This window comes from Longibacter salinarum (genome assembly GCF_002554795.1).
Lineage (GTDB): Bacteria > Bacteroidota > Rhodothermia > Rhodothermales > Salinibacteraceae > Longibacter > Longibacter salinarum.
On the sequence record NZ_PDEQ01000003.1, the window covers coordinates 230,686 to 288,356 of the forward strand.

At 59.9% G+C, this 57,671-nt stretch carries 46 protein-coding genes (2 of these 46 only partly in view); 20 read left to right on the forward strand and 26 right to left on the reverse strand.

Annotated features, from left to right (window positions below):
* Window positions 1–28 carry the final stretch of a hypothetical protein gene (locus tag CRI94_RS07290; RefSeq protein ID WP_098075021.1) on the forward strand. It extends 281 nt beyond the left edge of the window, so only the last 28 of its 309 coding nucleotides appear in the window; its start codon lies off the left edge, out of view; its stop codon occupies window positions 26–28.
* 295 nt (window positions 29–323) lie between these two features.
* Entirely contained in the window at window positions 324–776 is a 453-nt protein-coding gene (locus CRI94_RS07295) for a hypothetical protein (protein ID WP_098075022.1), read from the forward strand.
* A gap of 152 nt (window positions 777–928) precedes the next feature.
* On the opposite strand, the gene CRI94_RS07300 is transcribed toward CRI94_RS07295, so the two are convergent.
* The 3 genes from CRI94_RS07300 to CRI94_RS07310 all read right to left on the reverse strand — a co-directional run bounded on the left by CRI94_RS07300 (window position 929) and on the right by CRI94_RS07310 (window position 3,038).
* Window positions 929–1,588, reverse strand: coding sequence for a hypothetical protein (locus tag CRI94_RS07300; RefSeq protein WP_098075023.1), 660 nt, complete (start codon window positions 1,586–1,588; stop codon window positions 929–931).
* Between the two features lie 42 nt (window positions 1,589–1,630).
* Entirely contained in the window at window positions 1,631–2,137 is a 507-nt protein-coding gene (locus CRI94_RS07305; protein ID WP_098075024.1) for a YIP1 family protein, read from the reverse strand.
* Window positions 2,138–2,321: 184 nt separating this feature from the next.
* The gene (locus CRI94_RS07310) at window positions 2,322–3,038 is read right to left on the reverse strand and encodes a site-specific integrase (RefSeq protein WP_098075025.1); all 717 of its coding nucleotides are present in this window, start codon (window positions 3,036–3,038) and stop codon (window positions 2,322–2,324) included.
* 277 nt (window positions 3,039–3,315) lie between these two features.
* Between CRI94_RS07310 and CRI94_RS07315 the strand changes: the two genes are divergently transcribed.
* Window positions 3,316–4,956, forward strand: a complete 1,641-nt coding sequence (locus CRI94_RS07315; protein WP_098075026.1) for a cation:proton antiporter family protein — start codon at window positions 3,316–3,318, stop codon at window positions 4,954–4,956.
* Between the two features lie 39 nt (window positions 4,957–4,995).
* On the opposite strand, the gene CRI94_RS07320 is transcribed toward CRI94_RS07315, so the two are convergent.
* Both CRI94_RS07320 and rnhA read right to left on the reverse strand, forming a co-directional pair.
* Entirely contained in the window at window positions 4,996–5,322 is a 327-nt protein-coding gene (locus CRI94_RS07320; protein WP_245846108.1) for a hypothetical protein, read from the reverse strand.
* Window positions 5,323–5,404: 82 nt separating this feature from the next.
* Window positions 5,405–5,842, reverse strand: coding sequence for a ribonuclease HI (gene rnhA / locus CRI94_RS07325; RefSeq protein ID WP_098075028.1), 438 nt, complete (start codon window positions 5,840–5,842; stop codon window positions 5,405–5,407).
* A gap of 193 nt (window positions 5,843–6,035) precedes the next feature.
* Here rnhA and obgE point away from each other — a divergent pair, with 193 nt between their 5' ends.
* From obgE to CRI94_RS07345, 3 genes are all read left to right on the forward strand, one after another.
* A complete protein-coding gene (gene obgE, locus CRI94_RS07330) occupies window positions 6,036–7,061 on the forward strand; it encodes a GTPase ObgE (protein WP_098075245.1) in 1,026 nt (341 codons plus the stop codon).
* 544 nt (window positions 7,062–7,605) lie between these two features.
* Complete coding sequence (gene dprA, locus CRI94_RS07340) at window positions 7,606–8,790, forward strand: DNA-processing protein DprA (RefSeq protein WP_245846109.1); 1,185 nt, start codon at window positions 7,606–7,608, stop codon at window positions 8,788–8,790.
* 101 nt (window positions 8,791–8,891) lie between these two features.
* Window positions 8,892–9,830 carry a DUF4249 family protein gene (locus CRI94_RS07345; RefSeq protein WP_098075030.1) on the forward strand — a complete coding sequence of 313 codons (939 nt, stop codon included), beginning with the start codon at window positions 8,892–8,894 and terminating at the stop codon, window positions 9,828–9,830.
* A 24-nt stretch (window positions 9,831–9,854) separates the two neighbouring features.
* Here CRI94_RS07345 and CRI94_RS07350 read toward each other — a convergent pair whose 3' ends face one another.
* Window positions 9,855–10,835 (reverse strand): MBL fold metallo-hydrolase, encoded by a 981-nt coding sequence (locus CRI94_RS07350; RefSeq protein WP_098075031.1) that lies wholly within the window; start codon window positions 10,833–10,835, stop codon window positions 9,855–9,857.
* Between the two features lie 129 nt (window positions 10,836–10,964).
* Here CRI94_RS07350 and CRI94_RS07355 point away from each other — a divergent pair, with 129 nt between their 5' ends.
* Window positions 10,965–12,359 carry an MBL fold metallo-hydrolase gene (locus CRI94_RS07355; RefSeq protein WP_098075032.1) on the forward strand — a complete coding sequence of 465 codons (1,395 nt, stop codon included), beginning with the start codon at window positions 10,965–10,967 and terminating at the stop codon, window positions 12,357–12,359.
* Window positions 12,360–12,516: 157 nt separating this feature from the next.
* Here CRI94_RS07355 and CRI94_RS07360 read toward each other — a convergent pair whose 3' ends face one another.
* Window positions 12,517–13,731, reverse strand: coding sequence for a trans-sulfuration enzyme family protein (locus tag CRI94_RS07360; RefSeq protein ID WP_098075247.1), 1,215 nt, complete (start codon window positions 13,729–13,731; stop codon window positions 12,517–12,519).
* Window positions 13,732–13,896: 165 nt separating this feature from the next.
* Here CRI94_RS07360 and CRI94_RS07365 point away from each other — a divergent pair, with 165 nt between their 5' ends.
* From CRI94_RS07365 to CRI94_RS07380, 4 genes are all read left to right on the forward strand, one after another.
* The gene (locus CRI94_RS07365; RefSeq protein WP_098075033.1) at window positions 13,897–14,373 is read left to right on the forward strand and encodes an Lrp/AsnC family transcriptional regulator; all 477 of its coding nucleotides are present in this window, start codon (window positions 13,897–13,899) and stop codon (window positions 14,371–14,373) included.
* A 96-nt stretch (window positions 14,374–14,469) separates the two neighbouring features.
* Window positions 14,470–17,382: an FAD-binding and (Fe-S)-binding domain-containing protein gene (locus CRI94_RS07370; RefSeq protein WP_098075034.1), complete on the forward strand. Its 2,913-nt coding sequence runs from the start codon at window positions 14,470–14,472 to the stop codon at window positions 17,380–17,382.
* A gap of 56 nt (window positions 17,383–17,438) precedes the next feature.
* Complete coding sequence (locus CRI94_RS07375; RefSeq protein ID WP_098075035.1) at window positions 17,439–18,137, forward strand: haloacid dehalogenase type II; 699 nt, start codon at window positions 17,439–17,441, stop codon at window positions 18,135–18,137.
* A gap of 536 nt (window positions 18,138–18,673) precedes the next feature.
* The gene (locus tag CRI94_RS07380; RefSeq protein ID WP_098075036.1) at window positions 18,674–22,009 is read left to right on the forward strand and encodes a UvrD-helicase domain-containing protein; all 3,336 of its coding nucleotides are present in this window, start codon (window positions 18,674–18,676) and stop codon (window positions 22,007–22,009) included.
* A 123-nt stretch (window positions 22,010–22,132) separates the two neighbouring features.
* On the opposite strand, the gene CRI94_RS07385 is transcribed toward CRI94_RS07380, so the two are convergent.
* The 3 genes from CRI94_RS07385 to CRI94_RS07395 all read right to left on the reverse strand — a co-directional run bounded on the left by CRI94_RS07385 (window position 22,133) and on the right by CRI94_RS07395 (window position 26,714).
* Complete coding sequence (locus tag CRI94_RS07385) at window positions 22,133–24,166, reverse strand: M1 family metallopeptidase (protein ID WP_098075037.1); 2,034 nt, start codon at window positions 24,164–24,166, stop codon at window positions 22,133–22,135.
* 89 nt (window positions 24,167–24,255) lie between these two features.
* Complete coding sequence (locus CRI94_RS07390) at window positions 24,256–24,816, reverse strand: DUF4019 domain-containing protein (protein WP_143815330.1); 561 nt, start codon at window positions 24,814–24,816, stop codon at window positions 24,256–24,258.
* A gap of 212 nt (window positions 24,817–25,028) precedes the next feature.
* Window positions 25,029–26,714, reverse strand: coding sequence for a S41 family peptidase (locus CRI94_RS07395; protein ID WP_098075039.1), 1,686 nt, complete (start codon window positions 26,712–26,714; stop codon window positions 25,029–25,031).
* Between the two features lie 742 nt (window positions 26,715–27,456).
* Here CRI94_RS07395 and CRI94_RS07405 point away from each other — a divergent pair.
* Window positions 27,457–28,095 (forward strand): hypothetical protein, encoded by a 639-nt coding sequence (locus CRI94_RS07405; RefSeq protein ID WP_098075041.1) that lies wholly within the window; start codon window positions 27,457–27,459, stop codon window positions 28,093–28,095.
* A gap of 112 nt (window positions 28,096–28,207) precedes the next feature.
* Window positions 28,208–29,410: a phosphopentomutase gene (locus CRI94_RS07410; protein ID WP_179862197.1), complete on the forward strand. Its 1,203-nt coding sequence runs from the start codon at window positions 28,208–28,210 to the stop codon at window positions 29,408–29,410.
* Window positions 29,411–29,432: 22 nt separating this feature from the next.
* Here CRI94_RS07410 and CRI94_RS07415 read toward each other — a convergent pair whose 3' ends face one another.
* From CRI94_RS07415 to folP, 3 genes are all read right to left on the reverse strand, one after another.
* Window positions 29,433–30,110, reverse strand: coding sequence for a protein-L-isoaspartate(D-aspartate) O-methyltransferase (locus CRI94_RS07415; protein ID WP_098075042.1), 678 nt, complete (start codon window positions 30,108–30,110; stop codon window positions 29,433–29,435).
* Window positions 30,111–30,246: 136 nt separating this feature from the next.
* Complete coding sequence (gene cdaA / locus CRI94_RS07420; RefSeq protein ID WP_098075043.1) at window positions 30,247–31,053, reverse strand: diadenylate cyclase CdaA; 807 nt, start codon at window positions 31,051–31,053, stop codon at window positions 30,247–30,249.
* Window positions 31,054–31,236: 183 nt separating this feature from the next.
* Window positions 31,237–32,133: a dihydropteroate synthase gene (folP, locus tag CRI94_RS07425; RefSeq protein WP_098075044.1), complete on the reverse strand. Its 897-nt coding sequence runs from the start codon at window positions 32,131–32,133 to the stop codon at window positions 31,237–31,239.
* Between the two features lie 477 nt (window positions 32,134–32,610).
* Here folP and CRI94_RS07435 point away from each other — a divergent pair, with 477 nt between their 5' ends.
* Window positions 32,611–34,152, forward strand: coding sequence for a GH3 auxin-responsive promoter family protein (locus CRI94_RS07435; RefSeq protein WP_098075046.1), 1,542 nt, complete (start codon window positions 32,611–32,613; stop codon window positions 34,150–34,152).
* A gap of 92 nt (window positions 34,153–34,244) precedes the next feature.
* Here CRI94_RS07435 and CRI94_RS17485 read toward each other — a convergent pair whose 3' ends face one another.
* Window positions 34,245–34,505, reverse strand: coding sequence for a hypothetical protein (locus CRI94_RS17485; RefSeq protein WP_143815331.1), 261 nt, complete (start codon window positions 34,503–34,505; stop codon window positions 34,245–34,247).
* Between the two features lie 72 nt (window positions 34,506–34,577).
* Here CRI94_RS17485 and CRI94_RS07440 point away from each other — a divergent pair, with 72 nt between their 5' ends.
* Window positions 34,578–35,417: a sigma-70 family RNA polymerase sigma factor gene (locus CRI94_RS07440; RefSeq protein ID WP_098075047.1), complete on the forward strand. Its 840-nt coding sequence runs from the start codon at window positions 34,578–34,580 to the stop codon at window positions 35,415–35,417.
* A 204-nt stretch (window positions 35,418–35,621) separates the two neighbouring features.
* Here the strand turns inward: CRI94_RS07440 and CRI94_RS07445 are convergent, their stop codons facing one another.
* The gene (locus CRI94_RS07445) at window positions 35,622–36,383 is read right to left on the reverse strand and encodes a tetratricopeptide repeat protein (RefSeq protein ID WP_098075048.1); all 762 of its coding nucleotides are present in this window, start codon (window positions 36,381–36,383) and stop codon (window positions 35,622–35,624) included.
* Between the two features lie 168 nt (window positions 36,384–36,551).
* On the opposite strand from CRI94_RS07445, the gene CRI94_RS07450 reads away from it, so the two are divergent.
* The gene (locus tag CRI94_RS07450) at window positions 36,552–37,358 is read left to right on the forward strand and encodes a beta-barrel domain-containing protein (RefSeq protein ID WP_179862198.1); all 807 of its coding nucleotides are present in this window, start codon (window positions 36,552–36,554) and stop codon (window positions 37,356–37,358) included.
* Window positions 37,359–37,385: 27 nt separating this feature from the next.
* Here CRI94_RS07450 and CRI94_RS07455 read toward each other — a convergent pair whose 3' ends face one another.
* Window positions 37,386–38,831: a hybrid sensor histidine kinase/response regulator gene (locus CRI94_RS07455; protein ID WP_245846110.1), complete on the reverse strand. Its 1,446-nt coding sequence runs from the start codon at window positions 38,829–38,831 to the stop codon at window positions 37,386–37,388.
* A 370-nt stretch (window positions 38,832–39,201) separates the two neighbouring features.
* Here CRI94_RS07455 and CRI94_RS07460 point away from each other — a divergent pair, with 370 nt between their 5' ends.
* From CRI94_RS07460 to CRI94_RS07470, 3 genes are all read left to right on the forward strand, one after another.
* A complete protein-coding gene (locus CRI94_RS07460; protein WP_098075051.1) occupies window positions 39,202–40,605 on the forward strand; it encodes a cystathionine beta-synthase in 1,404 nt (467 codons plus the stop codon).
* 165 nt (window positions 40,606–40,770) lie between these two features.
* A complete protein-coding gene (locus tag CRI94_RS07465) occupies window positions 40,771–41,091 on the forward strand; it encodes a DUF3467 domain-containing protein (protein ID WP_098075052.1) in 321 nt (106 codons plus the stop codon).
* An 85-nt stretch (window positions 41,092–41,176) separates the two neighbouring features.
* Window positions 41,177–41,566 (forward strand): hypothetical protein, encoded by a 390-nt coding sequence (locus CRI94_RS07470; protein WP_143815332.1) that lies wholly within the window; start codon window positions 41,177–41,179, stop codon window positions 41,564–41,566.
* Window positions 41,567–41,727: 161 nt separating this feature from the next.
* On the opposite strand, the gene CRI94_RS07475 is transcribed toward CRI94_RS07470, so the two are convergent.
* Window positions 41,728–42,885, reverse strand: a complete 1,158-nt coding sequence (locus tag CRI94_RS07475; protein WP_245846111.1) for an LptF/LptG family permease — start codon at window positions 42,883–42,885, stop codon at window positions 41,728–41,730.
* Between the two features lie 213 nt (window positions 42,886–43,098).
* Here CRI94_RS07475 and sucC point away from each other — a divergent pair, with 213 nt between their 5' ends.
* A complete protein-coding gene (gene sucC, locus CRI94_RS07480) occupies window positions 43,099–44,274 on the forward strand; it encodes an ADP-forming succinate--CoA ligase subunit beta (protein ID WP_098075054.1) in 1,176 nt (391 codons plus the stop codon).
* Between the two features lie 161 nt (window positions 44,275–44,435).
* Here the strand turns inward: sucC and CRI94_RS07485 are convergent, their stop codons facing one another.
* The 9 genes from CRI94_RS07485 to chrA all read right to left on the reverse strand — a co-directional run.
* Window positions 44,436–47,504, reverse strand: a complete 3,069-nt coding sequence (locus tag CRI94_RS07485) for a putative LPS assembly protein LptD (protein WP_098075055.1) — start codon at window positions 47,502–47,504, stop codon at window positions 44,436–44,438.
* 231 nt (window positions 47,505–47,735) lie between these two features.
* A complete protein-coding gene (locus CRI94_RS07490) occupies window positions 47,736–48,710 on the reverse strand; it encodes an ROK family protein (RefSeq protein ID WP_098075056.1) in 975 nt (324 codons plus the stop codon).
* Between the two features lie 58 nt (window positions 48,711–48,768).
* Window positions 48,769–49,068, reverse strand: coding sequence for an FtsB family cell division protein (locus CRI94_RS07495; protein ID WP_098075057.1), 300 nt, complete (start codon window positions 49,066–49,068; stop codon window positions 48,769–48,771).
* Between the two features lie 68 nt (window positions 49,069–49,136).
* Complete coding sequence (gene eno / locus CRI94_RS07500; RefSeq protein WP_098075058.1) at window positions 49,137–50,426, reverse strand: phosphopyruvate hydratase; 1,290 nt, start codon at window positions 50,424–50,426, stop codon at window positions 49,137–49,139.
* 330 nt (window positions 50,427–50,756) lie between these two features.
* Window positions 50,757–52,133: a tetratricopeptide repeat protein gene (locus tag CRI94_RS07505; RefSeq protein ID WP_245846112.1), complete on the reverse strand. Its 1,377-nt coding sequence runs from the start codon at window positions 52,131–52,133 to the stop codon at window positions 50,757–50,759.
* 86 nt (window positions 52,134–52,219) lie between these two features.
* Window positions 52,220–53,500 carry a hypothetical protein gene (locus CRI94_RS07510; RefSeq protein ID WP_143815333.1) on the reverse strand — a complete coding sequence of 427 codons (1,281 nt, stop codon included), beginning with the start codon at window positions 53,498–53,500 and terminating at the stop codon, window positions 52,220–52,222.
* A 161-nt stretch (window positions 53,501–53,661) separates the two neighbouring features.
* On the reverse strand, window positions 53,662–54,975 hold the full coding sequence (locus tag CRI94_RS07515) for a DUF4270 family protein (protein WP_143815334.1): 1,314 nt from the start codon (window positions 54,973–54,975) through the stop codon (window positions 53,662–53,664).
* Window positions 54,976–55,426: 451 nt separating this feature from the next.
* Window positions 55,427–56,194, reverse strand: a complete 768-nt coding sequence (locus CRI94_RS07520; RefSeq protein ID WP_098075061.1) for a glycogen/starch synthase — start codon at window positions 56,192–56,194, stop codon at window positions 55,427–55,429.
* Window positions 56,195–56,613: 419 nt separating this feature from the next.
* Window positions 56,614–57,671, reverse strand: partial view of a chromate efflux transporter gene (chrA, locus tag CRI94_RS07525; RefSeq protein ID WP_098075062.1) — the 3' portion only. Its footprint extends 172 nt past the window's final position; the window shows 1,058 of its 1,230 coding nt (coding positions 173–1,230); its start codon lies beyond the right edge, outside the window — the gene reads right to left on this strand; its stop codon occupies window positions 56,614–56,616.

Here is a 57,671-nt window from a genome sequence, read left to right on the forward strand (position 1 = left end):
GTTTCGTACCGTCTACGGTCGAGAGTGAAGGGAAACAACGGGTAATAATTTACATTAGGGGTACATCGCTACGCATTAAGTAGCGATCAAAATATATAGTGTCTGTGTGTTAGTCGCGAAAAGGTAAATGTCAATGGTTCTGCTGTGTCGGGTGAAACAGCAGCGATGTATCAATTCGCGAATGGCTGCAACAAAGCGGTGTGGGGTTTTCTCCCACGCCGTTTTGTTTTGCCGGTGTCCACCGGCTTGGCGGATTGTGGCCCACGGTTTGCGATAATAATTTATCCCGTCCACACCTACCCATTCGTCGACTGTTGATTGTTATGGCTTCGACCGACCCGGCACTTGAAGCAGCCATGTCCCTAGCGGCTCGCCGTCATGACATCCCGGAGCCGCTGTCCGAGATTTACATTGCATGGAATCTCTGCTTCCGCGCATACTGCGATCGCTATGATCGGCCGTGGCCGAACCATCGCGTGGTCCCCGATTTCGTCACGTACTTGCGCGACAAAACGACCGTGACGCGAGACGAACTGGTTCACGCGGTTGACGCCGTCATCTTTGGTCTGGAGGAAACGACGGGGCTTGCGGGTCCTCTAAAGACCGCGCTTCGCGCTCGCGTCCTCTCAGACGTACCGTCCCCGAAGGCGCACAAGGAGGACGAAGGAGAAGACGAACAGGCGTTTCCGCAACAGGGTGCCGCGCTGACACGCGTCATGGTTGCGATGGATCAGGAGGCATTTAGCGGAGGATTCAGCTCGCGCTTCCGCAACTAGTTTGCACTCTACGGCCCCGAGAGGCCTGGGCTCTGCGGATGGACGGGCCGCACGGATCCTTCGCTCTCGCACATACGGCAGGTTTCTCCAAACCTGCACCCATTTCTACGACGGCTGCTCCGTTTTTTACGCTGGAAAGGAGCAGCCTTTTTCTATAGTCGACCCGGCGTGAATGAGAAGACCCAGACCCACGGGTTTTCGTCCCACGTCGGTCCGCCTCGACGCTGAAAATGGTCCCACCGCGAGCGAAAAGCTGCCTGTGGTGGATCGAGTGCGTCGTGTCTAGCCGTAAGAGCTCCTGCCGCCGGTCGCAGCGGTAAGCCTTCATCCGTAACGTCGAACGCGCTCAAGTCCTGCAGCTGCTCGGCTCGAACGTCGTCGATTCGTACGGATAGCCGCGCCGCCCATCGCGGCATAAAGATCGGTGATACCCATTCGCCAGATCTCTGCGGGAGATCCAGCGCGTCGGCCTCGTAGCGGAGGGACGTGCATCGTTTTTCCGTGCGGGTATCGCGCGCGGTACGGTCCCAGCTCACCTCATCGCCACCGACGCGAAACGTTGCCGCCCAGGACTCGCGCACCCACAGGACATCGTCACGAGCGTGAGGACAGTTGATGTCGACCAGGTCCGATTCCCCCTCACAGCGAGCCGTGACGGACAGAGACGAGCCGGACCGATCAATGCGGAGAACCCGTTCCGGCGTCGGAGAGATCACACGTCTCGTCTGAACCTTGTCTCCGTCCAGAATAAGCCGCACCATGTCCGGAGAAAATATGATCGGTCGGACCGGTGCGGCGTCGAATCGGTGCATGGCGTCAAAGGGGCCGAAAGCGCTTCGGATGGAGGACAGAGCCTACATGCCGAGCATGCGTCCCGTGCCGAGAATGAGCGTCACAGAAACGATCAAAACAAAGTATATCAGAGCGCCGGCACCGATTGTGAGCGCCGTTTTGCCATTGTCAAGGTCCAGTCCCTGTCGGACGGCGATGAAGCCGGCGGCCAGTGACCAGAAGAAGCCAATGAAAGCACCAATACAGGGAATGATTGCAAGGACTTGCGGAGCGAAGGCGAACCCAATCACGCGAAGCATCTCCCCGACATCCGCCGTACCCTCGAAGACCCTCGTTCCGATGGCGTATGTGATGACCGACCACAGGATCCAGCCGAGGAAGGCAATGAAGACCGATGCGATTGCGTAGCCGAGGCCGCTTCCGCTCAAGGTGCTTCCCGCGCCAGATAGCAGCGCCGTGATAGCAACCACGATGACGGCCTGTTGCATGGCACCCGGGTCGTGCTCCACGTCCTCAAAAATAGCGGGATCCAGCTTAAATACGCCGAGGATACGTTCCTGAAAAGTCATGGCAGCGTGCAGGTCAATGAAGAGAGATCCGAAAAACGTTCGGTCTTGTCTCGATTTGCTCCCACGGTTGGGGAAACCGAGCCGTCAATGATATGACGTCATAGGGCGCAGCAATGGTACAGGGATGATCTGTGTAGAAAAGCGGATGTGCTGATCTTCGCGTCGGCAGCCGGCCCGTGACGCATCACGTGAGGAATAGCGTCTGCATGACCCGAGTCGCCGCCTGTTTGTCGTCGTCCGAGCTTGGTGAGGAGGAGACGTACTTGTCGTAAGCGGCGGGAAAGAGGGGAGAGCCGAAGCCGTTCTCCGACGAACGCAATGAGCGGGCCTGGTGATTGACCTCCGCACGGAGATGATCGGGAAGCGGAATGACGCGAGTCGAGCCCTTGGGTCCCACGCGGAGCAGGGCCCGTTCGACATCGACATCTCCGGCTGTGAGCCGCACGGCCTCGGAGAGGCTTAGGTCCGTGTGGAATAGAAGGCGTGTCAGAAGCCGTCCGCCAGATGCCGTGTCCTGGGAGAGATCCTGTCCGTTCGTTTTCGGCCGCGTGGAGCCGGCGTGGTTGTCTTCCTCCTCGTGCGCTACCATCTGATCCGCGACGGACGGATCGATGCGGCCATTGAACACGTCAAAGAGGGCAAACATTATGGCGTCGAGGGCCCGATCTTTTTCTTCGCTCGTCACCTCCGGATGATTTCGGAGGAACGACAAAAAGCCGGGAAGGTGGGGCGCATCGGCAGGGACATCCTTGTGTCGGCAAAACTGAACGTAGCACAGCGTCCAGATGCCAAACGCCTGCGCCTGTTCCGCCTCGAACTGGTGATCGAGCGCCGCCGTGAACAGGACGTACAGCAGATTCTGTGCTGTCTCGTCGGGGTTCAGGGCTTCGTCGAAATACATTGCGGGGCGCTTGATCGAAGTGACTGTTTGGCCCTCTTACCGTGACGAGGGAGTGAAGATTCCGGCACGTGTCGGAGTCGTTGCATGATGGAAGCGGTTCGAGTCGATCTGCACGTAGAACTCTCGAACCCGACACCCGGCACCGGTGGTTTTATCTCGTGGTTTATCGGCCACACATACCGGAATGATCTAATGCCACGGCTGACATTTACAAACGATTTGCTCGTGGAAATCGGAGAATCATCCCGGTTTTTCTTTCTGCCCAAACTTCGTCACCATGCCCGATCTCTTGTTCGAAATTGGCTGGATCATTGTTGCGTTCGCAGCGGGTCTAGGCGCACGCGTACTCCGGCTTCCGCCCCTCGTCGGATATCTGGCAGCCGGAATGGTTCTCGCGACATTCGGCGTGGAAGGAAGCACGGTCGTCGAGCAGATCGGTAATCTGGGTGTTGCCCTTGTGCTGTTTATCATTGGCCTCGATCTGCGACTGCGCAACCTGGTCGAGATGGAGGTGCTCGGCGTGGGAGGGCTCCACATCGTGCTATGGACGGTGGTCGTCACAGGAATTGGGATGGCGCTCGGGCTTCCGCTCCTCGGGGCCATCGCTGTAGCGGCCGGACTGTCTGCGTCGAGCCTCGTCCTGGCTGCGAAGTCGCTCGAAGCACAGCACGACCTGCGGAGCTACCATGGGCGGGTGGCGATCGGCATCATTCTGGTCCAAACGGTCGTCGCGACGGGCGCCATTGCAGCGATGGGAGAGCCGCCGAGCCTGTGGGCGCTCGCGGTCATTCCAGTCATCGCACTACGTCCGCTGCTGGCACGTCTGCTGGACGCGCTCGGCCGTGGGGAAATGTTGCTTCTCTTCGGTCTGGCACTCGCGGCTGCAGGAAGCCTGCTGTTCGACGCCGTCGGGTTGAGCGCAGAGCTCGGTGCGCTGACGGCGGGGGCCTTGCTTGCCGGTCATGATCGTACGGACGACCTGTCGGATGCCGTCGGGACGCTGAAAGACGCATTTCTCCCGGCCTTTTTCCTTTCCGTCGGTCTCATCGGGTTGCCCGATGCGTCCGGGCTTGGCGTCGTGGCTGGACTCCTCGGCCTGCTGGCTGTCAAGGGCGCACTGTACGTCGGGCTATTCTCGGCTTTCCGACTTCGCGCACGGACGAGCTTTTTGGCGGCCATGCCTCTGACCACATATAGCGGACTGTCCCTGATCGTCGCATCGGCGGCGGTCGCGGAGAACTTGCTCCCGGAGTCGATGCTCACGGCGCTCGCGCTCGCAACGGCCGGATCGTACCTGGTCAACGCGCCGCTTGCGCGTCAGGCACCCGACCTCTGGACCAAAGTATCGGACTGGCTGCAGCCTCTCCAGCGCAGTGGTCGCCCGCGCGATGCACGCCCCGAAACGCTCGGGCGCGCACGGTTTGTCGTCGTCGGCATGGGTCGCGTGGGAACCGCCGCATACGACTACCTCGCCGCGCGAATGCAATGCCCGGCGGGCGTGGATGAGGATCCAGGCAAACTCGCGCGGCATCGCAGCAACGGTCGGCGCGTGCTGTACGGAGACGCCCGCGACGCGACGCTCTGGGCTGACCTGGGACTGGAGACGGTCGAGGCAGTTGTTCTCGCGCTTCCCGATCGGGATGCAACCCTGGCTGCGGTCAGCGCCCTGCGAGAAGCCGGCTTCGAGGGCCCGGTCAGTGCGCTTACGACGGACCCCGAGGGACGCCAGGATCTGATTGATGCGGGAGCCAGCGCCGTGTATCTCTCCGGCGAGCAGGTCGGTCAGGCGCTCGCCCGCCACGGCCTTCGCCGCCGCCAGCGGACCGTCCCCGCCGCCGTCACGCTCGATGTCGGTGCCGAGCAGCGACCGTCTGCACCGCTCCGCCCGTCACGCGGGACGGAGCCGCTGGAAGCGTAGCCCGAAAGTAAACTACGGGGACAGAGACGCGCAGAACGTCTAGTTAAAACTGATGCCATCCAGCGGGTCGGCTTCCATCTTTCGAAGGGCTTCCTCCGCAAACCACGCATCCTCAACCTCCTTCGTCTTGTCGGGGAGGTTCGGGTGAGGCTTCTCGTAGCCCGACATATCTTTGAGCCACACCAGCGTCTTGACGCGCGTCTTCCCGTCGGGCGTTTCGAACTCAACATCCTTCTCCCGTGCCGCGCACGTGCCCTCGGCCTCGCCCATCACATGACCGTACGTGGGATGGCGCAGGAGAACGCGAACGCGCTCGCCGTGCGAGAATCGAGAGTCGGCAAAGTCTTCGTCGCTGTAGGTTGTCACAGGGAGGACAGGATTAAACGTCTGAAGTGCTGAACAGGAGGATAGCCGCAGGAAGGCCGAATACGTTGCGTACCGTGCGACGTTACTTGTATTGATTCATCGCGTCCACGGCGAGGGCGTCGGCCAGGTTGTTGAGTTCATTGTCGGCGTGCCCTTTCACCCAGATCCACTCCACGTCGTGGCGGGCGTTCTGTGCGTCGAGCTTGCGCCAGAGCTCTTTGTTTTTCACCGGCTTCTTGGACGACGTCTTCCAACCGTTCTTCTTCCAGTTTTTGATCCAGCCGTCGTTGAACGCGCGGGAGACGTACGCGCTGTCTGTGTACAGCTTCACGTCCGTCGGTTCTTCAAGCGAGGCAAGACCCTGAATGGCTGCCATCAGCTCCATGCGGTTGTTGGTGGTTTGCGGTTCACCGCCCGTAAGCTGGTTGACGTCTTCACCGTCGATAACGATCGCTGCCCAACCGCCAGGGCCGGGGTTACCGCTGCAGGAGCCGTCCGTATAGATCTCCACGTTGTTCATTCGGTCTGAGAAAAAATAACAAGCAGGACCCGATAACGTAGCGGACATCACGACATTCCGCTAGCGTTCCGTCGTAAACCGCAGTGAAAACCTTCGCGTTTCTGGAAACGTCGTTCGTCCCGTTGCGTGAATGCTCGTCACCGCGTTGATCGTCGGCGGTCCAGGTTATTCATCTCATCACTCCGCGTGCACCATGAAATTTGTAGATAAGGTAGACATCAAAGTCCGAAGCGGCGACGGTGGCCGCGGGCTGGTGTCGTGGCGCCGTGAGAAGTACGAGCCGCGTGGAGGTCCCGCCGGCGGGAATGGAGGACACGGCGGGACCGTATACTGCGAGGCCGACGAGAACCTGTACACGCTGCTCGATTTCCGTTACAACAAGCACCACGAAGCCGGAGACGGGGAGCCGGGCGGGAAATTTAATAAAACGGGTGCGGATGGAGACGACGTGGTTATTCGCGTACCGCCCGGGACCGTGATCAAAGATTCGCAGACTGGCGAGGTGCTCGGCGAGGTTGTCGCGGATGGCGAGCGCGTCACGATCGCAGAAGGTGGACGTGGCGGAAAGGGCAACACGTTCTTCAAGTCGTCTACGAATCAGGCACCGCGGCACGCTCAGCCAGGCGAGAAAGGCGAGTACCGGGAGATCACGCTGGAGCTGAAATTGCTCGCGGACGTGGGACTTGTCGGATTTCCCAATGCGGGGAAAAGCACGCTCGTGTCGTCGCTTTCGGCGGCCAAGCCCGAGGTCGCGGATTACCCCTTTACGACGCTGAATCCTCAGCTGGGGATGGTCTACATCAGCGACTTTGAGTCGTTTGTGATGGCCGATCTGCCGGGAATCATCGAGGAGGCGCACACGGGTAAAGGGCTCGGCCTGCGGTTCCTTCGTCACATCGAGCGAACGTCTGTGCTGCTCTTTGTCATTCCGGTGTTGTCAGATGACCCTGCCGGCGACTATGAGAAACTCCGGCACGAACTCGAGGAGTATCACGCGCCCCTTCTCGACAAGCCGCACCTCGTGGCGCTGTCGAAAGTCGATACGCTGGCGCCCGACGAGCAGGAGCTCCTGCCGGAAATTATGGGCGAGGAGTTCCCGGATGATGTCGAGTTTATGCCGATTAGTGCGGTTTCGGGTACGGGCCTGAAGGAACTGAAGCATCGCCTGTATGACCTCGTCACCGCGGTCAAGAAGAAGCAGGAAGATGTCGGCGTGTGAGAACGCTAACCTCAACAACCCGGAAGGCGGCAAATGAGCGGCCGAAAAAGAGGGTTGACCTGAGCAAACTCCGGCACGAAGACCGATTTCGAACCGACGGGCACGTACGTCAGTCATTTTCGCGCTCTTGCTGAGCGGGTGGAAAAGAGCCGGGACCGCCTGCTTCGGTGGCGACGCGACAACTTGAGCGAGACGATCTACTTTTTTCTCGCCGCTCCCATGCTTGATGCGAGCCTCCTCGACGGAGAGAAAGAGGGCGATGTCGTCACGGTTCACCGCCTCACGGATACCGGTCGCGCACTTCTCCCACGAGCGACAGTCCGATCAGCGAGGACGTGTTCTCTCAGATTCGATTAGCAGCGATCGACATGTCAAACTGACCTCCGATCTCAGGTATGATCTGTTTATTATATTGTATCATAAGTTGATGTTTATTGTCTAAAATGATAACATGTTGTCATCGTGGTTGAAGATGATGACATGGTGGAGGATGCAGACATCAGAAAACGGGGAGCCAAGACAGAGCGAAAGGTGCGGTCATACATTGAGTGTCGATCCGGACTCCGGAGCAGCGCGCTCCGCGTCGGCTCCAAAGGCAGTCGGTCGGTGTGAGGAGGCTTCGCTCGGCTCGCCGCAGCAGCGACGGGCTCTCGTCGCACTATCTCTCGTTCCGGGACTGGGCACCGGTCGCATTCGGGCACTTCTTGCGTACCTGACGTCCCCAGTAGATGTATGGAAAGCCTCCCGATCCCGATTGGAGTCCGTGCCGGGCGTCGGACCGAAGGTGGCAGAGGCTGTGCTCACGTTTGACGGTCACGACATTGTTGATCGTCAGATGCGTCGAGCGAAGGAGATGGGCGCGACGCTTCTTACGCCGTGGGATGATGCCTTTCCGGAGCGCCTGCGGCAGATCTATGACCCGCCGGCGTTTTTGTGGATGCGGGGGCAGTTGACGCCGGCCGACGCTCGGTGCATCGCTGTAGTTGGGACACGGAGATGCACCGACTACGGGCGGCAACAGGCCTGCCGGTTCGGTGCGGAGCTAACGAAGCATGGCTTGACGGTAGTCAGTGGCCTTGCGTACGGAGTAGACGCAGCGGCACATCGTGGCGCGCTCGATGCCGGTGGGCGAACGGTGGCGGTGCTCGGCTCCGGACTCGGTTACGTGTACCCCGCGTCGAATCGACCGCTCGCGGAGGCGATGACGGAGCACGGGGCCGTCCTTTCGGAGTACCCAATTGATGCAGAGCCAGACCCGCGGTATTTTCCAGAGCGCAACCGGATCGTGAGTGGACTGACGCTCGGCACGCTCGTTGTCGAGTCGCACGCCGAGGGAGGTGCGCTCATCACGGCCCGGATGGCTCTGGAGCAGAACCGTGAGGTCTTTGCCGTCCCGGGAGAGGTCACGACCTCTGCGAGTCGCGGCACAAACGCTCTGATTCGTCGGGGAGAGGCGAAACTTGTTTCGTGCGTTGACGACATTCTGGATGAGCTATGCCTTCCCGCTATGGATCACGAGACGCGTGAGGCGGCGGCTGAAAGCGTGGCGGACACCCTTACCGGCGACGCTCGCGCCCTGTACGAAGCACTGGGAGATTCTCCGACGCATCTCGACGACCTCTGTCAAGAAGTTTGTTGCACCCCTTCCGATGCGTTGGTTGCCCTGTTGCAGCTGGAGTTCGACGGGCATGTTCGGCAGCTAGCGGGGAAGCAGTTTCGTCGGACGTAACGCAAGCGTCGGAGTGTTGGCTTCCGTCGGGTGGACGTCACCTTGTAGATACGTAGGGATCCCGCTGTGGGGCGCATCGTTATTTTCTATCAACACCGACCGTGCCCGAACGCCCTTTCCTGTCCGTGGGCCGCCTCTTCCGTGCTATTCTTATTCTAGCTCTTCTTCTCGTCTATGTCTCGTGCGATGCAACGGGGCCCAAGCCGTTTGAGTCGGAGGTTGTTGTCGAGTCCTATCAGATTGCAGGAGAGCCGGCGGCACCCGTTCGGTTGACCCAGTCCATCCCCATCGATTCGACGTACGACATCAACGACGTCGCCGTGCGTGGGGCGGATGTCCGGATCGAGAAGCTGGGCGAGGGGGGAGAGGTGGAGGGGACGATTCCCTACACATCCGATCCCGATAGCGCGGGCTTTTATCGGCCGTCTACTGCGATCGATGGATCGATTCCGACGATTGAGCCGCTCGGAACGTATCGGCTTCGTGTCGTAACCGAGGCAGGCGCGCAGATTCGGGCAGAGACGACGGTGCCGGATACCTTTTCCATCGTGTCCGCGAGTCGAGATACCGCCACGTATCGAGCCGACGAAGAAATCGCATTTCGAATCACATCGAGTCGGACGCCCGGGCGCGACCAGGCCTTCTATATCTTTAGCACGGAGTCGCTTGACCCGAGGAAGGAGAACCTCGTTCCGCTTGTAGCAGATTTTCTCGAGCAGAGCGAAAACTCGGTTCTCTCCGACTTTGTGATCACGTCGTCTCCGGTTCTGAACGAAGCGGGGTACACACAGAACGCAGACGGTACCTTGACGCTGCGGCTCCCGTGGGTCGTGGTTACTTTTTACGGTCCCAACCGCACGCGTATCAATGTACTGGACGAAAACATGTATGACTTCATCCGCTCACAGACCGCCCAGCAGGGAGGAGGGGGCTTCACGCCAGGATCGATTCCCAATGTCCTGGAAGTCGTAGAGGGAGGTGCAGGAATTTTTGGAAGCATGGCCAGCGTCCGCCGGGAGATGTACGTCGCCCGGCCCTGAGACGCGGAGGATCCGAGTGCCTGCCTACGGTCGGGCGGTTGTCGACTCCCCGGGACGGAGCAGGCGAAGTTGGTTGGTGAGGCCGAACCGCTCTGCCCAGTGAATGGCTTCCGGCGCGGCCGCCTGAACGGTTTCGCTTGCAAGATCGAATGTACCCCAGTGGATGGGTACGACATCCGGTCGACCCAGGTCGATCACGGCCTGCATCGCTTCCTCCGGATTGACGTGAACCGGCTTCATGATACGTCGCGGTTTATAGGCTCCGATCGGAAGGATCGCTATGTCGGGCGAGCCAAGGGCGTCGGCAATGGTCGAGAAATGATCGCTATATCCCGTGTCGCCGCCAAAGTAAACAGAGCCATCGTCCATCTCCAGCATCCAGCTTGCCCAGAGCGTGCTGTTGCGATCCGTTAGAGATCGACCCGAGAAGTGGAGAGCCGGTAGGGCGTGCAGTCGTAATCCCGAACCGATGTCCATGTCATCGTACTCCCACCAGTCGAACGCGAGCACGGAATCCACACCCCAGTTTCTGAGCCGGTCCGCACAGCCTAAGGGAGCAGCGAACGTAGGAGCATGGCGGGCGGCAAGAAGCCGCTCGATCGACGGGCGATGCAGGTGGTCGTAGTGGTCGTGCGACAACACGACGAGGTCGACCGGGGGAAGGTCATCGATCTGGAGCGGGAGACGAGCGAGCCGTTCGGGGCCCGCGAAGGGAACGGGACTCGCACGCTGACCGAAGTGGGGATCCGTGAGCACGGTCAGGCCCGGCACCTGGATGAGCGTCGTCGCATGGCCGATCCAGGTTATGCGAATGGAGGGTGGGGGAGCGGATAGGTCGGTCGGGAGCACCGTATGGGGCGGTACATTCTGCTTATGCGAGAAGACGCGCCCGCTCAACCAGCGTGCTACCTCGAGCGGCGATGCTGGCTGGGCCGGTGCGTCTGGATTGCAAAAGCCGTCACGAGTATGGTGGCGCCGCGACGCGCGATCGTGCTTCTTAGGCATGTAGGATCGTCAAGGGAAAGGAAGAACCGTCGGCTGGACAACAACGAAGGGGAACCGTATGTTCTACATCGGCTGATGCCCCCCGCTCATCCACGTTCTCTAGTCCTCTCGTTTCGATCACCGTCACTTATGGAGTTTATCGCCCTTGGCGAAACCGATGACGTGGCAGCAAGCTGCCACTTTCTTAATATTGAAGGTACCGGCATCGTGCTTGATGCGGGTGTTGATCCTCGGACGGACGGGCCGGCGTCCCTGCCTCGGTTCGACATCATCCACGGTCACCGGGAACGCTATGTCGATCATGCGATCGTAACGCATGCACACCATGACCACATCGGAAGTCTTCCTGTTTTGATTCGGGAATTTCCGCACCTGCTCGTCCACATGACGGACGCGACGAAGCGACTCATCGAGTTTCTTCTTCCGGCGTCGGCACGGCTTCAGGAGCGCAAACTGTACGACGGTGAGACGGAACACGAACCGCTCTTCACGGAGGAGGAGCTGAGTTTCCAGAGCCACATCTATCTGACACATGCACTGGGGGCCGACTTTGACGTAACCGGTACGTTAGGCAATTCAAAAATCAAGGCTCGGTTCTATACGGCCGGCCATATCCTGGGCTCGGTCGGCGTGGAGCTCCGCTTCGTCGAAGACGGCAAGGATCGGCGGGTCTTCTACACCAGCGACACCAACATGCGCCCGCAGTCGATTATTCCGGGAGCAGAGTATCCGGACTCGACAGACGTTCTCATTCTTGAGTCAACGTTGGCCAACGATGAAGAGGCGGAGCAGACGAATCGCGACAAAGAGACCCAGCGGTTCCGCAAGACGGTGAAGGAGGTTATGGCCCGGGGCGGGACCGCTCTGATCCCGGTGTTTGTGATGGGACGGGCTCAAGAAACGCTCGCTCTCATCGACGAGATGAAAGAGGACGGTGTGATCGACGAGGACATACCGGTGTACACGGCCGGCTCCATGCGCGCCGTTGCAGATCTGTACGACAAGACGCGACAAACGACGCCGCGTCTCGATTCGGAGTTCAAAGTCTTCGGTGTCGATCAGCGCCGCATGCCGAGAAGCGAGGACGCCAAGGACGACGCGCTGGATGGTCCCTGCATCGTCGTGGCAAGTAGCGGGATGATGTTTGAGCCGACGCTCTCAAATCGAATCGGTCGCCGTATCGTGGAAAATGAGCGCGACGCCATCCTTCTGGTTGGATACTCGAAGGAGGATACCGCGTCTGCTCGGCTCCAGGAGGCTGCCAAGAACGGCAAGGGAACAGAGGTTGTCCTGCACGAAGCGACCGGACCTCAGCCCGTCAACTGCACCGTCGATCGGTTTCGGTTCAGCGGGCACAGCAACCGGCGCGATCTGCTTCGCGTCGTTGACAGCATGGAGCCCGAGAGTGTCGTTCTGGTTCACGGCGAGCCGGACGCCCGCCAATGGATGCACGATCAGATTAAGGCGTCGCACCCGGAGATCGATGTCTACCTGCCGGCCGGTGGCGAAGTGCTCAATCTATAAAGTTCAGGGTTCAGGGTTCAGTGTTCAAGGTTCAGTGTTCAGGGTTCGGCGGGCTGCCAAATATCCTGAAGGAAAGCCTCCTGAGATATTAACCAAAACGGCGTCGTACTGGCTCTACTGGCGACGACCTGAGGATAGGATGAATAGAGGACGTTTGTCAGCCATCGAGGGCCTGCGAGAGGTCCTGCCAGAGATCGTCTGCGTTCTCAAGGCCGACCGAGAGACGGAGCAGTCCGGGCGTGATGCCATGATCGGACTTCGCGGCCTCGTCGACGACACCATGCGTCATGGACGCCGGATGCTGGATGAGTGTGTCGACGGAGCCAAGGCTCACGGCTGCCGTCATCAGCTCGACGGACTCCACGACGTTCCGCGCTTTTTCTCTCGTCCCGACGTCGAAAGCAATCATGGTTCCGGGGCCCGACATCTGGCGAGCACGAAGATCTGCTTGTTCGCTTCGTCCCGGCATGTGGACCCGCTGAACGGCGGTGTGTTCTTCGCAGCGTTCCGCGAGATCGGTCGCCGTCGATTGCGCCTGAAGAACGCGTCCGGGGAGCGAGGGAAGACTTCGGTGCAGGAGATACGCAGCCATCGGGTGGAGGAGCCCACCCGTTACGACGCGCACATGGCGAAGTCGGTCGGCCCATTCAGCGTCATTCGTGGATACCACACCCGCTACGACATCCCCGTGTCCTCCCAGAAACTTTGTGGCGCTATGCATTGAACATGTCGCACCGTGGTCGAGCGGTCGCTGGAGAACCGGTGGGGCGAACGTTGAGTCGACGCAGACGGGTACTTCGCCTGCCTGCTCTTTGATGGCCGCTATATCGACGAGTTCGAGCGTGGGGTTCGCCGGCGTCTCAATCCAGACGAGTGCGGTCTCCGGTCCGACATGCTGCGCGACGTCGTCTGCATCCACCCATTTCACGTCTAGTCCGAGCATCGGGCTCGAGAGAAGATGGTCCCCTGTCCCGTAGATGGGGCGCACCGCAAGGACATGCGGGTGGGCATCCGGATTCTCGCTGACAATCGCAAGCCGAGCGGCCATCAACGTCGCGGTCATGGCGGCCATGCCCGACCCGTACGCCACGCAGTCGGAGGCGTGTTCGAGGTCGGCAACGGCCGACTCCGCATTGGCTACCGTCGGATTGTAAAGCCGAGCATAGACCGGCTCATCGGATACACGAGCCCCGTGGGCAAACTCGGTTACGCTGTTGGCCGCCGAATCCATGCCTGAGATGGGATAGGTCGACGAGAGGTCGATCGGGGGCGCATGCAGACCGCGAGCACGGATGTCGGCGCGACCGGCGTGGACGGCCGTCGTTCGGGGACCCGTAGTGGACGCGTCGTCCTCTGATTCGGCGGCGGGCATGACGGGAGAAGCAAATCGATCGATCATCATCTCGGTGGCTTGAATGAGAGACAGCGCGATCCGAGCGCTCTTGAACCGTGTGCACTGGATTCGGCATGTGATTGTATCGTATCATTCAGTGCGGTACCAATCAATCGTGTCGAACTAAATTCGGTACTCGGACTCATGGCTCGCCTCGACCGAACCGACTTCGAAATTATCCGCGAGATGCAAAAGAATGCTCGCATTCAAAATAAGGCGCTCGCCCGCAGAGTCGGGATTGCCGAGTCAACCTGTCTGGAGCGCGTGCGAAAGCTCCGGGACGACGGCATCCTGACGGGGTTCTACGCGGACGTCGATGCGGCGTCGGTGGGCGTTCATCTGCAGGCCTTGATTGCGCTGCAGTTGAGTAAGCATTCGCGGGAAACGGTCGAGCGTGTGCGTGAGCACGTTGCGCGGCGTCCCGAAGTCGTCGCCATCTACCATCTCGGCGGACGAACGGACTTTCTTCTGCATGTCGCTGTCCGCGATGCCGACCATTTGCGCGACCTCATCCTGAGTGCTTTCACGTCGCACGACGAAGTGGCCCAGGTCGAGACCTCGCTCATCTTCGACCACTCGCGGGCCGATGCCTGGCCGATCTACCCGCCGGAGGCGCGCTGATGCCGCTGCGAGTGTGGATCAACGAGCCGGGATCCGAGTGCCACCACACCCGTCCGCATTTGCCCAGCGGAGTTCTGTTGGATGACGTTTTAGCGTATGCCCACTGCTACCCCGACTGCGTCCCGCCGCCGCACGAACGCCCTCTCCGATCTAATCGATGTGCTTGCGTCGCAGATCGACGGCTCCATCCGATCGGACGACATGACGCGTGCCCTGTACGCGACAGACGCGAGCATGTACGCCATTCGACCGTTGGCCGTCCTCATCCCGAAGACGGTGAGAGACGTGCGACGAGCACTGCGGGTGGCCCACGAATACGGGGTCCCCATTCTTCCCCGTGGCGGAGGCTCGTCCCTCGCTGGACAGGGGGTGAACGAGGCGATCGTAATCGACTTCTCGAAGCATGTTGATGCAATTCTCGAAATCGATCCAGAGGCGAAAACGGCACGCGTACAGCCGGGCGTCACCCTTTCCGCATTGAACCAGGCGGCCGCGCAGTATGGGCTGATGGTCGGCCCGGATCCGGCTAGTGGCAACCGCGCGACGCTGGGCGGCATGCTGGCGAACAACTCGACAGGCACGCACTCGATTCGCTACGGCAACTTTATCCAGCACGTGCGGCGTGCGGAGGTGCTACTGAATGACGGGACGCCGGCGTCCATGGGACCGCTCACTCGCGGAGCGTGGCAGAAGAAGATGCGACTCGACGGGCGCGAGGGCGCGCTGTATCGAGAGATTGACGCTCTGACATCGACGTACCGGGATACGATTCGGGACGAAACGCCCTCCCATTGGCGACGCAACAACGGGTACCGGCTGGAGACGCTTCTTGAGGACGAACGAAATCTGGCGAAGCTTCTGGCGGGTAGCGAAGGGACGCTCGCGGTAGTGACGGAAATGACGATCCACCTGGTCGAGCGACCGGCGCGCACCGGGCTGGGCGTCGTTCACTTCGCGACCCGGGAGGAGGCGCTGGAGGCGGTGACTGAGATTCTCGAGACCGATCCGTCTGCCGTGGAGTTGTTCGACGGTGTTGCGATCGAGCGTATCCGCAAAACGCCCGGGTATGCCGAGCGTCTCACGTTCGTCGAAGGGGAGCCGGGCGGCGTGCTGATCACGGAGTATTACGGTGAGACAGAGGCCGATCTGCATGATCGCCTCGACGCACTGGAGGATCATCTATCAGCGGGTCCATCGACGGGACTGGTTCGCGTTACTGATCGGGCCGGAGTGGACAACGTCTGGTCGATCCGCAAAGAAGGCCTCGGGCTCGTCATGGGCGTGAAGGGCAAATACAAGCCCTGGGCGTTCATCGAGGATGCGTCCGTTCCGGTCGAGCACCTGGCCGAATACATCGACGAGCTGTCCCAGTTCATCGACAGCACCGGGACCCGGGCTGTATACTATGCACACGCGTCCGCCGGCTGCCTTCACGTGCGCCCCTTCATCAATACGAAGGACGAGGCGGAGGTGGAGAAGATGCGGCGGATCGCCAAAGAGTCGCTCAACCTGGTGAAACGGTTCGGAGGCTGTGTGTCGTCGGAGCACGGCGATGGGATCGTTCGTGGGTGGGCCAATCCAGAGATTCTCGGCGAGGAGCTTTATGCGGCGTGCTGCGAGCTAAAAAACATCTTCGATCCGTCGAATGTGCTGAATCCGGATCGTGTGGTCAACGCGCCACCCATGACGGACAACCTGCGAATGGGGCCCGATTACGCAGCGGCATCGATCGATTCGGAGTTCGACTGGTCGGCCGAGGGGAGCTACGCGGAGGCGATCGAAAAATGCAACGGAAACGGTGCCTGCCGGAAGCGCGGAACGGGAACGATGTGTCCGAGCTTCATGGCGACGCGGGAGGAGGAAGACTCGACGCGCGGACGGGCGAATGCGCTGCGCATGGCGCTGTCCGGCGGCCTCGACCGGGCGGAGCTAACGGGAGAGCGCATGCACGAGGTCATGGATCTGTGCATCCAGTGCAAGGCCTGCAAGACGGAGTGCCCGTCGAACGTCGATATGGCAAAAATCAAGACGGAGTGGCTGAATCATTACTGGAAGGAAAACCGGATGCCACTCCGGACCAAGCTTTTCGCTCATCAGCCGAGTTTGGCGCGGTGGATCAGCGGAACGCCCTTGGCACCGATTGTGAACTGGACAAGTCGTCAGGGATGGTTGCGGTCGATCGGTGAATCAACGCTGGGCGTGACCGCCGAGCGGGACCTGCCTTCATTCGCGCGAACGACCTTTCGACAGTGGTTCATGCGAGAGTCATGGCCCGAGCGAGGGCCGCGCGTCGTGCTGTTTGCGGACTCGTTCAACAACTTCCACACGCCCCCGATCGCACAGGCGGCCGCCACATTTCTGCGCGAAACCGGGCACACGGTAGACATCCCGGGGCCCCGCGTCTGCTGCGGGCGCACGTATCTGTCGAAGGGGGCCGTTCACGACGCCCAGGTGCTCGCGCTCAAAACCGTCGAAACGTTGTTTCCCTACGCCGAGGCCGGCGTGCCGATTGTTGGGCTGGAGCCGAGTTGCATTCTGACGCTGCGTGACGAGTTTCTGTCTCTGCTTCCCGGGGAGCCGCGCGCAAAGGTGGTCGCAGAGGCGGCCATGACATTCGAGGAATATGTTGCACAGCGAGCCGACGAGGGGGCCTTCGACGAGGTGTCGTGGAGTCGGCAGGCGGACGAGGTGATGCTCCACGGTCACTGTCACCAGAAAGCGCTAACAGGGACGACGGCGACGGAGAAGGCGCTGTCTCTTCCGGGATACGCCGTGAACGCTATTGACGCCGGCTGCTGCGGGATGGCGGGCGCGTTCGGTTACGAGGCAGAGCACGTCGATGTGTCAAAAACGATGGGCGAGCTTCGACTTGCTCCGTCCGTGCGAGCGGCAGCCCCCGACACCCTGATCTCGGCGACGGGCTTCTCGTGCCGCCACCAGATCGACGACTTAACCGGACGCGCGGCTCAACACCCGGCTGAGATCCTGCTTGACGTTCTCGATCAGTGAGATAGGGGACGAGTAGCTGCGTGTGTCGTAGCTTAACGTTGCGCGTTCTCCCGACCATGCGTCGATCGATTGTCATGATTCTCGTCTTCGATGTCAACGAAACCCTTCTGGACCTGTCTGGCCTAGACGATGTGTTTGGCGATGTATTCAGCTTGCCGGACGCCGATGGCCGGTCGGTTCGGGAGGACTGGTTTACCGAGTTGCTCCATCAGGCGCTCGTCACGACGGTAACGGGGCCGTTCGTCGACTTCGGTACTCTGGCGAAAAGCGCAATGCGGGTCACGGCCTTCCGGCAAAACCACGAGCTGTCGGAGGCGCATGTCGAGGCAGTGATGCAGGCCGTGCGCACGCTTCCTCCGCACGAGGATGTCGTCCCGGCGCTGGACCGGCTTGCTGAGGCAAGCATCCCGCTCGTGGCCCTGAGCAATGGCACGCCGGACGCCCTCGACGCACAGCTACGGAATGCCGGACTGACGGACCGCTTTGATCGAATCGTGAGCGCGCAGGCCTCCGGGCGGCTAAAGCCAGCTGCTGAGCCGTATCTGTGGGTTGCCGAGCACCTTGGTGTCGAGCCTGACGAACTGTGGATGGTCGCTGCGCACGCGTGGGATACGACGGGAGCACTGCGCGCGGGTCTTCGGGCGGCATTCGTCCGGCGACCGGGCAAGCACATCGCACCGGTTGATTCGAAGCCCGACGTCGCAGGCGATACGCTGGTCGATGTCGCGGAGCAGCTGGCGAATGTGGCCGAATGAATCTGGGCTAGAGGGGAGAAGACGAAAGCGAAGCTGGACGTATCGTCGTGCGCAGACCGGGGCACGGGGGCTTAGGGTACGCCGGACGGAACAGGCACGAGGATGCACGCGCCCCGTGGATGCGGCTGCGCTGGCTAAAGAAGCGATGTCGGAATACGTGGCGGCCGATTTTTATTATCAAAATGGTGATGCGACATGTCCCTGTCCCTGATACCGAGGGAAAATGTGAGGCGATCGCGTCTGGGATTTGGAAAGAGTTGGCTCGACATTTCAGGGGGTAAGTCATACGTTGATAACGTGTTTGGCGGATGTATCGCGACACAGTAAACCCGATCGTTTAGATCTATTCGCACGCCTGAAGGTGAGCCTTTGGCACGCACGATGTAGAATCGGTGCACGAAATCAAAGCCCTTTTGTGTTGCGAGCAAAGCAAGGACCGACCGTTGGGAGGTCCGTACCTTCGGATGGCCGAAGGCTGTCCGCCAAACAGGTTCTGATCGATTCCATTCTGTGTTTGTCCTACCCGTCGAGGCCCCATGCCCGATCTGTTCGACTCGCTTGAGACCGATTCTGCATCGCAGCCCGTGGAGGGAGCGTATGACGGGCAACAGGAATCTGCGTCGGAGGATGTAGGGTGGCCCGATCTGAATGACGCGCAGGAACGAGCGGTCCGTGCGTCGCTGAAACCGCAACTCGTCGTAGCCGGACCGGGGACGGGCAAGACTCGGGTGCTCGTGTGCCGCGCCGCGTACTTGCTGACGAAATATAGCGAGCAGCTACGTCCGTCGGATCTGGCGGTCATCACGTTTACGCGGAAGGCCGCCCGGCAACTCACCTCGCGGCTGGCGGGCATCGTCGGCGCAAAGGCGCAGCACGTGCGTGCGGGGACCATCCATCGGTTCTGCGCGGAGATCTTGCAGGAGCACGGCGAGGCCGTCGGGGTGCCTGAGGATGTGGTCGTTGCCCCGGAGGCGGTGACAGACGCGTTCTGGCAGCGCTGGTTCGAGGGGAACGAGTCGTGGGCGAAGTCGAACGATATCTCCAGCTTCCGTCAGGCCAAGCTGAGCATCAGTCGGGCCAAGCTCGGCATCGAAACCGTGACGAGCCGACTGCAGACGGCCCGCCGGGAGTACGACGAGATGCTTGCGTCGCGTGGGATGCTCGATTTCGACGACCTGCTCGTCAAGGCCCGTGACGCGGTGAACATCAATAGCGTGCGGGATGCCGTGCGCGAGACAACGAAGGCGATCCTGGTGGACGAGTTTCAGGACACCGATCCCGTACAGTTTCACGTCGTGCGCCAGCTCGCTGCGCGATCGCCTAAGGAAAAGGGAGCTCATCTCTTCTGCGTGGCGGACGATGATCAGTCGATCTACGGGTTTCGCGGCGCGCGGCAGAAGAACATCAACGATCTGATCGACCGCTTCGGGTGTTCGCGGGACTCGGGACGTCTGCACATTCTCCAGACGAACTACCGCTCGAATCGGGCGATCTACGAAGTTGCAGAATCCGTCCTGCCGCCAGAGCAGCGGCTGAAGCGGAGGGGCGAGATCGAGACGGCGAATGGCGATACGTCACCGGTCGTCCTGTCGTCGTGGCCGGACGAGTCGCAAGAACTCGACGGCGCACTGCAGCAGGTGCGCGAGTGGTTGGATGATGACGTCTCTCCGCGAGAGATCGCTGTTCTCGCGCCCTGGAATACCGCGGTTCAAGCTCTGGAGCGGCGGTTTCTGCGCGCAGGCATTCCCTGCGAGGCCAGCTCAACGGAGCCGATCCTGCAGACGCCCGCGGTACGTCGCCTGATGACGACCTTTGCGCTGGTCGAGCGGGTTCTTCGTTCCGGGGAGATCGCCGACGATGCATTGGCCGACGTGATGGACGTGGTACTACCGGAGGATCTCACGACGCGGGTGCGGGATATCGCTCATCGGTCGAAGGCTGGGCTGTGGGGGATTTTCCAGCGCCTTGCAACAGACGCCGATGCGGCCGAGCGAGCCGGGCTGGGGGCCGAAAGGGGGCAGCTAGAGCGTGTCTACGCCGCGATCGGAAATATTATGCAGCATGCGCGATCCAGCGATACGACCATCGAGAGTCTGGCCGAGGAAGTGCTTCGTCAGTTCGGGGGGACGACGCACCTGCTCGCCGAGGCGGCGGATTCCCTGCGAGACCCTCTGCAGGCGGATGGGATGGCAGAGGCGGCGGATCGACTGCGCCGCTGGCTCGAGCGCATTCGGAACGGAAACGGGCACGGTCGGCTCCTACTTTACGAGCGAAACACGCGGCTCGTGCAGGTTCACCGCGAGATGATTCGCCACGCGCTCGACCTGGCGAATCGTGAGGGCCGTGTGCCGAACCAGTCGCCCGCCGCGTTCGTGGTCTCAGATGAAGACCACCCGCGTCCACTAGACAAGAACGATCTCGTCTGCACCTCTGACATCGACGCTTTTCTCCGCTGGGCCGAGCGAAATGGAGCCCTGGGCGAGACGTTGCCGCAGGTGCTGGAGATCGGCGGGGTTGCGACCGGGCGCGAGCGGCTGACACTTGCCGGATTTGATGCCGACCAGGTCACCCACGTTGCCCCTGCAGCGTACCGGAGTCCCTCGCTTCGGCTGTTTTCCCTGCTACAGACGGCGGTTGCTCCGGCTGAACCCGAGCCCGCGTTTCCAGATTACGTGATGGTGGATCTGGAGACGACGAGCCTAGACGTGAAGTTGTGCCGCGTGGCGGAGATCGGCGCGATCCGCGTGAGGGACGGAAAGGAGGTGGACTCGTTCGATGTGCGGGTCGAGCTTCCCGATGACCTGACCGACGAGGAAGCGACCACGCTGCGGGACGTCTGCGGGATGGACCTGGAGGAAGACTTCGTCGATGCGCTTCCGCTGGAGGAAGCATGGTCGAGGTTCTGCGCCTTCGTAGATGGGTGCCCGATCATAGCACACAACGGCCAGCGGTTCGACTTCCGGATCCTGAAGCGATTGCATCGGGAACTCGGATCGGGAGCGGCGCCGTGGACGATGACGTCTGACACGCTTCCGATGGCCACGCGCCTCTGCCCCGATCTGCCTCGACACACTGCAGAGCACCTGCGGACTGAACTGCTGGATCAAAACGAGCCGACGGCGCATCGCGCGCTGGCCGACTGCCGGGATCAGCAGGAGATCCTCGCTGCACTTCAGGTGCGAAAGGCGACGCTTCAGCGGAAGACGGCCCTGGAGCCCATTCTGCCCGCCGCCCTGACCGGCACATTGATCGACATCACGGCGCGCGATGAGGGGGAGACATCGCCGACATGGAGCGAGGGCGAGCGCGTTCTCCTTGAGGTCGGGTATCGCTGGGCGCTCCGGGATGCGTCGCAGATCACGGCTACGCTGCGCCGTTTGCTCCCCCGATCGCTTCCGGCGATGGTCCGTGCGACACCGGCGCTGTACGAGGCATTCGACGAAGAGCGGCTGCTGTCGGGCGATGACGACGCGCGACCCGGACTCACAGAGCGGCTGGATGCTCTTCTGGCACCGTATCGGTCCGACTCGGTGCGCGAGGGACTTCGGCGCGTGCTCTCACATCTTGCACTCTGGGGAAACGACGAGGCGCGCACGCGGGAGGACGTCGTCACGCTATCGACCTACCACAGCGCGAAGGGGCTCGAGTTCGAGTGCGTCATCTGCACGGGTGTTCACGACAACGCCTTTCCTGCCTACTACGCGAACTCGCCGGAAGACCAGGCGGAGAGCCGACGTTTGCTGTATGTCGGGTTGACGCGGGCCGAGAAGCAGCTCGTCGTAACCTACATGGCGAAGGATCGGTTCGACAACACGCGGCGCCTGTCTCCATTTCTGCGCTCCGCTCCATCACAATTGCTTAAACGACGATAGCTGATGGTTTCGTTCGCCCGCTACGCTGGCCTGCTGGCGACGAGGTCACCAGAAAGACAGCTGCCCCGGACGCCGAGGCGCCGGGGCAGAGCGTGCTGTCTGTTGGACCGGTGGAGCGAGCAGTTAATTCGCGGGCATCCACGTGTTGTTCGACCGATCGATATCCGGGAAGTGATGGTCGGCGTCAATGACCACCGACTGCACCGATGAGGGATCCACGTTGACTGTTGTGGTTGCGGATGTGCGCCCGCTGAGCCACACGTCGACGGGAATCTCGCGCTCCACCGTTGAGCCGTCGTTCATCTTGACGGAGAGCTGCACGGGCATAAAGGCACGTCCCTTGTCCTCCACGGTCACTTCCAATCTGTCGCCTCGGGGTGTGACCGAAGCAACGGCGTGATCGAGCGTCCACGTTTCGTAGTAGTACGACGACCAGAACCAGTCGAGGTCGCGGTTGCTGACCCGCTCGAACGTGTTGAAGAAGTCGGTCGGGTACGGGTGCTTGTATTGCCAGTCGCTGAGGAACGACCGGTAGGCTTCGTTGAACGTCTCCTCGCCCAGCACGCCGCGCAGAGCCACGTAGAGGGTCGCCGGTTTGCGGTAGGACGCGATGCCGAAGTCCTGACCCGAGTAGTGGTAGTTCGACCAGCGCATGATCGGTGCGTCTCCTCCGTTTTGAACGAAGCGAACGTAGTCATCGCGATCCGAGGCGATGGCGTCCGACTCGTTGAAGTAATCGCCTCGCGCCATGTTTTCGTTGAACGACGTTGTGCCCTCATCCATCCAGGAATAGCGGCGCTCGTTCGTGTTGACCATCATGGGAACCCACATGTGGGCGAGCTCATGGGCGGTCACCGCGTACAGCATGCGTGCCGAATTATTTCGATAGTCGCCCATGATCGTCATCATCGGAAACTCCATTCCTCCGCCGATGATGCCACCGCCCTCGACGGCGGACATGTGCGGCCACGGGTACGCGATGCCCATATACTCGGAAAAGTAGGTGATCGCGTGCTGCTGATATTTCGTCACCTCCGCCCATTTCGGTGCGGACTCCCGCCAGAACGTATGGATCTCTGTGTAGTCCGTCTCGCCGTCATCGTCGAGGCCGCCCACCTCCGTACGGGCGGCTTCCCAGTAGCCTTTCGTCAGGCTGAATGCGACGTCGCGAACCTGTTCGGCCTGAAAGGTCCAGGTCAGCTGTCCATTGTTGCCCTCAGCGGTTACGCGTTGACCGGGCTCCGCGATCATTGTCGGCGAGTCGCTCTGAATTGCAGCGGTATACCGTTCGAATGCGTCATCGCTCAGCACCTGATTTGCGTTTTGCAACTTACCGGTGGACTGAACGAGCCACTCCGCCGGTGCGGAGATCGAGATGTCGTAGTCTCCGAAGTCGGAATAGAACTCCGCCGTCCCCAGGAAGGGGTCCGTCATCCAGCCGACGACATCGTCGTAGACCGTCATCTGCGGGTACCAGTATGCGATGAAGACAAGGTCGTCTCCGTCGTATCCCATGCGCCCACTTGCTCCCGCCTGCGGGATGGTGAAGCTGTAGTCGATTTCGATCGTCGTCGTGCCAGCGGGGCGGACCGGGGCGGTTGGGGCGATCACCAGATTCGTGTTTCGAACGATGTATCGGGGGCCTTCGACCTGTTGGCGCGGGCTCTCGACTTCGGTTGCACTCGCTCCATTGACGGCCACCCGCTCGAGTTGAATGCCGCCGGTTACCTCTGAGATCGTATTACGCTGAACTCCTTCCTTATGCAGGTTTTGAGCGAGTTCGACGAAAAGCTGTCTGAGCGTGTCCGGCGAGTTGTTGGTATACGTGATGGAGGCGGTGGCCTCAACGCGCTTTTCTTCGGGGTGAACCGATGCATCTAGGTCGTAGGAGACGTCCTGGGTCCAGTACTTTTCGCCCGGGTGTCCCGTGAGCGTGCGAGCACCCGCCTCCACAGCGTCCATGAATCCTGACGCGGGGTCCGGTGGATGCGGGAGGGGGCGGTTGGATTGCGAGGTGACCTCCGATGGAGCGGGAGGCGGCGAAGGCGGTGATGCGGTCTGCTGGGTCTGATCGGCCGCGTTTGGCATGGACGAACAGCCGGCCACGAAGAGCGTCGCGGCAACCAGAAGGGGAAGCCAGCGGAAGCGGGGCGTCATGATGAGAAGACGGTTGGGGAAGAAGAGCGTTGAGGAAACGTACGCTAGGTGATTCGCGCGACCGTGGACGGTTGTTTCTGGTCGAAAACTTACGGCTCTGGATAGTCGATCATCGGAGCCCCAATGTCCTCGTTCTCCCGGAGGACGGACATGTTCGGCATGATCTGATACGAGAGAATGTGCCACCTGTCGTTCTCAAGGCGAAGGAGAAGGATTTCTGAGAAGGTGCCGAGGTCGTATTCGCCTTCGATTAAGAGCGAAACAAATGGGCCGCCGTCGAACGAGTCGACAGACGGACGAAACTGCGGAAACGGATCGTCCCGGCTTGTGGGCGGATCAATGTACTCTCGGGCGGAATCAAGCTCGGCGACAAAGTGCTCTCGGGAAATGAGCCGCGGTAGTTTCCCCTCCAGACGGTCGTAGGCTGCGCCGAAGTCATTATTGTCGACGAGCGCCAGAAAGCTTCGAGCGGTGTCAGTGGCTGCTGCTTTTGCGGCATCCTTCTCGGCGTCCGTGTACGTCGCAGCCGGGGTCGAGTCGGTATTCTGAGCGAGAGCCGGAGGGGTGGCTGTCAGCAGCAACAGAAGCATGAAACCGGCTACGGCTACAGCTTGGCGAAGACGAGTCGACAATCCAGATTGCATAGGCATAGGCGGTTTTGTGTCTGCTTGATAATGGACTTAATGTTGGGGCTTCGAGAGCGTGCCAGTAGCAAAACGTTTGTTACCGTAGCTTGCGTCCGAGGTGTGTTTATAAGTTCGACCGTGTACCCGGGAACGCGATACCACTCCGCGTGCATACAGAAAAGGCCGCATGCTGGATGCACGCGGCCCTTTCGTTGTCGTCTTGCTGTTTACCAGGCTCAGTTTTGTCCCGACGCACTTGATCCCGCGGCGGCGTGGAAGGCTGACAGCTGGTCGGCGCGGGTCCACAGTGAGAGAGCCTGCTGGAACGTCGGATCGACGGAGTTAAAGATCGGGTACATAGCGCTCGATCCGTAGAGCTGACGGGCAACATTGCCCTTCAGATGGGTTCGGACGTATTCGCGAGCACCCTCGGCCTCCGATTTCGGGAAGATGGCCTCGCCCCGATTGACGGAGTCTGCGTTCGCGGTGAGGGACATGCCCTTCTCCTCGGCGAAGGCCCAGAAGGAGTCGACGACGGCATTCGGCACCGTGTAGCTGGAGGCAAATGCGTCGGGTTTCTCACCCCAGGCCTCTCGGATTTCCGTTTCGTGCTTCGGGAACCAGTCGATAATGAACGCCAGGGTGAGGCCCGATCCGGAGACGAACCGCTCGATCGAGCTGGTATCCGGCTTCACAACGAAGTCCGGAAGGATGCCACCGCCGCCGAAGACCGTCCGGCCGTGGTCCGTCTCGTACGCCAGCGAGTCTGGAATGCTATCCTTGTACTCGCTCGGGTTGAAGAGCGCCTTCTCGTATGAGTCGAACTTCTGGTCGTAGTAGTCTTGCTTGTTGCCGTCTTCGTACGGCGTCTGGATGAGGCGGCCGACCGGCGTGTAGTACCGGCCCACAGTCATCTGCAGCAGGCTGCCGTCGTTGAGTTCGAACTGCTTTTGCACGAGTGCTTTGCCGAAGGTTCGCTCGCCCACGAGTAGAGCGCGATCGTGGTCCTGAAGTGCGCCGGCCAGAATTTCGCTTGCAGAGGCCGAGGCGCGGTTGATCAGCACGATGACCGGTTGCTTCTCGAAGCTGTCGCCGCCGGTAGCGCGATACTGGTTGTTGATGCTCGGCTCTCGACCCTTCGTTTCCACAATCATCATCCCGCGACTGAGCATCTCGTCTGCGATCTGAATGGCGGATTGCATGACGCCTCCAGGGTTGTTTCGGAGGTCGAGAACGAGCCGCTCCATACCCTGCCCTTCGAGTTCCCTGAGTTTCTTCATGAACTCGTCGTAGGTGGTCATCGCGAACCGGTCGATCTTGATGTAGCCGGTCTCGCCGTCCACCATGTAGGCGCTGTTGATCGAGTACAGCGGGATTTCCTCCCGTTTGATGGTGAACTGAAAACGCTCACCCACGCTCGGGCGGTAGAATGTGACGTCTACCTCGGTTCCGACCGGCCCCTTTAGGCGCTTCTGGATCCCGGTCGAGGACAGCTCCACGGCAGACGAGTCCTCGATCTCCACGATGCGGTCCCCGGCCATTACGCCGACCCGTTCACTCGGTCCGTCGGTAATCGGCTTGACAACGCGCGCCGTGTCGTTCGTAACGTCGAACATGATGCCGATGCCCCCGAACGAGCCTTCATAGCTCTGCCGAACCTCCGGTACCTCATCGGATGGGATGTAGCTGGAGTGCGGGTCGAGCTTCTTCAGCATGCCGCTGATTCCTTCCTCTGCGACCGCTTTGGATTCGACAGGGTCGACGTACTGACGATTGATGATGACGAAAGCGCGCTCAAGCTTTTTCAATTGCTCGAATGCGTCGCCGTCGGAGACGTACGAGTTCAGCGATACGCCCATCACCGCGCCCAGCAACACGAGGGCGACAGCAGGGAGGATGTAGTACCGGTGCGTGCGCGTCATAGAGTCGAAAGTGCGACCCGGAGGGTCATTAATGGCGATAGCTTACGTCACGGTGAGCGGTCAGCCGGAAGAAGTGAAGTCTGACGCGGGCGTGTCGATAATGACGACAAGCGGCTTGGCGTTTCCGCCGCATGCATCGTCCAGACGAACGACCGGGGTCCTGGCATCACCGTGTCTTTAGTATTTCGTAACCCGCGCTTTGTTGCACGGCACGTCGGCTTCCGTGTGGTACGAGGCAGAACGTGACACGTCCGTTCCGCTCTGGCAAATCCGTCAACGGGACAATCTGGTCGTCACGTGCGACAACGGATTCATGCCGTTCTGCAAGGTGTCAGGACGATAACCTGTTTGGCGAGCAGCCTGGGGCACTCAGGGGTACAGACTTCATGGCAGTCGTCTTCGCGACGCCCGCAACTGTGAGGCATCGCGGATCTCATTCATCGTGTCTACGTCATCCGTGTCAAACGATGACCTTGGGCCGTACCTGCGATCTCGACCTTCTGTCCTTACTTCTTCGCGCTCCATCCTTGAAACAGGTTGAGAACGATTCGTACTGGGCAATTGTACATCAAAGCAAGTGCCAGGTCTTGCATTTTGCCAAAACCAATCACGGCTTCGAGCGGGCCAGGGCGATATTCGCAGACACTGCAATCGCTAAGAGTGAACGCTGTCTCCTGGTTACAGCTCGCCCGAACAGGTCGAGTGATCCGAGGCATCTCCTCCTCGTCAACATCCATCCACTATGTTGCACGCACCTACTGTTGCTGACGATACCGTTCGGCGATACTACTACATTTACGACAGTCGAACCGTTCGTACGCTTGTGATGGATCGAGTCACGGGTGACGAGTTTCGCTGGGAAGAGGACGTTCGGCTGCCGCTTCTCGAGCACATGGTGGCTCGCCGATCAGAGCGTTATCTTCGGCGGTTTGCGCTGTGGTGTGCTCGTCAGGTGATGCCGCACGATGTCCGAGCACAGACCGAAGAGGCCGGTCATGGGGATACGCCGACAGACATAGCCCGGTACCTGATCGCTGCGGTGCAGGGCGACCTCGACAGCGGGGGCATTACCGCATGCCGGGACGAAGCGCGCCAGACGACCGTTGATGCTGTGGTACATGCGGCCACGATCGGACTTTCGCAAATGAATCCAGAGGCCGCGCGCCTCCTCTCCGCCCAGTCGTGCACGCACCCAGATGCGACGCAAGCTGCTATGGATGCTGCGCATATGGCCGAGCGGTACGCTGAATTTGTCGCTTTTCGTCGACGCGAAGAGCATCATGATCCATCGCGTGTTCCGACGCCGGGTGAGGCGGTTCGCAACATGCGACAGCGGCAGATCGACGCGATCCTCGATCATTTGATCGAAGATCTTGGCTAGCCCGCGGAACCGAAGGAACCGGTCGTCGCTCCGGCTCTACATCAGGAGCACGACGGCATGTCCGATGCATGCCGACCGCATCTCTGCCTTCCATCTGTGTCTCTCGTCAATTATGCCTCTCTTCGTATCCATCGTTCTGGATGGTGTGGGCGTAGGTGCCCAGCCGGATGCCGACGCCTACGGCGATGTCGGCAGCAACACGCTTGGCCACGTCTGTGCGGCCCAGCAGCCGGATCTGCCGAATCTGCAGCGCCTCGGCCTCGGCAATATCGCCGAACTGGAAAATGTAGAGCCGACGGATGAGCCGGAGGCTCTGTTCGGTCGGATGCGCGAGGTCTCTGCCGGAAAGGACAGCACCACAGGGCACTGGGAGCTCGCCGGACTGCGGCTCGATGCCCCGTTCCCGACATACCCGGATGGGTTCCCCGACGAGGTCATCGACACATTTCTGGAGGCGACCGGATGGGACGGCGTTCTGGGCAACCGCGCAGCCTCCGGCACGAAAATCGTTCAGGAGCTGGGCACGAAGCACCGCGAGACCGGCTACCCGATCGTTTACACGTCGGCGGACAGCGTCTTCCAGATCGCAGCTCACAAAGACGTGATTCCGCTCGACCGGTTGTACGAGCTGTGTCGCATCGCCCGTGAAGACGTGTGCGTCGGAGACCACGCCGTAGGGCGGGTCATTGCACGCCCGTTCGTCGGGACGGAAGGAGAGTACACCCGCATATCATCCGAGCGAAAAGACTTCTCTCGACGGCCGGATGCGCCTCCTGTCCAGGATGTGCTACAGGAAAACGGCGTTCGCACAGTGTCGGTCGGCAAGATCTACGACCTCTTCGCACGAACCGGTTTCGACACATCGATCAAGACGAAGTCCAACGCTGACGGAATCCGATCGACCATTGATCAGATCGAAGCCTACGCGGCCGACCCCTCGCCGACGTTCGTTTGGACGAACCTGGTCGACTTCGATCAGGAGTATGGCCACAGAAATAATCCAAAAGGCTTTGCGGACGCTCTTGAGACGTTCGATGCAGCGCTACCGGACATTCGCGCGGCGCTACCGGATGATGCTCATCTCGTGATCACGGCCGATCACGGCAACGACCCGACGACGGCGAGCACCGATCACAGCCGGGAATACGTCCCGCTACTGTACGTCGCGCCCCGCGGACCCGCATCCGGCGAACGGGATCTCGGTCTTCGGCCGTCGTTCAACGACCACGCGGCCACGATTGCGGACGTTTTGGGTGTGGACTTCGAGACGGAAGGGACATCCTTCGCGGTCGTGAACCAAGCCGCAACGCCGTAATTTGCTCAATACTTCGGCGTCGTTACTTGTCGCCCTCATCGACGAGGGGGACGAAGCGGAACGAGTGGAATTCCTCCAGTTCGAGGTCGTGCGGGCCGGTTCCTGTTTTCCTGATCAGCGTCATCGTTTGTCCGCCTGATCCTCCAACGGGGATCACCAGTCGGCCCGCGCGGTGATCATCGTCCGCCGCCCGAAGTTGCTTGATCAGGGCGTCCGGAATGTCCACAGCGCCGGCCGTGACGACAATGCCATCGTACGGGGCGAAGGATGGCCAGCCTTTGGTGCCGTCCCCGTGCTTGGTTGTGACGCGATATCCGAGGTCATCGAGCAGAGATCGCGTGCGCTGGAGAAGAGGTTCGTGACGCTCGATCGAGAACACGCGGGCACCGAGTTCGCAGAGGACGGCGGCCTGGTAGCCACTACCTGTACCGATTTCAAGGATACGGTCGTGCTCTCGCACCTCCAGGAGCTCGGTCTGGTACGCGACGGTGAAGGGCTGCGAGATCGTCTGATTGAGTCCGATGGGTAGGGCCTCGTCGGCGTATGCCCTCGGGCGCATGGCATCTTCGACAAACAGATGCCGCGGCACCGCATTGATCGCCTTCAGCACGCGCTCATCCGAGATGCCGCGCTGACGGAGTTGGTCGACCAGTTGCTGGCGCTGTCGGCGAAACTTGCGTTCGTCGCGAGACTCAACCATAAAAGAAAGAAAAGAAGGAAAGGTGCTGGGAGAGTGGGATTGAGTCGCCGGGACGATCGGTAACTCAGGACAATGTACGGTGGATCACGTGAAAGACGCCACGCTGACCCGTTAACGTGGAAACCTCTCGGCTGTGTCAGGCAGGGACGCGTGAGCGGGGCGACGGTGCCGAGACGCTGGGCGATTCGACGGACAGGGCGTTCGAGAGGTACGTTTGCAGCTCGTCCGTCGTAATATTTGATATGAGCGCTCCATCGCGCGAGACGCTGATGTTACCTGTCTCCTCGGAGACGACCACGACGAATGCGTCCGTCTGCTCCGTCAGGCCCACAGCGGCTCGGTGACGAAGGCCCAGTTGGGGGCTGAGCTTCATACTCGTAGACACCGGCAAGATGCAACGTGCAGCTTCGATCCGGCGACCACCGATGATCACCGCGCCATCGTGCAGTGGGTTCTGTCCGTAAAAGATCGTGAGCAAGAGGTCACGCGATACGTCGGCCCCGAGGGGTTCGCCCGTCTCAATGTAGCTCCGCAGCCCCGTCGTGCGCTGAAATGCGATGAGCGCGCCCGTCTGAGTGGACGCCATTTCTTCGACTGCGCCCACGGTTTCTTTCACGACTTCGCTCTGATCCGAGGAGGTTACGAAGCGACGCACGATCGGGTTTTTTCCAAGAACGAGGAGCAGCCGGCGGATTTCTGGCTGGAAAATTACGATAACCGCCAGGAGGAACACCTGGTTGAAGTAGTTGAAGACGGTGCTCAGAACCGTCATGTCGAATGCCCAGACGACGCCCTGGACGACGAAGAGCGCTAGCAGACCGACGGCGATCTGCACCGCGATGGTTCCCCGCATCAGCCGGTAGAGCTGGTACAGGATGAACGCGACGAGACCGATCTCGACGACATCTCCGAACCCGAGCCTGAGAATATCAAAAAGAGTCAAGGGCGGGATACCGGACGTGTGAGATGGTCGAGGAAGAAGGGATTATGTTGGACCGATAACCCGACCGAGCGTTTCACGGTTACCCGGCTGTCATAGGGTCGTTATTGTTACACGTCGCTTACCGGCAGCACACAGGGGAGGGCGTCAGCGAAAGCAGTGCTTGCGCGTCTAGCGATGGCGCAACTAGCTCTGTAGCGTCGCATGCATCGCATGGAGCATTTCGAGCGTAGGCTGAACGTCATGCGTGCGGATGATCGTCGCTCCGCGGAGGAGAGCAATGGCGGTTGTACCCAGCGCGCCGAAGAGACGTTCGTCCGTTCCGACGGGCTCGTCCTCGGAGCCTAAGAGTTTTCCAAGAGCCGACTTTCTGGAAATGCCCGCGAGTACCGGGAATCCGAGACGTAACAGGTCGTCGATGTGATTGATCAGGTGCAGATTTTCCGACACCGATTTCCCGAACCCGAAACCAGGATCGGTGACGATATGGTCAACCCCGGCGCTCTGTGCCGTTTCGATTGCGGACCTTAGCGTGCCGAAGACGTTTTGGTCGAGATCGTCGTAGTCGGGGCGTTTGGTGAGTTTGCCGGGCGCACCAACGGAGTGCATCAAGATCAGCGGTGCGCCAACGTCGGCGGCCACGTCGGCTGTCTCCGGGTGATGGCGAAGACCCGTTACGTCGTTGACGATGTGAGCACCGGCTTCGAGGGCCGACTGTGCCACGTCCGGCTTGTAGGTGTCGATCGAAAGGACGGCTTCAGGGAAACGCTGGGAGATCGCGTCGATCACAGGCACGACGCGGTCGATTTCCTCTTCTTTGTCGACCGGTTCTGCGCCCGGGCGGGTCGACTCGCCGCCGATGTCGATAATCGACGCACCCTCGGCGAGCATCTCGGCTGCACGGGAAACGGCCGCTTCCACGGTGACGAATTGCCCGCCGTCAGAGAACGAATCGGGGGTTGTGTTTAGGATGCCCATGACGTGCGCCCCGTGCGGCGGTGCTCCGGGCCGCAGGTCGAGTTCGTGTCCGCGAGCGTCGATAATGAAGCGGTCGGCAGGGTAGTCGGCGGAAGAGAACGACATGGTGGAGGAGTTGAGAGCGCTGGGCGAGTGGGTGTTTCGATCGCTCTGTGCCCTGTGGCTGCATTTTCTCGATGCCGTTGGCAGCTTGATCGAGCGTGTCTTGCTTCGGGCCGTTGAGACGGGCCGGAATGAACAAGGGAGGCGTGCAGAAGGAAAACAAGGTATGCCTGAACTTTTCAGACGGAAAAGAATACATAAGCGCGTGTTCAGCCTCACCCCGGTGATCCGTTTTGGCAGAAACTTTTTGCGGACCGGCCTATCTTACGGCGTCTTTTTTGAAACGAATGCGTACAGCGCATGCATCCGAGTATCGAGGTTTTGATGCCCGAACCCCTTCATTGTGCGAGAAGAGTCGCTCGTTCGGCCCGTCTCGCCTTCGTGGCAGTATCGATTCTCTAATCGCGATCGTTTTTGCATCGCTCCCTCATGCTCGGGAGTGTTGAGCCGTTTTGACGAGTCCCACACGTATCTGCCTCAATGAACGACGCACTTCGCTCCGTTCTTCGCCGCCTCGGCCCTCTCGCGAAGGTTGAGTCTTTTAAAAAGGAACCGGTTGCCACGCAGCGCCGCCTCTTGCGATCGCTGCTGAAGCGTGCCGCCGACACCGAGTGGGGGCGCTCGTACGGGTTTGCCGACATTGCCGACGCGGACAACGTCGTGGAGGCCTACCAGGAGCGCGTTCCGCTTCACACCTACGAAGATATTCGCGAAGATGCCACGCGCGTCCGCCGCGGTGCCGCAGATGTAATGTGGCCCGGTCGCATTTCAAACTTCGCGGTTTCGAGTGGGACCGTCAGTGACGGGAAAATTATCCCGGTGAGCCAGGAGATTATCGACAGCAACCGTGCGTTCAGCATGGGTACGGGTTTCAACTACCTGGTGAATACGTTTAACATCCAGTTGCTGCTCGGGAAGCATTTGACCTTGCCCGGTCGGATCGATGAGGACGAAAACTTTCCCGGCACGCTCGTCGGCGAAATTAGCGGATTGCTTGCAGAGAATGCACCGGGGTATTTCCGGGCGATCTTCCAGGCTGTTCCGAACGAGGTTTCCTTCATTCCGAACTGGGAGGAGAAGCTTCAGAAGATCGCGGACCGGACGGTCGATATGGACATCCGGCTCCTCGTCATGGCCCCCACGTGGGCGCTCGTTCTCTTCGACAAGCTCATCGACACGTACAACCGACGGCACGGAGCATCCGTGTCGACGGTCGGTGAGGTCTGGCCCAACCTGCAACTCTTTATCGCCGGTGGCGTCGCCCTACGGTCGTACCGCGACCTGCTCGACGCCCAGATTGGGATCGACATCGATTATCTGGAAACGTACGGTGCGTCGGAAGGCTTCTTTTCGTTCCAGAACGAGCTCGACGACCCGTCGATGCTGCTTCACCTGGATAACGGCGTCTTCTACGAGTTCGTCCCGGCGGAGGAGCAATACACCGACAACCCCACGCGACTCACCATCGAGGACGTGGAGCCGGGCGTTCGATACGCACTCTATATCACATCCTGCAGCGGGCTCTGGAGTTATGACGTTGGGGACGTGATCCGCTTTACGAGCGTCGACCCCTACAAAATTCTTGTGGCCGGTCGAACCAGCGAGATGCTCGATAAGTATGGAGAAGCGGTGTTTGGAGACGAAGCGCGAGCCGCACTGAAGCACGCGTGCGAACAGACCGGCGCCCACGTCTCGCACTATCACGTCACGTCGCGCACCGTTGAAGACGGCGACCTGCCCGGACATCAGTGGCTGGTGGAGTTCGAAACCGCCCCGTCCGATATTACCGTCTTTGAAGAACATCTCGACATTCATCTGCAGGACGTGAATCGACACTACCAGATTCGTCGAGAGGCCAAGGCATTTGCCGGGCCCTCCGTCGACGTTCTGCCTGAAGGTGCGTTCTATCAGTGGCTTAAAGCCACGAAAGACAACATCAGTGGTCAGACGAAAGTCCCACGGATGAGTGAAGAACGAACCGTGGCCGAGGAAATTTTAGACGTTCTCGGTATGAAACGTTGACTTTGGCCATAGGATGAGCGAATATAATCCGTTTGGCCCGGAACAACACGTTGCGTAACTCGTGGTGAGTTTGCGGTACGCCGAACGGCATTTTACAGCCCTGTTACTGGTTTGACGGCCTGATCATCTCGGGTCGTTCTCATCGCCTCCTTCCACGGGGCGAGCCGGCTCGTCACCGGCCCCGGAAGCAGACGGCTCTTGCCTCTGAACGAAAGCCAGAGGGTGAGGCCGAGGAAGGGACGAAGGACGCTCTTCCGCTGTGCGCTGCCCTGCTCGAACGGAGGTCGCCCCGTGCGTCCTGCACCGGACGGATGTGGTGAGCAGGCTCGGCTTTTCGCTTTGTACCCGGTCATGCGCATGCTCTCGTGCGCAGACCACTGTCCTTATCGCTTACGCTATCGTCACGACAGACCGACAGGAGCCATATGTACGTTCCGCGCGAGCAACGGATGCTGGATCAGTACCTCCAAGAGATTGGAAAAATTGACCTTCTTGAGCCGGAGGAGGAGGTTGAGCTGGCACGGCGCATCAAAGAAGGAGACGAAGAGGCGCTACATAAGCTGTGCCGCGCCAACCTTCGCTTCGTCGTCTCCGTCGCCAAGAAGTACCAGGGGCAGGGCCTGTCCCTTTCAGACCTCATCAACGAGGGGAATTACGGCCTTATCAAAGCAGCCAAGCGCTTCGATGAGACCCGCGGGTTCAAATTCATCTCGTACGCCGTCTGGTGGATTCGCCAGGCCATTCTGCAGGCACTCGCCGAGCAGAGCCGCGTCGTCCGTCTCCCGCTGAACCGGATCGGCACCATCTCGAAGATCCGGAAGGCCAGCGCCCGGCTTCAGCAGGAGCATGAGCGCAAGCCGAATATCGAGGAGCTTGCGGAAGAGCTTGAGATCGATGTTCGCAAGGTGCGCGAGGCGATGCAGCACACGTCCCGCCATCTCTCAATGGATGCGCCTTTCAACGAAGAAGACGACAACAGTCTTCTCGACGTCCTGCCGGATGAGGAGAGCGACAATCCGGATGACGAGATGATGGGCGAGTCGGTGAAAATCGACATCGAGCGCGCTCTCAGCATGTTGCACGACCGCGAGGCGGAGATCACTCGACTGTACTTCGGGATCGGCCGCGAGCACCCGCTCACCCTCGAAGAGATCGGCAAACGGTTCGACCTGACCCGTGAGCGCGTCCGCCAGATTAAGGAGAAGGCGCTCCGGAAGCTACGTCAGCGTCACCGGCGTGAAGATCTGCAGACGCACATCGGATAGTTTCTCGACGAACCCCCGACGACGATTTGATCTAACGGCTACGATTGCGTATGACTTGATATGGCGTTCGGCGTGGACGCTCGCTCGCCCCGAACGCATCGCTGCAAAGCGTACATACCGGTTGAAGCATCCAGAGGGACGTCAGCCATGTGGCTCGATGTCCCTCTTTTTTTGACGTTTCATCGGCACGTGCGCGAACGGATATCACGGTGTTGACTCGTCGTCGCCGTTGGCGGAGGAGCGTATACTGTCGGAAGCAGCCGCACGAAGGGCCTGGAGCCGAATCATGGCAGAGGAGTCACCGTGTGCTGCGGCGCGACGAAGCCACACCATGGCAGAGTCTGTATCGGGCGTCGTCCCGTAGCCATCCTGGTACAGGAACGCGAGAAACGCTTCTGACGCTGCGTGCTCCTCCTGGGCCGCGCGACGGGCGAGGCGAAAAGCACGAGAATGATGGCCCGACTCGAAGCGCGCGACGGCCAGGCGGTACTGTGCTTCGGGGAAACCAAGATCCGCGGCCGCTCGCCAGTGGGAAAGCGCCGATGCTGTATCTCGCGCCACGCCGTATCCGCGGTACAGCATTTCGCCCAGTAGAACGTGAGCCTGGGCAGACCCCGCTTGCACCGAGTCCCGAAGCGCACCAGCCGCAGCCGAAAACCACTGCTGGGCCGCCGCCGTGTCGCGGTCGACGTACGCGATGGGGGAGCCGTCGCTGGATTTGAACGCCCCGGTTCGTAAAATCAATGCGAGCTCATACATAGCCACGGGGTGCCCACACTGAGCTGCGCGGCGATACTCAAACATCGCTTCTTCGAAGCGACCCGCATCGGCATGCTGTTTCGCCGCGTGATACGATTCCGTGGGAGCGGGGTCGGAGGTGCAGGCCGCGATGAAAACGATCCCGATCAGAGCACTCAGCAGTCCGACGGGAAGAAAAACCGGGAAGGCTTGGGGCGAAGTCAGCATCACGAGGGGGAGTGGTGCGCGTCTGGTCTATCCTCGAAAACTCTTGATGGATGTGGAGGATTCAGATCCCGGTGGGTGGATGCAGTCTACCGATCGCATTTGAGCTATCGCACATGTACATTTTCGGCATGCGGCGACATTTTGATACCCATTACTCCGGTCCGCCACGTGGTAGCAAAAACTGAGCAGAAGCATAACCAAGGAGCTGATCGCGGGTCGGGACTGGCGCTCCCGGACATTCCGGGAACCGACGCTGGCGCGCATCTCGCTCGCCGGGCGGTGAGCCTGGCGTTTGCCATCTTCGGGGTGATGGTGGGTGCGGGCGTTCTCGTGGGACTTTTCGTCGAGATCGACATCACCGTTGATGCTCCCGGCACTATCGAGCCGGCGGTCGTCCAGGCGGTGAGGAGCCCGGCATCCGGGGTCCTGGTGGACGTTCGCTTTGCTCCGGGCGATACAGTTACCTCGGGCGCCATACTCGCGCGGCTGGAGCCCCACGACGCAAGTGAGCAAAGGACGACGCTCCGCTCGTCAATACATGGCGTCGTGCGCAAACCGGCGATGCCCGGATCGACGGGGCAGGTGGTCGAGAGAGGGGAGGCGGTTGCGGAGGTCGCGAGCATCGACCGGTGGCGCGCCGACCTGATCGTCGGGGAACGCGATGTTGGCACCGTTCAGATCGGGGACGAGGCGAAGGTCGATGTCATCGCACTGCAGTCCGAGAAGAAGGACCTGATACGCGGGACGGTGACATCCATTTCTCCCGAGCCCACAATGATTCAAAGCGATACAACTGCGATTGCCGATCACGGTGCTGAACGTGGGTACCGTGTCACGGTACAGCTGGACACGAAGGAGATGGCGGCCACGTCCGATCGGCAGCTTCGAGACGGCTACTCCGTCACCGGGAAAATTATTACGCGTCGAGGGCGAATCTTGCCTCTCGTCTGGCGTTATCTCCGTCGGAGTGCCTAGAGCGAAGGGCCCGGTAGGACCTCCTTCCTACTCGACGAAGCGCTGAATCGTAGCCTGCAGTTCCTCCAGCTTGAAGGGTTTCGACAGAACGGCTTCGACATCCTTAACGGCCTTGTCCGTTTCCGTATACCCCGTGAGTAGGATCACGGGGAGCCCCGGGACGCGCTGGTGAATGATCTGCGCAAGTTCGGCCCCGGTCATCTCGGGCATGCCGAAGTCTGTAAACACGATATCGTAGGTGTTGGCATCGATAAGTTCGAGCGCTTCGGCGCCGGAATCGGCCAGATCGACGTCGTGTCCCTTCAGTGAAAGCAGTTGCGTGACGATCGACCGCACCATCTCCTCGTCGTCCACGACCAGGACGCGCGCGGCGTCGGCAGGGGTTTTCTCTGGCTCCTTCTTTTCGGGAAGTGTACCGCCCGAGGGAGGAAACGTGATCCGGAACGTCGTTCCCTCGCCCGGTTCCGTGTCGACATGGATCTGGCCCTCATGCTCCTGTACGATTCCATAACTGGCAGCGAGACCCATGCCCGTGCCCTTGTCGCCTTTCGTTGTGTACAGCGGCTCGAAGATGTGGCGCTTCGTCTCGCTCGTCATGCCGATGCCCGTGTCTTCGACCTCGACGCAGACATTTTCGTGGCGGTCCGTGAACGAAGCGACGCGGAGCGTGCCTCCTTCGGGCATCGCCTGGACGGCGTTGAGGATCAAGTTGACAAATACCTCCCGAAGCTCGGATGGGACACCCTGGACCGGCGGGACCTCTTCGTGATCCTGTTCGATCGAAATCTCGATGCCCTGCCGCCGCGGTTCGTTATACCAGTACGGCTGGGTGAGCGTGACCGAATCTTCGAGCAGCGTGGGCAGGTCGACCGGTTCGAAATGGGCTTGCGTATCTCGACGGATGTAGCGCTGTAATTTTTCGATCAAGGCCGCTCCATCCTCGGCGGCCTGCTCGATGGTCGACAGTGATCCACGGATGGAGTCGGCCGAAAGCTCGTTGCTTGCTCGCTCCTTGAGGAGTTCAATGTGACCGATGAGGCCGCTGAGCAGATTGTTCAGGTCGTGCGCGACTCCCATCGTCATGCGGCCGAGCGCCTCCATGCGGTGACGCTGCGTCTGGCTAATCATCCACGACGACGGCTCGGCCATGACTTCACCGGACACCGTCACGGCCGAAATCACGCGGTCGTCGTCCGTGTCTTTACCGCTGTAAACTGGGACGAAGTGGAGTAGAACGGGAAGGGGTTCATCTCGCTCCGGGGTGGCTGCGGAGACGATCTGGTTTGTGACCAGCGTGCCGGTCGCAGCCTCGAGGACCGCGGCATTCGCAATTTCCTGATCACTCTCAGCGAGTTGGCTCCAGGGCTCGTCCACGGTGCCGAGTACGGATTGCCAGGCACTATTGCAGTGCGTGGCTTCTCCCGTCGGAGCGCAGGTCGCAACGAGTAACTCGGTTTCTACGGTAGGTAACATAAGAAGTCGCCAAAACGAGATGGAGCGATGACGCGCAGGTTCTAAGCTACGACGAGGTGGCGAAAAATCAACCGTCGTTCGGTCTCCGCGTCTGACTTTTTTTGTTACTCCGCGTAGAATGCGGAGCGAGGGTTCACGCGCAATCCGAACGTAGGCCGTGATCTCGACGGCACTCTTTCGTACAATAATAAAACGGGATTCGCTGGGCCGAAGGTTGATCGCCGCTCCGTCCGCCATTAATCTTGGAGGACGGGTGCTGGAACACTTTCGGTGAAGCTGGGGTGCGCACCGCGCGCCGCCGGTCGACACGACGGAGCCGGCTTACCCGCCTGAATTGGTTTTGCTTTCCGAACGGACTTCGATACGCACCATGTGGCACGACAACATTCTGGGCGCGATCGGCAATACGCCGCTCGTTCGAATAAATAACGTCGTTGAAGGTCTCCCTTGCACCGTGCTGGGCAAGGTGGAATTCTTCAACCCAGGCGGCTCGGTGAAAGACCGGATCGGTGTGACGCTGATCGAGCGTGCCGAGAAAGAAGGCAAAATCGAACCGGGAGGGACGATCATCGAGGGCACGAGTGGCAATACGGGTGCAGGCCTTGCTATCGCCGCCATCGCGAAAGGCTACAAGTGCATCTTCACGACCACAGACAAGCAGAGCCAGGAGAAGGTCGACGTGCTTCGCGCGCTCGGGGCTGAAGTACTCGTCTGCCCGACGAACGTGGAGCCCGACGACCCGCGCTCGTACTATTCTGTGGCCCGACGCCTGGCGGAGGAGATTCCGAATTCGGTCTACCTGAACCAGTACGACAACAGCGCCAACCCGAAGGCTCACGTCGAGACCACCGGACCGGAACTGTGGAAGCAGACCGAGGGACGCATCACCCACTTTATCGCTGGAGCCGGAACGGGCGGCACGATCAGCGGCACGTCCCGCTACCTGAAAGACCAGAATGAAGACATTCAGGTCGTTGGTGTAGATCCGATGGGCTCCGTCTTCTACAAGTACTTCCATGAGGGCGTCTTCGACGAAGACGAGATCTACCCCTACTTCACGGAAGGAGTCGGTGAAGACATCCTGCCGGAAAACATGGACTTCGACGCGGTCGACGACTTTGTGCAGGTGGACGACAAGTCGTCGATGCAGATGACGCGTCGCCTCGCACGAGAAGAAGGTCTCTTCGTCGGCCAGTCGTGTGGCATGGCCATGGCCGGTGCCATTCAGTGGCTGAACGATCACAGTGCCGAACTCTCGGAAGACGACGTCGTGGTCGTCCTGCTGCCTGACTCCGGCTTCCGGTATCTCTCAAAGACGTACAACGACGAGTGGATGAAGAACCACGGCTTCCTGGAGTCGCGTCCGGAGGTTACGGCCGATGAGGTCGTGAAAGCGCGTAAAGCGCCGAGGACCGTGATTTCTGCTGCCCCGGATGACACCATCGGCGACGTGATCGAACGGATGACCGAGCAGAGCATCTCACAGGTGCCCGTCGTTGACGGCGACGATGTGGTTGGAAGCGTCACCGAGTCGCGTATCTTGAATCGCCTCGTCGAGAGTCCATCTGCACGGGATGAGCCGGTGCGTACGATCATGGGTGACCCGTTCCCCGTCGTACCGGCATCGCTTCACCTCAACCATCTAACGTCCTATCTCGAAGGCGACACCGGGGCCGTGCTCGTGGAACGCGATACTGGCTACACCGTGGTCACCAAGAGCGACCTGATCAGCGCACTCGCGCGCATGGGACGGAACGGAAACGGTTCGTCCTAACCCTTCGAGTTCCGTCGATGGTTGCATCAGCGCCGGTTCGAGATCTCTCGAGCCGGCGTTTCTTTCTTGAGAGGTGACGTCCCAGTTTCGCAATTGAACAGGACGTTCGTTTCCTTCAAGCTGTCGCATTCGGACATTTTCATTCCAACACGCTAGACCTCACTGATGGAAGACTTTGGCGCCCAGCAGGACCCGCAGGAAATGAATATCGAAATTGATGAGGACACGGCCGAGGGCACATATGCGAATCTCGTAATGGTGTCCCATACTCCGGAAGAGTTCGTGATTGACTTCATCCGAATGGTGCCCGGTGTGCCGAAAGCGAAGGTGAAGCATCGCGTGTTGGTTACGCCGAGCCATGCGAAGCGAATCCTTGCTGCTCTCGAAGAAAATGTAGAACGGTACGAGAACGCCCACGGCGAAATCGACCCACCCGATCATCCGGACCGCCCGATGAACTTCGGTGGGGGCGTCGGAGAAGCCTGATACGTGAGGGGATAACAGTCACGGTGCGCAGACGGGCGTGACCATGAATCCGGCGCTCTCCCGCCGCGGAAACGTCCAGTATGATGTGGCTACTGGTCTCAGCGCGCAAGCAGGCGTTGAGCGGAGCCGGTTTGGCTGTTCCGGCGGATTTTGCGACGGTGCGGATGTGTCGTATACTGCGACCGGGATCGCCCTGGGCATACGCTATGGATCGACCACGTCCGGTGGTCCTTTCGGTCGCCTTGGGGCTGTTGACCACACGCTCTATGCAGAAGCAAACCAGGGCACATACGAAGAAATCAGCGACGGAGGGCTCGGGTTCGAAATGGGAGGGGGATACGCGATTGCGGTACCGCCGAACGTGTATCTCACACCCGGCGTCGCATACACGCGCTGCAGCGTAGAATCGGCCGATGGTGTAAGCAGTCCGGTTGTCGTCATGGTTCGTCGGATCGGTGTTCGCTACGCATTCTGAGACACGACATGGTAGTGTCTGGTGCACGACCCTACATGAAAAAACGTCTCGCCACGAATTGTGGTCGGGACGTTTTTTCGTTCATTTGGCGTTGGTAGCAAACCGCCGCAGCGATAGAGAAGAGGAGTGCGTGCGGTTGGCCTGTCGGGGACGAAGCCCCGTTATTTTCGCGTGCGCCACAGAACGATGACAGCGATCGCAGCAAAAGCAACATGCGGAAACCAGGCGGCGAAGGCCGGCGGGAGCGTCCCCGCGTAGCCGAAGGGCTCTGCAAGCTTCTGTAGAGCGAGGTACACAAATGCTGTGAGTAGGCCGATGGCAAATCGGGAAGCTTGTCCGCCGCGCCGTCGCACGGCCGCGAGGGGGACACCGATCATGACGACGATCAAATTAGCAAACGGGTACGCGTATTTCGTGTAGTAGGCCACGAGCGGGCGCCCGAGATGGCCGGCACCCGAGCGGCGCAAGGCGTCCAGGTATTCAGCAGCGACCGGGATCGTCATTGCTTCCACGTCCCGTTGCGTGCGTGCGAAGTCGCGGGGGAAAACGTGTAGGGTGGTATCTGCAGTTCCAGCTTCCTGTTCGCGCGTCATGCCCGTGTCGTCGAACCAGCGCCTCGTCACGGAATGCAGCTGCCACGTCTCGGTGGAGTCGACCCAGACAATGCGGTTCGCATCCACACGATACTCGAGTTGCGTAGCGTTTTTGAACTGCTGAATGGAGACGCGGTGGCCGGTGTTGTCCCGGCGGTCGTAGTAGCCGACGCTGATGATGGTGTTCGGGCCATTCTGACGGTGCACCTCGCTTACGTCGACGGTACTCGAACTCGGGTTCAGGTACTTGTTGTCGTACGCGACGACGGTTTCGTTGGCCTTTGGTACGATCCACCCATTGAAGCCGAACATCGCGACGGTGACAAGGAGGCCGACGCCGAGGTAGGGGACCATCAGACGGTAGAGGGACACGCCGGACGTCTGTAGGGCTGTCAGCTGGAGTTCCTGAGCGAGTTTACCGGTATGATAGATGCACGCCAGAAAGAGGGCGAGCGGCGACGTGAGCCGGACGATTTCCGGGATGTAATTCGGATAATAGACGAGGAAGACTTCCTGGAGTGTGGCGCCACGATCCAGGAAGTCGTCACTGTACTCGACCCAGTGCAGGACGATAAAAAAGATAATCAGCGCACCGACAAAGAGAACGAATCCCTTGATCAGGCGAGCAGCGATGTGGCGTTCGAACCGCGTCAATGGAAGGCGCAGAAACGATGGAATGGAGCGGATTACCTCATTACGCAGGAGACGGAGGCGGGTTTTGACCACCCGGCGAAGGACGCTTACGGAACGGGGAATCGGCGTGGTTTATCGTTGGGCAGCCCCTTTCGGTGCGTTCACACAGTAGTGGGGTCGCGTTCTTCGCGTCTCACGTGGAAACGTTGGGAAGATTCGAGGCTGCCAAGGGGCATGGTAGATTCTTTGTCATAGAGCACATACTTTACTCGCCCGTTCCCTGATCACGCAACACGTCCCGCGTTCATGAAACTCCACGAATACCAAGCGAAAGACATCCTGAACGAGTACGGCGTAGCGGTCCAGCCGGGCGTCGTGGCCGAGTCGGTCGACGAAGCCGTTGAGGCCGCCAAGAATCTTGAGGCTGAAGGCGCAAGCATGTTCGTCGTGAAGGCCCAGATCCATGCTGGTGGACGCGGGAAAGGCGGCGGTGTGAAGCTGGCCCGGTCGGTCGAGGAGGTGGAAGAGCACGCGTCCAACATCCTCGGCATGACCCTTAAAACGCATCAGACGGGGCCGGAAGGACAGCTCGTCCGCAAGATCCTTATTGTGGACGCGGTTGATATTGAGAAGGAGTTCTATGTTGGCGTTACGCTCGATCGCGAGAAGAGCATGAACGTCATCATGGTCTCCAGCGAAGGCGGCGTCGAGATCGAGACGGTCGCGGAAGAGACGCCCGAAGCGATTCACAAAGCCTGGATCGATCCAACGATCGGTCTTCGCCCGTTCCAGGCCCGCCGTCTCGCGTTTGCTCTTGGTCTCGAAGGCAAAGCATTCAAACAGGGCGTCCGCTTCATTATGGCGCTGTACAAGGCCTTTGAGGAAACGGATTCCACGATCGCCGAAATCAACCCGCTCGTGCTTACGGGCGATGGCGATGTCATTGCCGTCGATGCAAAAATCAACATCGACGACAACGCGCTCTTCCGCCACGACGACATCGCGGCGATGCGCGACATTCACGAGGAAGATCCGACGGAGGTGGAGGCTGGAGAGCACGGCCTCAGCTACATCAAGCTCGACGGAAACGTCGGTTGCATGGTAAATGGCGCCGGGCTCGCTATGGCGACCATGGACATCATTAAGCTCGCCGGCGGGGAGCCAGCGAACTTCCTGGATGTGGGTGGATCGGCCAATGCGGAGACGGTTGAAGCAGGCTTCCGTATCATCCTGAAGGATGAGAATGTCGAAGCGATCCTCGTCAACATCTTCGGAGGTATCGTCCGTTGCGACCGTGTCGCGAAGGGCGTCATCCAGGCCGCCAATAACGTGGACATCACGGTTCCACTCATTGTTCGCCTCCAGGGCACGAACGCCGAAGAAGGAAAGGCTCTCCTTGACGAGAGCGACATTGAGATCGAGTCGGCGGTCCTGCTGAAAGAAGCTGCCGAGAAAGTCCAGTCCGCCATCGGTGTCGCATAACGCCGAAGGCCTGCAGGTTTTTGGTGCCGCTTGGCACGAGAAAGAAACGCACCGCCCCGTTCCAGGGCGGTGCGTTTTTTTGATTGTGCTATCCCTCGTTTCTGCTTCGGGACAGAGGACTCATCGCATGACGTTTGCGGAGCCTGCCGGTCGCGTTTGTTCTAAAACCCGCCCGTGCCGCCTGCTGCACCTGCTGCCGACTGTCCGACCCGGGACCCGATGTCGCGGAAGACATTGCTGTTACCGCCTCGCGGAATATCGAGTCGGAGCAGGTTCGATAGCATGCCTTGATTGACTGCCAGGCTGAAGCTGTAGTACTGCCTCCGGCCGATGGGGGACCAGCCAAAAGATAGTGACCAGCAGCCGAGGTCGCGGCTGACGCTGAAGTTGGTCTGGCGCAACTTCATTTCGACGAGGTCCAGATTGCTGTCAACATTGATTCGCCACTTGGGTGTTGCAGCAACGCTCCCGCTGATGCGCGTGGACGCACGGCGCTCATAATCGACAAAGCGCTTTGAGAGCGAGTACGTCAGGTCCAAATTCAGCCGCCAGTTCGTGTCGAATTGCGGATAGCCTGTGTACGTCCGGTAGGCGGCGTACGGATCTACGCCTCGAAAGGAGCCGGTACCATTCGGTCCTCCTGATTGGTTCGGGCCCATCGACCGATTTCGACCCGGGGAGGCCCCATTGGGAGAGAGGCTCATGCTCATGCTGAGGCTCAGATCCGTAAATCGGAGTGGCTTCCACGGCGTATCGGCCGCCTCGTACCGATCGATGAGCTGATACCGCACGTCTTCTGATCCTGAGCCGGGGAGTCGCGTGAACTGGTACGGTGTCATCGTGACGCTCGACTGGATGTTAACCAGATCGGCAATCGTGGTCCTCGCATTGACGCGAACATCTGCAAGATTGAGGCTATCGGCGGCAAAGTTATACGAGGTTGACACATCCACATCCAGGAACTTGATGCGATTCTCCTGTTGTTCTCCGGTCGAGTCAACACGGACGCGCTTCGTTTCGAACTCGTTTCCCGCCCGAAAACTGATGGCTAACTGCTGGCTTCCCTGACCGACGAGCTGTCCCGTACGGATGTCATACAACTGATTCTCGCCTGTCCGGTCGTTCTTGACAGGTTGTCCGTCTAACCCTTTCAGCACGCGTGTCTGCCCCCAGAACGGGTTGTTGAAATTGGGTTGATAGTTGAGGCCGATGCTGGGCGACAGACGATGCAAGAGACCTTCGAAGCGGCCCGCTTTGAGGGGAAAGACGCCAAACACTTCTGTCGTCAGGTTGAGGCTCGTGCTGAACTCATTCTGACTGTAGAACCCTTGAACGTTCTGCGGAACGCTGACCGTGTCGATACTCGATTCATCGACATTGGGTGTAGACGGATCGTCTTCGGTTTCCTGCGTCTCGCGGACGAGGCGCTGTGTGTAGAGGTACCAGTTGGAATTGTAGCGTACGTTGGGCGTTACGTTGAGGTTGAACCGCGACACGCGATACGAGGCACTGACGGGGATGCTGTGCGACATTTCCGGATCGAGTGGCGTTTCGTTGTTGCCGGTCGCACGGCGGTACAGGTCCGGGTTGAACAGCGCGTCGTACCATTCTGCTTCGGCGGCGGTGGTGTCCCCTTCCGCCAGCAGATCTTCCTCGCGGCGCGGGTTGAACCGGTACTGGTTGTCAAACGACATGTCGTAACTGAGGGCGATCTTCTCGTACCACTGCGGTTCGTTCAGATTCTCCTCATTACGAAACGGCTTGAACTGACTCTGGGTGAAGTTGACCGTGGGAAGGCCGACAGTGGCGCTTCCGGTAGATAGTTGTTGGTTCTGCTGTGCGGAAATCGACAGGCTACGTCCCCCGTCTGGCCACTGCTTCCGGTATCGAATGGTCGAGCTAATTGTCTGGCGGACGGCGTCGTTTACGTTTCTCGCGTTGTCCTGGAGGTAATCACCAGACGTGACGAGGTTTACGTTTCCGTTTAACGAGGCTGTGGGGCTTAGTGTCTGCGAGTGCTGCCAGTTCAATCGGCCTTCTTGACGTCGGATCACGTCGGGGTCTTCCGATTCTCCGATGCGCTCGCGAAGGTATTCAAGGCTCAGGGTCCCGGAGTACCGGTATCGCTTCGTATAACGGAAGCGAGGCTGGATTTCGAAACTCCCCTGCGACCATAAACCGCCCCGCAAGGTCAGGTCGACGTAGTCGTTCATGGCGAAGTACCATCCCCAATTGCGCAGGTAGAGGCCGCGTTGATCCTGGCCGTACTCCGGAGGAAGCGGTCCGCTACGCCGCCCCTGCGTATTTGGAAGGAAGCCGAAGGGGAGCCAGAGCGGCGTTGGCACCTCAAAGAGGTACATTTGAATCGGCCCCGTATAGACCCACTTCCCCTTGATCTTCATGCGATCGGACCGAAGGGAATAAGAGGGCGTCTCGTCCGGTTCGCAGTCGCACGTGGTGTACGAGCCGTCCTCGATAAACAGCGTGCTGTCCTCGTACATTTTGACGGTCTGTCCGGTCACGAATCCGCTTTGCTGCTGCGCCTGTGTCTGGGCGCTCACGACGCGGCCACGACTTGTGGCCAGGTTGAAGGAGAGGCGCGAACCGGTAAAGGATTGTTCGGAGCCACGCTTGAACGATGGCGGCTCGAGCCGAAGACTGTCAGGTTGCTCTCGTTGCGGTTCGGGCCGGCCGATGACATTTCCGACACGCTGCTTGCGGCGAATCGTCTCGGGGGGGCGAGCCGGGGCCTCTACGCTATCAGGTGCAGCGCGCCGGCGACCGTAGGCGGTGACCTGGTCTTTGTCGAAGTTCATCTGCACGACGCGCGCGGTGAGCGTCGCGTCTTCGTACTTGATCTGCGAGTCGCCGAAGAGCGTGCCCGTATCGCCACTGTCCTCGTTGAAGGTGATGACGAGGGAGTCCCGGGACGTGAGCGTCACCGGCTTGTTTACGCCCTCGTTTCCGCCTGACGCGGACTCGCCCGTCTGCGGTCCATCGGGTCCAGTTCCGGGCGGCGTGCCCGCGAGAGTATCTGCATCCACGGAGTCTGTTCGAACCGTGTCTGCTTGGACGGTGTCGGCAGGCGGGGGCGTTGTGCGTGCCGTGTCTACCTCGGTTGTGTCCGATCGCAACGTATCGGCGGGCGCCTGATTCTGAGCCTGTGCGACGGGCGGCGTGCAGAGACACGCAGCGAGAGCACAGCTAACAAGGAGGGCGCGAACGAGCATCGGTCGAGAAGGGGCGGGTACAGCGGGGAACGCCGGGTTACAACGAAGCAACGACGGGACGATGAAACGGGAGGATTGGACGGTTTCGTATGTGGGCGCGCGGCGTCGTATGCCTCACCTCATCTATCCAGACTCCCGTGGTACCTGAAGATATGCAACCGAACTGAGAGCATTGAAGTCCACGTGGGAAGACGCGTTGGATTTGTGCGCTCGATGAGAGGGAGACGAACGTCAGTCGCCGACGTGCGCGTCGTCGCCCGCAAAGATCATCTGTGCTGCGCCCAGCAGGCCGACCTCATTTCCCATCTCCTCTCGTTCGATTCGGAGTCCCTCTCGGAGTGCTGTGGCTACGTAGCGGCGGAGCGCCTCCCGGGCGGAATCCAGAATGTAGTCTCCCGCCGCCGAAACGCCACCGCCAACGACAATGACACGGATGTCGAGAAGGTTGACGGCAGAGCCGAGGACGCAGCCCAACTTGTGACCGACCCAGGCGAAAATGTCGCGAGCAGCTGTATCACCGGCCTCCGCCGCATCGAACAACACCTTCGGGCTGAGGTCGCCCAAGTCCTCGCCGGCAAGATCGTAGACCTTGCTGTCCGGGTAATTGATGAGGTGATACCGTGCGTGCCGGGTCAGGAAGTTTTGGCCCGCGTACGCTTCGATTGCGCCGGCAACACCGGAATTGGCCACCGGGCCTTCATAGTCAATCGTCATGTGGCCGATTTCACCGGCAGCGCCCGTACTGCCGCGAAACATCCGGTTTTGATAAATGATCGCGCCACCGACGCCCGTCCCAAGCGTAGCCATGATGAACGAGTCGTGCGGCTGACCGGCCCCGTGGTAGGCAGAGCCAAGGGCGGCAACGTTGGCATCGTTCTCGACGATGACCGGACGTTCGCCAGCAACCTCTGAGAGTTCATCGCGCAAATTGACATGCTCCCAGCCCGGGAAGTTCGGAGGATTGCTGACGGTCGTTCGCTCCCAATTGATCGCTCCGGGAGAGCCGATGCCAACACCGACGACAGATCCTGGAGCTTCTTTTATCAGCTCTTCCACCGTTTCCACAATTCGAGCAACGACGCGGTCGGGGCCGGTCGCTGCTTCCGTCGGGTGTTGAACAGACGAAACAACGCCATCGTCACGATGGACGAGGGCGGCTTTGAGATTGGTGCCTCCAAGGTCGATGCCGACGGCAAATTCGCTCATGCGCGGGGGCGCGTCAAAATATTAGATTAGATAAAGCAACCGGCAGAACCGGACGAGTCTACTTCCGCTCGATGCGGTACACGGTTTCGCCCGGACGGATCATACCGTAGTCCTCTCTCGCAATTTGTTCGACGGTCTGATCCGACAGCGGCTCTGCGAGCTGCTCGCGGAGTTTTTCCGTCTCGCGCATCAAGCGCGCATTCTCCTGCGTGAGCTGCTCGAGTTCGGCATGCCATTGATACCGCTGTAGCAGGCTATGGCTGTCGAAAAACAGAATCCATAGCACGAGAAAGGCACCAGCGCCAACGAGCAACCAGCGGCGAAGGCTGGAAAGAGAAAGCGGAAAGGAGAGAGACATAGCCGTGCAGATGCTGCAGAAAAAACGCCCTGCGGCCACTTTGCGTTTGGCCGCAGGGTAGAAGTCGGTTAGGCCGATACGTGGAATGCATCGAGGCCGGGGTAACGTGCTGCTGTGCCCAGCTCTTCTTCTATACGGAGAAGCTGATTATATTTTGCGATCCGGTCGCTGCGGCTCGCCGATCCCGTTTTGATCTGTCCCGTACCGAGGGCAACGGCGAGATCCGCAATCGTTGTATCGGCTGTTTCACCGGATCGATGGCTTACGACGGCCGTGAAGTGGTGATCGTGCGCCCGCTGGATTGCGTCGATGGTCTCGGTAAGCGTCCCGATCTGGTTCGGTTTGATCAGGATGGAGTTCGCGCATCCCTCGTCAATACCACGCTGCAGGCGCGTCGTGTTGGTGACGAAGAGATCATCACCGACAAGCTGGACGCGGTCGCCGATGGCATCCGTAAGCTTGCGCCAGCCATCCCAATCGTCTTCGTCCATCGCATCTTCGATCGAAAGGATGGGGTAGCGATCGACCCAATCTGACCAGTAGGCAACCATGTCCTCTGCGGACCGCGGATTGTCGGGGTCACTTTTCCAGAAGACGTACTGACCGTCTTCATACATTTCCGCGGTGGCGGGGTCGAGGGCGATGAATACGTCCTCGCCTGCTGTGAATCCGGCTCGTTCCACAGCATCGAGAATGACCTCGATGGCCTCTTCGTTCGACCCCAGGTTCGGGGCGAATCCGCCCTCATCCCCGACGGCCGTGCCATAGCCACGATCGTGCAGAACCTTTTTGAGCGTGTGGAAGACCTCAGCCCCCATACGCAGTGCCTCCGCGAACGTATCTCCGCCGACGGGAGCAATCATGAACTCTTGCATGTCGACGCTATTGTCAGCGTGACGTCCGCCGTTGATGATATTCATCAGCGGGACGGGGAGCGTTCGAGCACCTGCTCCACCGAGATAGCGGAAGAGGGGGAGTCCAACGGTGGCCGCGGCCGCCTTTGCTGCTGCAAGGGAAACACCCAGCGTCGCGTTGGCTCCGAGGGCCGACTTGTTATCCGTACCGTCAATGTCAAGCAAGCGCTTATCGAGCGCGATCTGATTTAAGACGGACAGTCCGGCGATTTCAGAGGCTATCGTCGTGTTGACATTGGCAACCGCCGTGAGCACGCCCTTTCCCATGTATCGATCGGTATCGCCATCGCGAAGCTCGACGGCTTCGTACGCTCCAGTGGAGGCACCACTTGGAACAGCAGCGCGGCCGAGAACACCCTCGTCCGTAGTGACATCTACTTCGACGGTCGGATTCCCACGACTATCCAGGATTTGCCGGGCGGTAACACGTTGGATAGAGGCCATATGCGGAGCGTTTCTAGGTGGCAGAAGAGGATCAATACACGTGGAAGGTAAATACGGGATCGCCTCCTGAAAATACAAGCAGATCGGCTCTGATGCCCGGCTAACGAAGGGGTTTTCGTCGAACGCTCGTTTTCCCGGGTGTGCACCCGCCTTGTGCAACCGCTTTTTGCGCAGTCGACGTGCTTGCAGAGCCCGCCGACGACGGCAGTTTAGGCAGGACGCAGGCGGATTGGTTATGGTTGGTTTGAACAAAAAAACCGGCAGACCCCGAAGGATCTGCCGGTGACATCGGGCGAGTAGCACCCGGATGGTATGTTGCCTTAGGCCATTTTAGGCCGGGTCACGCACGGTGGTTGTCTCGTTGATCCACGAGTAGCAGCCATAATCGATACGGACGCTCTGGCCAACTTCCCACTCGTCGACGTAGAAAATGTCTTCCTGCGTCGGCATGTATTGGCTATAGGTCCGGATGTTATTGTTGGCCTGCTGCTCAAGTGACGGGTCAACTTGCTTGGCACGCTGGTACATGTCGAGAGCGAGCCAGTACACCGCTTTGTCTTTCCGGCTCATCTTGCTGCCGCCGCATTCGGAGACAGCGGAGACGTAGACATCGCCGATGGCCATGTACGCCTTACCAAAGTCCGACTGCGCGCTAATGGCCTTGCGGTAGTAGCGGCGGGCCTGCGGGAGATCGCCAGTACGACGCTTGGCGGTTCCCATGTTGAAGTAATCCGTCGCGTTGAGTTCGGCACCAGCCGCCATGGCCTTCTCGTATGTAGAGAATGCCTGGGTCGGGCGGCCGTCCGTCAACTGCATCTGGGCAATCGATCGGTACGTCTCGGCTGGCAGGTCACCCGCTTGCAGTAGCTTCTCCGCGAGCTGCGACGCCTCCTGAATGTAGCCCTGGTCGGTCAACGCCTTGAAGAGCTTCTTCTGCGTCTCCAGGTCGCCCGGATTGTTTTCGAGCTGCTTCTTCAGGAAGTCGATCTGCGCCTGCGGGTTCTTGCCGAAGATGTCTTCGCGGGCCGAGGAGAGGATTTTCTGTACATCCTCATCGCTTCCACGCTTTGCCTGGACTTTGTTCATAAACTCGAGCGCTTCGTTCTGCTTGTTTGCTTCGGCGTAGCGCTGGATCACCTGGTTGATGTAGTACGGGTCGATCCGGTCCGGAGCCAGCTCAAATGCTTTCTCATAATGGTATGGCGCGGACTTCAGGCCCTCAACCTCGCTAGGAACCATGTCTCCGTGCATCTGAAGGAACCGGCCTTTCTCGATTTCCCACTTGTACTTATCGTAGGACAATCCGGCCGCTTCCATTTTCTCAGGAGCGGTGCGAAGAATCGTTGCCGCAGTGTCGATGTAGGCGCGCTGCGTTGCCTGATCGTCTGTCTGTTCTGCAAGGCCCGCGTAGAGTTCGACGGCGCGCTCGAAGTTCCTGTCGTCATTCTTTGGGAAGCCAGGAGCATTGTCGAGAACCCACCGCAGGTCCGGGCGGGCATCTGCGTAGTTTTCGTTCTTCAGATTCTCGTAGTACAGGCTGTAGTGCATGGCCTTATCCTGCTGGCTTGGCCCATTGTCGCCTGACGACTGTGCCACGGCCGTAGCCGGGGCAAGCGTGGAGAACAGCAGCGTGGAGAACAGGACGGCTGCGGCTGTTTGCAGAATCCTCAACGAGTACGAGGCCGGGTGGGTGGATTGCATGCTCATATGTCTACTGTGGAAAACAGTCGGCAACTTAGGGTGTGTACTCCAGTGGACGCCCGGCGGTGGGTCCCAGCGTCCGAACGGAGGGGTTAGCGGAGCTTCGGTTTCGTGAACCAGCGCTCACCAATGCTGATAGCGAGCGATCCGCCGTAAAAAAGGTCCTGAACGAGGTCAGGCTCCGAGGTCCCTCGCGTTCCTACATGAAACGTTAGGTCAACACGCGTGCCAGGCACTGCTGTAGGGAAGCTAAATCCTCCTGTTGCTCCCATAACGTACACGTTGGTGCCGGGATCCGACGTGGTGTACTGCTGCTCCACGAAGGTACCGAGTCGATAACCGGTGCGTGCGAAGTAACTGCGGAACCGGTCGTCGCCCGCAGGAATGAACTCGGAGCCGGCGGAGAGACGCCAGCGATCGTTCAGGGTGCCTTCGCCGCCGAGCGGGAATTGCCCCAGCGACGAGGCGCTATTCTCAAACGTGGCGTCAAACGTGCTCCATGGTGCGTAGACGCCGTCGGCCACAAACTTCCAGCGTTGACCCATATGGTAGGCAACGCCCGCTTTGATCTCGTAGGGAAGCGACATCTCACCATCAGCGACTGCGACGGTGTCTGCGTCAAGACTCTCGTCAAGTGTTCTCGTGCGGTCACCGGACAGGGTGGCGGGGAGGGAAATGCTTGCTCCGAAGCCCAGTAGATCGTTTTCCTGGAAGACATCGGGAAAGGAAAATTGAGACCCGACGGTGCTTGTGACACCGCTGACGCGCGTCTGGACCGTGGAAACGCTCGGCGCAAGTGTACCGGCCGGAATATTGGGGAAGCGCGTTCGAACGGTATTCTTGATACTACCGAAGATGACGTCGACCGTTGCTCCCAGTCGGACGTTCTCCGTCACGCGCCCACCCAGTCCGCTACGAAACAGGTACAGTCCTCCTCGTCCTTCGTACGCCGTTTCGTAGGCCGCTTCGGTTACCTCATCCACACCGACGTCGACCGTTCCCTGGCGGAAGACTTCGTAATTGCTCGTGGAGTATGGCTGGAGGGCCAGTCCCACGCCGAGCCGCGAAGTGTACAGAGGAAAGCTGATCTGTAGCGCCTCAAGCGAGCCAGCGCCGAGGACAGCTGAATTGCCGCTCGGACCTTCCGTGTTGATCACGTTGACACGCAGGGCGCCGGTCGCCCGTGTATAAATCTGATCGGCCCAGAGCGCTGGGTTGGCCACCGGGTTGTAGTTCGTCGTTCGTAGTGCGAATGCTCCTTCGCCTAACGCCTCACTCTGGGGCGAGGAGAACGATTCCAACATGCCAATGCCATAGCGAGAATAGTAACTGCCATCCCCGGACGACTGGGCGGCGGCGGGGGCGACGGTCATGATGGCAAGCATCACCGTACAGACGAGCCGGTTCCAGTGAGGAGAATGAGTGGGAAGCGGTAAGCGCATCGAAAGGTATCAGGAGTCGTGAAAAGACGGTGTCGACGGCGCAGACAGTCACGCGTCGGCTGTCTGCCGGGGCAGAAACAACGAGGAGATCGCTATTCCTGTGGTACGACCGTTACCTGGAGTTGAGGATTGGGATTACTGGAGTTCTCAACGGGAGCAAAGAGGAGGAGAGGCGTGATCGTCGGCTCACCCGCTATCTGCTCCAGAATGTATTTATCGAAGAGAGGGGTGTCTTTCGCCGCACCATATTCTGCGGAAATGCTCTCTTCCACGAGCAATCGCATCTGGCTGTTCGGGCCACGTAGCGATGCGCTTGATGTGGCGAGATTGATCAAGCACGACGACTCAATCGTCGTTTGAAGCCCGAGTCCACGGCAGAGAGCAAGCTCACCGGTGTTGGTTACGTTGCGGCGGTCTTCGGCCACCTGAGCGCGCAAGAAGAGGCCTTCCGGGTCGGGGCGCACGAAGTTGGCAGGCGTCGACTGACTCACAGTTGTGCTGTCGATCGGAAGGTTGAGCTCGGCGCGGTTGACGGGAACGAGTCCGAGCGAGGCGAAGGGTTCGGCGCTGAAATCAAAGCTTGTGACGAGCCCGGTTCCGATACCGTCAAGAAGAAGTTTGCGTCCGGGCGGCGTGGAGGCCGTCGACGTGCGTTCGATGTGGGTAAACGACTTCGCGCCGGTGAACTCAATGGTATCCTGTGACGCCGAGTCCGGGCGGTAGGCAATTTCGAGGAAGCTGGATTCACGGTCAAAGCCGGTGACGCGGTTACCGGACTGTGTCGTTAGGACGAGCCCTTCAAAAAGTGCGTCATAGGCGTTATTCCCTGAGCTGGTTGAGAAGAAACGCGGGCCGTTCAAGTCAACCCAATTGCTCGGCAGGGGGACGGTCACGACCGTATCCTCCGCGGCAAGGTTGAAAGAGGTGAGGACGTTGCCGACCGAGATCCCCTCCTCATCTGCCGTCCACCCCGACTCAATTTCCATGTCGGCTTCGCGGACATCGATCGTCTGGACGCCCGTGGTATCACCATAGCGATATTCTGTCTGAAGCACGAGATTGATACCCTCGATGCTTTCGAAACCACCGATATTTGCAGGCTGCCGAAAATCGATGTGACCGCGTGTAGCGATCGTGCCCACGAGTGGGTCAGTAACCGTTCCGACGAGAATGCGGTGTCCGTTGGATGGAATGCTGTCTGGGCTCGTGGCGACCTGTGAAGTCACGTCGACGCTTGTGAAGGTGTCGAACGTGTCGGGCAGGGCACTGACGGCTGTCGGACGGCCATCAGCCAGAGAATCCGGGCCACCGACTCCGAGGCCCACAGTCGAAGAGTCGTCGCAGGCAGAGAGGCTGAGGAGCAACGCGCCGCTCAGCAAGGCGGCGAAGAGACAACGATACGTCATGAGCAAGGCAGAAAGCACCGTTTCGTGCAAAGGACAATGGGAGCGGCCACCCTACCCTCAGAATCATCTCGTTCAAGGGCGGCCTGCAGTCATCGACGACGCGTCTACGTGCTCGGCGAGAAGTTTGCGCCGCACACGACCGGTCGGGAGCGTTAAGTACGGGCCGTCGGTTGGGTATCGCGGCGTCTAGGTTCTAACGCGCGAGGCCGGGCAATTCGTATGCCCGTCGCGGAGGATCAGGACAGGTTGGGATTCCGGTAGGGCGCCGAAAGAGGACCGGATCTCAACAACCGCCGGAATCACGTGGTCTCTCGATTTGCACCGGATGCAAAAAGAGGGTAGAAAGGCCTAGACAGCCGAAAACCCCATCCGACGCAAGCGCCGATGGGGTTCGTCGGAACCACGCGTATGAATGCGACCCGTTCGCGCGCGGTTTCACGTACGTAAAAAGTTACGCAGGGACTTCACTCAGCATGTGGGTGTAGAGAGAAGCCAGCTGCTCTCCACGCTCTTCGTCCTCTTCGGTGAAGACTGACACGCCGTCTGCGGCTCCCATGCTCGGCGGGTTCACCACGAGGTCTGCATGGCGCGTTGCAAGCTCCGTCAGGGAGGCGGGCAGATTGTCGACATCGAGGCCGAGCGCATCCGCAACGGCGTCGGTGACGGTGGCCTGCTCGTCTAGTTCGTCTGGCGTGAAGACGACTTTCGTATCGGCGAGAAGCTCTTCGTCAGCAAACTCGGTTGCAAGCAGGAGCGGGACGAGACCGCTGATCCAGCCGAACGCGTGAATGACCTCGGGGCCCCAGCGCAGTTTGCAAACGGTCTCGATCACGGCGCGATTGAAGAACGCTGCGCGACGAGGGTTGTCCTCGAATGCGTCTCCGTCATCGTTGCGGTAGACGGCGTCGCGTCCGAAGTACTCCTCATGGTCCATGAAGTAAACCTGCACTCGCGTATCCGGGATCGAAGCAACTTTTACGGTCACCTCGTCCTCTTCGTCGCCCATTGGAACGGGAGTGCCGGACAGCCGGATCACTTCGTGGAGGTTGTTTTTCCGTTCGCTGATGGTCCCGTAGCGAGGCATCATCAGCCGGGCATCGTAATCTCCGACCTCTTGGAGAGCCTCAGGGAGGGTGCGCGTCAGTCCGGAGATCTCGGTAATTTCGGTGAAGGGGGCAACCTCTCCGGCGACGAACAGGATACGTGTGGAACGGGCCATGCTGGCGTAGTTTGTTGATGAATGAACGTTCGCGTGGAGTCGATGGCCCAGTGAGTCGGGCATCGCTCAAGCGGGAATATGGCGGAGCCGGGTCAGGCGGACTCGCGGACAGGTTGCGGACTCGCGGACAGGGTGCTGCGTCTCGTTGCGATAGGACGCATGCAGGAAGACCGGAAATGCCGCAATCGAGGGAGCGCTCAAGAGTCGTTCTTTCCGCGCCTAGCCATCGACGAATCGTGCGGCTGAGATCCAAATAATCGGCGGAAAACCGCAAGAACGTCGTCACAATGTAACAGACGCCGGCTGCAAATTCAATGTACACAGGACGTGCAGCGGCTCTATAGCATCAATCTAAGACGAAGGAGGGGGCGGCAGGCTGCGAGTTGGCGAATCGGGGTAGAGGCGCGAATGGCACCATCTCACATGACTGTCAGAAGATATCCGATGAGAGCACCGCCAAGCACGATGTATAGTGAGCTGAGTCGAAGGGCGAACACCGCGATCATGGCGAGAAGAAAAACGATCGCGTTCGGAAGGGAGGTGAGCGTCGCAAGTCCGAGTTCGGCTGAAACGACCGCCATGAGGGCAACGGCACTCACGTTGACGGCGTCCATGAACGAGGCGGACCAGATCGAATCCCTCAATCGGGGCACAATTGGGTTGAGCAGAGCCACAAAGATAAATGAGGGGAGGAAGATGCCGAGCGTTGCAACGGCGGCGCCTGCAAGGCTCATTTGAAGTCCCTGTTCGGCCATCACGACGAAGCCAATAAAGGTAGATGTCGTCAGTACGGGTCCCGGTGTGAATTGTCCGGCCGCGATGGCGTCGAGTAGTTGCTGTTGGGTCATCCATCCGTACTCGCCGACAACACTTCCCTCGAGGAATGCGACGAGAACATACCCGCTGCCATACAGAATCGCGCCCACTTTGAGGAAGAAGAGGAAGACATTTGTGAGCGTTGGTGACGTGGACTCCGATGAGAGGAGGGGCACGGGCGAGACCAGCAAGAACCACGACGCTCGACTAGTGCTCAACCGGTTCACGCCAACGAGTGCAAGCATGCCGATCACGCCGCCGGCGAGAAGTGACCATATTTCTCCCACGCCGAGAACGAGCAGTGCAGCCACACCGATAGCAATGGGCACGAGCTTCCAGCTCTTTAGTGCAGAGTCGCCGAGTCTCCAGAGAGCGCCGACGATGACGGCGAGAACCGCCGGCTTAATTCCGATAAGAAACGGCTCTACGTTCGGGAGCTGTCCATACTGAACGTATAGCCATGCGAGCGTGCCCGTGAGAACGGCCGCTGGAAAGATAAAGCATGCTCCGGTTGTGAAGAGGCCGGGCCACCCTCGCCGCTCGAACCCGACGTGCATGGTCATTTCCGTCGAGTTGGGACCCGGAATGAGATTCGTCGCACCGATCAGATCGAGAAAATGCTGGCGTGACATCCAGCCGCGGCGCTTGACGATTTCATCCT

Coding starts and splice junctions, on each gene's coding strand:
- CRI94_RS07295 (WP_098075022.1), top strand. CDS start 324: ATGGCTTCGACCGACCCGGCACTTGAAGCAGCCATGTCCCTAGCGGCT.
- CRI94_RS07300 (WP_098075023.1), bottom strand. CDS start 1,588: ATGCACCGATTCGACGCCGCACCGGTCCGACCGATCATATTTTCTCCG.
- CRI94_RS07305 (WP_098075024.1), bottom strand. CDS start 2,137: ATGACTTTTCAGGAACGTATCCTCGGCGTATTTAAGCTGGATCCCGCT.
- CRI94_RS07310 (WP_098075025.1), bottom strand. CDS start 3,038: ATGTATTTCGACGAAGCCCTGAACCCCGACGAGACAGCACAGAATCTG.
- CRI94_RS07315 (WP_098075026.1), top strand. CDS start 3,316: ATGCCCGATCTCTTGTTCGAAATTGGCTGGATCATTGTTGCGTTCGCA.
- rnhA (WP_098075028.1), bottom strand. CDS start 5,842: ATGAACAACGTGGAGATCTATACGGACGGCTCCTGCAGCGGTAACCCC.
- obgE (WP_098075245.1), top strand. CDS start 6,036: ATGAAATTTGTAGATAAGGTAGACATCAAAGTCCGAAGCGGCGACGGT.
- CRI94_RS07350 (WP_098075031.1), bottom strand. CDS start 10,835: ATGCCTAAGAAGCACGATCGCGCGTCGCGGCGCCACCATACTCGTGAC.
- CRI94_RS07355 (WP_098075032.1), top strand. CDS start 10,965: ATGGAGTTTATCGCCCTTGGCGAAACCGATGACGTGGCAGCAAGCTGC.
- CRI94_RS07360 (WP_098075247.1), bottom strand. CDS start 13,731: ATGCCCGCCGCCGAATCAGAGGACGACGCGTCCACTACGGGTCCCCGA.
- CRI94_RS07365 (WP_098075033.1), top strand. CDS start 13,897: ATGGCTCGCCTCGACCGAACCGACTTCGAAATTATCCGCGAGATGCAA.
- CRI94_RS07370 (WP_098075034.1), top strand. CDS start 14,470: ATGCCCACTGCTACCCCGACTGCGTCCCGCCGCCGCACGAACGCCCTC.
- CRI94_RS07375 (WP_098075035.1), top strand. CDS start 17,439: ATGCGTCGATCGATTGTCATGATTCTCGTCTTCGATGTCAACGAAACC.
- CRI94_RS07380 (WP_098075036.1), top strand. CDS start 18,674: ATGCCCGATCTGTTCGACTCGCTTGAGACCGATTCTGCATCGCAGCCC.
- CRI94_RS07385 (WP_098075037.1), bottom strand. CDS start 24,166: ATGACGCCCCGCTTCCGCTGGCTTCCCCTTCTGGTTGCCGCGACGCTC.
- CRI94_RS07390 (WP_143815330.1), bottom strand. CDS start 24,816: ATGCCTATGCAATCTGGATTGTCGACTCGTCTTCGCCAAGCTGTAGCC.
- CRI94_RS07395 (WP_098075039.1), bottom strand. CDS start 26,714: ATGACGCGCACGCACCGGTACTACATCCTCCCTGCTGTCGCCCTCGTG.
- CRI94_RS07405 (WP_098075041.1), top strand. CDS start 27,457: ATGTTGCACGCACCTACTGTTGCTGACGATACCGTTCGGCGATACTAC.
- CRI94_RS07410 (WP_179862197.1), top strand. CDS start 28,208: ATGCCTCTCTTCGTATCCATCGTTCTGGATGGTGTGGGCGTAGGTGCC.
- CRI94_RS07415 (WP_098075042.1), bottom strand. CDS start 30,110: ATGGTTGAGTCTCGCGACGAACGCAAGTTTCGCCGACAGCGCCAGCAA.
- folP (WP_098075044.1), bottom strand. CDS start 32,133: ATGTCGTTCTCTTCCGCCGACTACCCTGCCGACCGCTTCATTATCGAC.
- CRI94_RS07435 (WP_098075046.1), top strand. CDS start 32,611: ATGAACGACGCACTTCGCTCCGTTCTTCGCCGCCTCGGCCCTCTCGCG.
- CRI94_RS17485 (WP_143815331.1), bottom strand. CDS start 34,505: ATGACCGGGTACAAAGCGAAAAGCCGAGCCTGCTCACCACATCCGTCC.
- CRI94_RS07440 (WP_098075047.1), top strand. CDS start 34,578: ATGTACGTTCCGCGCGAGCAACGGATGCTGGATCAGTACCTCCAAGAG.
- CRI94_RS07445 (WP_098075048.1), bottom strand. CDS start 36,383: ATGCTGACTTCGCCCCAAGCCTTCCCGGTTTTTCTTCCCGTCGGACTG.
- CRI94_RS07455 (WP_245846110.1), bottom strand. CDS start 38,831: ATGTTACCTACCGTAGAAACCGAGTTACTCGTTGCGACCTGCGCTCCG.
- CRI94_RS07460 (WP_098075051.1), top strand. CDS start 39,202: ATGTGGCACGACAACATTCTGGGCGCGATCGGCAATACGCCGCTCGTT.
- CRI94_RS07465 (WP_098075052.1), top strand. CDS start 40,771: ATGGAAGACTTTGGCGCCCAGCAGGACCCGCAGGAAATGAATATCGAA.
- sucC (WP_098075054.1), top strand. CDS start 43,099: ATGAAACTCCACGAATACCAAGCGAAAGACATCCTGAACGAGTACGGC.
- CRI94_RS07485 (WP_098075055.1), bottom strand. CDS start 47,504: ATGCTCGTTCGCGCCCTCCTTGTTAGCTGTGCTCTCGCTGCGTGTCTC.
- CRI94_RS07490 (WP_098075056.1), bottom strand. CDS start 48,710: ATGAGCGAATTTGCCGTCGGCATCGACCTTGGAGGCACCAATCTCAAA.
- CRI94_RS07495 (WP_098075057.1), bottom strand. CDS start 49,068: ATGTCTCTCTCCTTTCCGCTTTCTCTTTCCAGCCTTCGCCGCTGGTTG.
- eno (WP_098075058.1), bottom strand. CDS start 50,426: ATGGCCTCTATCCAACGTGTTACCGCCCGGCAAATCCTGGATAGTCGT.
- CRI94_RS07505 (WP_245846112.1), bottom strand. CDS start 52,133: ATGAGCATGCAATCCACCCACCCGGCCTCGTACTCGTTGAGGATTCTG.
- CRI94_RS07510 (WP_143815333.1), bottom strand. CDS start 53,500: ATGACCGTCGCCCCCGCCGCCGCCCAGTCGTCCGGGGATGGCAGTTAC.
- CRI94_RS07515 (WP_143815334.1), bottom strand. CDS start 54,975: ATGACGTATCGTTGTCTCTTCGCCGCCTTGCTGAGCGGCGCGTTGCTC.
- CRI94_RS07520 (WP_098075061.1), bottom strand. CDS start 56,194: ATGGCCCGTTCCACACGTATCCTGTTCGTCGCCGGAGAGGTTGCCCCC.